Origin of the sequence: Lutibacter oceani (assembly GCF_003384935.1) — a bacterium.
GTDB classification, from domain to species: Bacteria; Bacteroidota; Bacteroidia; order Flavobacteriales; family Flavobacteriaceae; genus Lutibacter; species Lutibacter oceani.
Genome location: NZ_QTTQ01000011.1, coordinates 1 through 57,671 on the forward strand (window position 1 = coordinate 1; position 57,671 = coordinate 57,671).

At 29.9% G+C, this 57,671-nt stretch carries 58 protein-coding genes and 1 tRNA gene (1 of these 59 running past the window's edge); 48 read left to right on the forward strand and 11 right to left on the reverse strand.

Annotated elements, in window-relative coordinates:
* The first annotated feature begins 322 nt into the window (after positions 1-322).
* The 4 genes from thrS to rplT all read left to right on the forward strand — a co-directional run bounded on the left by thrS (position 323) and on the right by rplT (position 3,571).
* Entirely contained in the window at positions 323-2,263 is a 1,941-nt protein-coding gene (thrS, locus tag BX611_RS09310) for a threonine--tRNA ligase (RefSeq protein WP_115880540.1), read from the forward strand.
* Positions 2,264-2,290: 27 nt separating this feature from the next.
* Positions 2,291-2,845: a translation initiation factor IF-3 gene (infC, locus tag BX611_RS09315; protein WP_262510561.1), complete on the forward strand. Its 555-nt coding sequence runs from the start codon at positions 2,291-2,293 to the stop codon at positions 2,843-2,845.
* Positions 2,846-2,934: 89 nt separating this feature from the next.
* Positions 2,935-3,132: a 50S ribosomal protein L35 gene (gene rpmI / locus BX611_RS09320; RefSeq protein ID WP_115880544.1), complete on the forward strand. Its 198-nt coding sequence runs from the start codon at positions 2,935-2,937 to the stop codon at positions 3,130-3,132.
* Positions 3,133-3,226: 94 nt separating this feature from the next.
* The gene (rplT, locus tag BX611_RS09325) at positions 3,227-3,571 is read left to right on the forward strand and encodes a 50S ribosomal protein L20 (protein ID WP_115880546.1); all 345 of its coding nucleotides are present in this window, start codon (positions 3,227-3,229) and stop codon (positions 3,569-3,571) included.
* Between the two features lie 67 nt (positions 3,572-3,638).
* Here the strand turns inward: rplT and BX611_RS09330 are convergent, their stop codons facing one another.
* The 10 genes from BX611_RS09330 to BX611_RS09375 all read right to left on the reverse strand — a co-directional run bounded on the left by BX611_RS09330 (position 3,639) and on the right by BX611_RS09375 (position 16,280).
* Complete coding sequence (locus BX611_RS09330) at positions 3,639-5,270, reverse strand: ABC-F family ATP-binding cassette domain-containing protein (RefSeq protein ID WP_115880548.1); 1,632 nt, start codon at positions 5,268-5,270, stop codon at positions 3,639-3,641.
* 140 nt (positions 5,271-5,410) lie between these two features.
* The gene (gene prfA, locus BX611_RS09335) at positions 5,411-6,487 is read right to left on the reverse strand and encodes a peptide chain release factor 1 (protein ID WP_115880550.1); all 1,077 of its coding nucleotides are present in this window, start codon (positions 6,485-6,487) and stop codon (positions 5,411-5,413) included.
* 49 nt (positions 6,488-6,536) lie between these two features.
* Positions 6,537-7,715: an AIR synthase related protein gene (locus BX611_RS09340; RefSeq protein WP_115880552.1), complete on the reverse strand. Its 1,179-nt coding sequence runs from the start codon at positions 7,713-7,715 to the stop codon at positions 6,537-6,539.
* A gap of 108 nt (positions 7,716-7,823) precedes the next feature.
* Complete coding sequence (locus tag BX611_RS09345; RefSeq protein ID WP_115880554.1) at positions 7,824-9,329, reverse strand: carboxypeptidase-like regulatory domain-containing protein; 1,506 nt, start codon at positions 9,327-9,329, stop codon at positions 7,824-7,826.
* 14 nt (positions 9,330-9,343) lie between these two features.
* Positions 9,344-10,732: a CsgG/HfaB family protein gene (locus BX611_RS09350; protein WP_115880556.1), complete on the reverse strand. Its 1,389-nt coding sequence runs from the start codon at positions 10,730-10,732 to the stop codon at positions 9,344-9,346.
* Positions 10,733-10,740: 8 nt separating this feature from the next.
* A complete protein-coding gene (locus BX611_RS09355) occupies positions 10,741-11,154 on the reverse strand; it encodes a curli production assembly/transport component CsgF (protein WP_115880558.1) in 414 nt (137 codons plus the stop codon).
* Positions 11,155-11,175: 21 nt separating this feature from the next.
* Positions 11,176-11,895: a CsgE family curli-type amyloid fiber assembly protein gene (locus BX611_RS09360; RefSeq protein WP_115880561.1), complete on the reverse strand. Its 720-nt coding sequence runs from the start codon at positions 11,893-11,895 to the stop codon at positions 11,176-11,178.
* A gap of 8 nt (positions 11,896-11,903) precedes the next feature.
* Positions 11,904-12,356 (reverse strand): hypothetical protein, encoded by a 453-nt coding sequence (locus BX611_RS09365; protein ID WP_115880563.1) that lies wholly within the window; start codon positions 12,354-12,356, stop codon positions 11,904-11,906.
* A 68-nt stretch (positions 12,357-12,424) separates the two neighbouring features.
* Positions 12,425-13,699: a hypothetical protein gene (locus BX611_RS09370; RefSeq protein ID WP_115880565.1), complete on the reverse strand. Its 1,275-nt coding sequence runs from the start codon at positions 13,697-13,699 to the stop codon at positions 12,425-12,427.
* Between the two features lie 394 nt (positions 13,700-14,093).
* Positions 14,094-16,280, reverse strand: a complete 2,187-nt coding sequence (locus BX611_RS09375; protein WP_115880567.1) for a glutamine synthetase III family protein — start codon at positions 16,278-16,280, stop codon at positions 14,094-14,096.
* A 233-nt stretch (positions 16,281-16,513) separates the two neighbouring features.
* On the opposite strand from BX611_RS09375, the gene BX611_RS09380 reads away from it, so the two are divergent.
* Positions 16,514-17,533 (forward strand): glutamine synthetase beta-grasp domain-containing protein, encoded by a 1,020-nt coding sequence (locus BX611_RS09380; protein WP_115880569.1) that lies wholly within the window; start codon positions 16,514-16,516, stop codon positions 17,531-17,533.
* 72 nt (positions 17,534-17,605) lie between these two features.
* Here the strand turns inward: BX611_RS09380 and BX611_RS09385 are convergent, their stop codons facing one another.
* A complete protein-coding gene (locus BX611_RS09385; RefSeq protein ID WP_115880571.1) occupies positions 17,606-18,544 on the reverse strand; it encodes a calcium/sodium antiporter in 939 nt (312 codons plus the stop codon).
* A 147-nt stretch (positions 18,545-18,691) separates the two neighbouring features.
* Here BX611_RS09385 and BX611_RS09390 point away from each other — a divergent pair, with 147 nt between their 5' ends.
* The 43 genes from BX611_RS09390 to BX611_RS09600 all read left to right on the forward strand — a co-directional run.
* Entirely contained in the window at positions 18,692-19,057 is a 366-nt protein-coding gene (locus tag BX611_RS09390) for a BlaI/MecI/CopY family transcriptional regulator (protein ID WP_115880573.1), read from the forward strand.
* 2 nt (positions 19,058-19,059) lie between these two features.
* Positions 19,060-20,847 (forward strand): M56 family metallopeptidase, encoded by a 1,788-nt coding sequence (locus BX611_RS09395; protein ID WP_115880575.1) that lies wholly within the window; start codon positions 19,060-19,062, stop codon positions 20,845-20,847.
* Positions 20,848-21,407: 560 nt separating this feature from the next.
* Positions 21,408-21,557 (forward strand): SsrA-binding protein, encoded by a 150-nt coding sequence (locus BX611_RS09400; protein ID WP_115880577.1) that lies wholly within the window; start codon positions 21,408-21,410, stop codon positions 21,555-21,557.
* 35 nt (positions 21,558-21,592) lie between these two features.
* Positions 21,593-21,666, forward strand: a tRNA-Arg gene (locus BX611_RS09405).
* A 221-nt stretch (positions 21,667-21,887) separates the two neighbouring features.
* A complete protein-coding gene (locus BX611_RS09410; protein ID WP_115880579.1) occupies positions 21,888-23,156 on the forward strand; it encodes a site-specific integrase in 1,269 nt (422 codons plus the stop codon).
* A 56-nt stretch (positions 23,157-23,212) separates the two neighbouring features.
* Positions 23,213-24,055 (forward strand): RteC domain-containing protein, encoded by an 843-nt coding sequence (locus BX611_RS09415; protein WP_115880581.1) that lies wholly within the window; start codon positions 23,213-23,215, stop codon positions 24,053-24,055.
* Positions 24,056-24,418: 363 nt separating this feature from the next.
* Positions 24,419-24,697 carry a helix-turn-helix domain-containing protein gene (locus BX611_RS09420; protein WP_115881909.1) on the forward strand — a complete coding sequence of 93 codons (279 nt, stop codon included), beginning with the start codon at positions 24,419-24,421 and terminating at the stop codon, positions 24,695-24,697.
* Between the two features lie 66 nt (positions 24,698-24,763).
* Entirely contained in the window at positions 24,764-25,447 is a 684-nt protein-coding gene (locus tag BX611_RS09425; RefSeq protein WP_115880583.1) for a hypothetical protein, read from the forward strand.
* Positions 25,448-25,920: 473 nt separating this feature from the next.
* Positions 25,921-26,370, forward strand: a complete 450-nt coding sequence (locus BX611_RS09430) for an ATP-binding cassette domain-containing protein (protein ID WP_317047893.1) — start codon at positions 25,921-25,923, stop codon at positions 26,368-26,370.
* Positions 26,371-26,545: 175 nt separating this feature from the next.
* Positions 26,546-26,968: an HYC_CC_PP family protein gene (locus BX611_RS09435; RefSeq protein WP_115880587.1), complete on the forward strand. Its 423-nt coding sequence runs from the start codon at positions 26,546-26,548 to the stop codon at positions 26,966-26,968.
* Between the two features lie 146 nt (positions 26,969-27,114).
* Positions 27,115-30,804, forward strand: a complete 3,690-nt coding sequence (locus BX611_RS09440) for an efflux RND transporter permease subunit (RefSeq protein WP_115880589.1) — start codon at positions 27,115-27,117, stop codon at positions 30,802-30,804.
* Entirely contained in the window at positions 30,794-32,014 is a 1,221-nt protein-coding gene (locus tag BX611_RS09445) for a TolC family protein (RefSeq protein WP_115880591.1), read from the forward strand. Before BX611_RS09440 ends, BX611_RS09445 begins: the two co-directional genes overlap by 11 nt.
* 1 nt (position 32,015) lies before the next feature.
* Entirely contained in the window at positions 32,016-33,791 is a 1,776-nt protein-coding gene (locus tag BX611_RS09450) for an efflux RND transporter periplasmic adaptor subunit (RefSeq protein WP_115880593.1), read from the forward strand.
* 72 nt (positions 33,792-33,863) lie between these two features.
* A complete protein-coding gene (locus BX611_RS09455) occupies positions 33,864-34,433 on the forward strand; it encodes a helix-turn-helix domain-containing protein (protein ID WP_162880010.1) in 570 nt (189 codons plus the stop codon).
* Positions 34,434-34,530: 97 nt separating this feature from the next.
* Positions 34,531-34,938 (forward strand): heavy metal-binding domain-containing protein, encoded by a 408-nt coding sequence (locus BX611_RS15195; protein WP_147296410.1) that lies wholly within the window; start codon positions 34,531-34,533, stop codon positions 34,936-34,938.
* A gap of 117 nt (positions 34,939-35,055) precedes the next feature.
* On the forward strand, positions 35,056-35,478 hold the full coding sequence (locus tag BX611_RS09465; RefSeq protein WP_115880598.1) for a hypothetical protein: 423 nt from the start codon (positions 35,056-35,058) through the stop codon (positions 35,476-35,478).
* 170 nt (positions 35,479-35,648) lie between these two features.
* Positions 35,649-38,144, forward strand: coding sequence for a heavy metal translocating P-type ATPase (locus tag BX611_RS09470; protein ID WP_115880600.1), 2,496 nt, complete (start codon positions 35,649-35,651; stop codon positions 38,142-38,144).
* 27 nt (positions 38,145-38,171) lie between these two features.
* Complete coding sequence (locus BX611_RS09475) at positions 38,172-38,975, forward strand: AlbA family DNA-binding domain-containing protein (RefSeq protein WP_089378767.1); 804 nt, start codon at positions 38,172-38,174, stop codon at positions 38,973-38,975.
* A 40-nt stretch (positions 38,976-39,015) separates the two neighbouring features.
* On the forward strand, positions 39,016-39,627 hold the full coding sequence (locus BX611_RS09480) for a DUF3347 domain-containing protein (RefSeq protein ID WP_115880602.1): 612 nt from the start codon (positions 39,016-39,018) through the stop codon (positions 39,625-39,627).
* Positions 39,627-40,079: a heme-binding domain-containing protein gene (locus BX611_RS09485; RefSeq protein WP_115880604.1), complete on the forward strand. Its 453-nt coding sequence runs from the start codon at positions 39,627-39,629 to the stop codon at positions 40,077-40,079. The genes BX611_RS09480 and BX611_RS09485 overlap by 1 nt, the downstream gene beginning before the upstream one ends.
* A complete protein-coding gene (locus BX611_RS09490; RefSeq protein WP_115880606.1) occupies positions 40,080-40,772 on the forward strand; it encodes a PepSY domain-containing protein in 693 nt (230 codons plus the stop codon).
* Entirely contained in the window at positions 40,769-41,227 is a 459-nt protein-coding gene (locus BX611_RS09495) for a hypothetical protein (RefSeq protein WP_115880608.1), read from the forward strand. The genes BX611_RS09490 and BX611_RS09495 overlap by 4 nt, the downstream gene beginning before the upstream one ends.
* A gap of 108 nt (positions 41,228-41,335) precedes the next feature.
* Positions 41,336-42,178, forward strand: a complete 843-nt coding sequence (locus BX611_RS09500; RefSeq protein WP_162880011.1) for a hypothetical protein — start codon at positions 41,336-41,338, stop codon at positions 42,176-42,178.
* A 293-nt stretch (positions 42,179-42,471) separates the two neighbouring features.
* Complete coding sequence (locus BX611_RS15200) at positions 42,472-42,675, forward strand: response regulator transcription factor (protein WP_262510562.1); 204 nt, start codon at positions 42,472-42,474, stop codon at positions 42,673-42,675.
* Positions 42,676-42,868: 193 nt separating this feature from the next.
* Positions 42,869-43,261 (forward strand): c-type cytochrome, encoded by a 393-nt coding sequence (locus BX611_RS09510; RefSeq protein ID WP_115880612.1) that lies wholly within the window; start codon positions 42,869-42,871, stop codon positions 43,259-43,261.
* Positions 43,262-43,265: 4 nt separating this feature from the next.
* Positions 43,266-44,414, forward strand: a complete 1,149-nt coding sequence (locus tag BX611_RS09515; RefSeq protein ID WP_115880614.1) for a hypothetical protein — start codon at positions 43,266-43,268, stop codon at positions 44,412-44,414.
* A gap of 20 nt (positions 44,415-44,434) precedes the next feature.
* Positions 44,435-44,698, forward strand: a complete 264-nt coding sequence (locus tag BX611_RS09520; RefSeq protein ID WP_115880616.1) for a cytochrome c — start codon at positions 44,435-44,437, stop codon at positions 44,696-44,698.
* Positions 44,699-44,788: 90 nt separating this feature from the next.
* Positions 44,789-45,322, forward strand: a complete 534-nt coding sequence (locus tag BX611_RS09525; protein ID WP_115880618.1) for a hypothetical protein — start codon at positions 44,789-44,791, stop codon at positions 45,320-45,322.
* Positions 45,323-45,548: 226 nt separating this feature from the next.
* Entirely contained in the window at positions 45,549-45,968 is a 420-nt protein-coding gene (locus tag BX611_RS09530) for an HYC_CC_PP family protein (protein ID WP_147296411.1), read from the forward strand.
* 140 nt (positions 45,969-46,108) lie between these two features.
* Positions 46,109-46,624: a hypothetical protein gene (locus BX611_RS09535; protein ID WP_115880622.1), complete on the forward strand. Its 516-nt coding sequence runs from the start codon at positions 46,109-46,111 to the stop codon at positions 46,622-46,624.
* Between the two features lie 169 nt (positions 46,625-46,793).
* On the forward strand, positions 46,794-47,000 hold the full coding sequence (locus BX611_RS09540) for a GDCCVxC domain-containing (seleno)protein (protein WP_115880624.1): 207 nt from the start codon (positions 46,794-46,796) through the stop codon (positions 46,998-47,000).
* An 83-nt stretch (positions 47,001-47,083) separates the two neighbouring features.
* Positions 47,084-47,398, forward strand: a complete 315-nt coding sequence (locus BX611_RS09545; RefSeq protein WP_115880626.1) for a DUF6660 family protein — start codon at positions 47,084-47,086, stop codon at positions 47,396-47,398.
* A gap of 74 nt (positions 47,399-47,472) precedes the next feature.
* Positions 47,473-51,864, forward strand: coding sequence for a CusA/CzcA family heavy metal efflux RND transporter (locus BX611_RS09550; RefSeq protein ID WP_115880628.1), 4,392 nt, complete (start codon positions 47,473-47,475; stop codon positions 51,862-51,864).
* A 3-nt stretch (positions 51,865-51,867) separates the two neighbouring features.
* Positions 51,868-53,055, forward strand: coding sequence for an efflux RND transporter periplasmic adaptor subunit (locus BX611_RS09555; RefSeq protein WP_115880630.1), 1,188 nt, complete (start codon positions 51,868-51,870; stop codon positions 53,053-53,055).
* Between the two features lie 114 nt (positions 53,056-53,169).
* A complete protein-coding gene (locus tag BX611_RS09560) occupies positions 53,170-53,508 on the forward strand; it encodes a P-II family nitrogen regulator (protein ID WP_115880631.1) in 339 nt (112 codons plus the stop codon).
* A gap of 4 nt (positions 53,509-53,512) precedes the next feature.
* Complete coding sequence (locus BX611_RS09565; RefSeq protein WP_115880632.1) at positions 53,513-53,926, forward strand: Fur family transcriptional regulator; 414 nt, start codon at positions 53,513-53,515, stop codon at positions 53,924-53,926.
* A gap of 66 nt (positions 53,927-53,992) precedes the next feature.
* Positions 53,993-54,691: a c-type cytochrome gene (locus BX611_RS09570; protein ID WP_115880633.1), complete on the forward strand. Its 699-nt coding sequence runs from the start codon at positions 53,993-53,995 to the stop codon at positions 54,689-54,691.
* Between the two features lie 73 nt (positions 54,692-54,764).
* The gene (locus BX611_RS09575; RefSeq protein ID WP_115880635.1) at positions 54,765-54,989 is read left to right on the forward strand and encodes an SHOCT domain-containing protein; all 225 of its coding nucleotides are present in this window, start codon (positions 54,765-54,767) and stop codon (positions 54,987-54,989) included.
* 66 nt (positions 54,990-55,055) lie between these two features.
* Entirely contained in the window at positions 55,056-55,442 is a 387-nt protein-coding gene (locus tag BX611_RS09580; protein WP_115880637.1) for a DUF302 domain-containing protein, read from the forward strand.
* A gap of 11 nt (positions 55,443-55,453) precedes the next feature.
* Complete coding sequence (locus BX611_RS09585; RefSeq protein ID WP_147296412.1) at positions 55,454-55,675, forward strand: hypothetical protein; 222 nt, start codon at positions 55,454-55,456, stop codon at positions 55,673-55,675.
* 61 nt (positions 55,676-55,736) lie between these two features.
* Complete coding sequence (locus tag BX611_RS09590) at positions 55,737-56,006, forward strand: hypothetical protein (RefSeq protein WP_115880641.1); 270 nt, start codon at positions 55,737-55,739, stop codon at positions 56,004-56,006.
* 199 nt (positions 56,007-56,205) lie between these two features.
* Positions 56,206-56,466 (forward strand): hypothetical protein, encoded by a 261-nt coding sequence (locus tag BX611_RS09595; RefSeq protein ID WP_115880643.1) that lies wholly within the window; start codon positions 56,206-56,208, stop codon positions 56,464-56,466.
* A gap of 132 nt (positions 56,467-56,598) precedes the next feature.
* Positions 56,599-57,671 carry the 5' portion of a heavy metal translocating P-type ATPase gene (locus BX611_RS09600; protein ID WP_115880645.1) on the forward strand. Its footprint extends 871 nt past the window's final position, so only the first 1,073 of its 1,944 coding nucleotides appear in the window; its start codon is at positions 56,599-56,601; its stop codon lies beyond the right edge, outside the window.

Here is a 57,671-nt window from a genome sequence, read left to right on the forward strand (position 1 = left end):
TTTTTCACCAACACCTTTCCTTATTAGCGGATGCAAATGTAATACCTTTTTTACCCCTTTAACAAACTTTTTTGTGCCTTTTTTTTAATTATTTTCACCTGTAAACTTTATACAGCTGAAATTGTGTTATTTACATCAATAATTATTTATTAAAAAAACACCTAAGAAGTTATTATGTTTTATTTCAAAAGAAAGCATTAGGCAATACATGTATATGGTGTAGTGAAATTTACAAAATAAATACAATTGCTTCAATTATGGATTGAAAACTTATTGCGCATATGATAGTTTTCTAATATCTTTGCAATCTCAATAAAAAAATATGATTCAAATAACGTTACCTGACGGTTCAATTAAGGAATTTAAAAAAGGAAGCACACCAATGGATGTTGCTAAAAACATAAGTGAAGGATTTGCCAGAAATGTAATTTCTGCTGAATTTAACAATAATACTGTTGAAACCTCTACTCCTCTAACACAAGACGGAACCTTAATTCTTTATACATTTAATGATATAGATGGAAAAAAAGCATTTTGGCATTCATCTGCACATGTTTTAGCTCAAGCAATTCAACATTTATACCCAAAAGTTAAGTTAACTATTGGTCCTGCAATTGAAAACGGGTTTTATTATGATATTGATTTTGGAGATAATGTAGTCTCTGAAAAAGATTTCCCAACAATTGAAAAGAAATTTTTAGAGTTAGCTAGAGGTAAACATGAGTTTAAAATGCGTGAAGTTAGTAAGGCTGATGCTTTAACTAAATATAAAGCAGAAGGAAATCAATATAAAGTTGAGTTGATTGAAAATCTAACGGATGGTGAAATAACTTTTTGTGATCATTCAGATTTTACAGATTTATGCCGTGGTGGACATATACCAAATACTGGAATTATAAAAGCTGTAAAAGTTATGAGTGCTGCCGGTGCATATTGGAGAGGTGATGAAAAAAACAACCAACTTACACGTATATATGGTATTTCATTTCCAAAGCAAAAAATGCTTACAGAGTATTTAGAATTATTAGAAGAAGCTAAAAAACGTGATCACAGAAAGCTTGGAAAAGAATTGGAATTATTTGCTTTTTCTTCAAAAGTTGGACAAGGATTACCTCTCTGGTTACCAAAAGGAGCTGCTTTAAGAGATCGATTAGAGAATTTCTTGAAGAAAGCACAGAAAAAAGCAGGGTACGAAATGGTTATGACTCCACATATTGGTCAAAAAGAATTATATGTTACATCTGGTCATTATGAAAAATATGGTGAAGACAGTTTTCAACCTATTCACACTCCAAAAGAAGGTGAAGAATTTTTATTAAAACCAATGAACTGCCCTCATCATTGTGAAATTTTTAATCATAAACCTTATTCTTATAAGGAATTACCTAAAAGATTTGCAGAATTTGGTACAGTTTACAGATATGAACAAAGTGGTGAACTACATGGCTTAACCCGTGTAAGAGGTTTTACACAGGACGATGCCCATATTTTTTGTACTCCAGATCAATTAGATAAAGAATTTAAAGATGTTATTGATTTAGTACTTTATGTTTTTAAATCGTTAAGTTTTGAAAATTTTACTGCCCAGGTATCTTTACGTGATAAAGAAAACAAAGATAAATACATTGGAAGTGATGAGAACTGGGAAAAAGCAGAAAATGCCATAATAAACGCCACAAAAGAAAAAGGATTAGATTATGTAATTGAATACGGCGAAGCTGCTTTTTATGGGCCGAAACTAGACTTTATGGTTAAAGATGCATTAGGAAGAAGCTGGCAATTAGGAACTATTCAAGTTGATTATAATTTACCTGAAAGGTTTGAATTAAGTTACAAAGGTTCGGACAATCAATTGCACAGACCTGTAATGATTCATAGAGCTCCATTTGGCTCAATGGAACGTTTTATTGCTGTTTTATTAGAGCATACTGGAGGAAAATTTCCACTTTGGTTAACTCCAGAACAAGTTATTATTCTTCCTATCAGTGAGAAATACCAAAAATATGCAGAAAAAGTTTTACATTTGCTAGAAAATTCCGAAATTCGCGCCCTTGTAGATGATAGAAACGAAAAAACAGGAAGAAAAATCAGAGATGCCGAATTAAATAAAATTCCGTTTATGATTATTGTAGGTGAACAGGAAGAAAATAATGGTACGGTTTCTGTAAGAAAACAAGGTGAAGGAGATATTGGAACATTATCAATTAACGAATTTATTTCGTTTATAAATAAAGAAATTAATAGTACATTAGAACAATTTTAGTTTAATTTAAATTTTACAGCTATAGCAATTAAAAGAAGATCAGGGGGAAGAAAGCCTTGGAGAGTAGTTAAAGAAGATCAACATAGGATTAATGAGAAAATCACGTATGTTGATGAAGTACGTTTAGTAGGTGATAACGTTGAAATTGGTGTTTACCCAATTTCAAAAGCGAGGGAACTTGCAAGAGAACAAGAACTAGATTTGGTTGAAATTTCACCCAAAGCAGTACCGCCTGTTTGTAAAATTATAGATTACAAGAAATTTCTTTATGAACAAAAGAAGCGTGAAAAAGCTCAAAAGTCAAAAGCTTCTAAGGTTGTTGTAAAAGAAATTAGATTTGGCCCTAATACAGATGAGCATGATTTTGAATTTAAAAAGAAACATGCAATTAAATTTTTACAGGATGGTGCCAAATTAAAAGCTTTTGTATTTTTCAAAGGACGATCAATTATTTATAAAGATCAAGGTCATATCTTATTATTAAGATTAGCCACAGAATTAGAAGAATACGGAAAAGTAGAGCAGATGCCTAAATTAGAAGGTAAACGTATGATAATGTACTTAGCTCCAAAAAAGAAATAACATTTCAACTTCTGTTAAGTAAACCTATTTAAAGGTTGCTTTTGAAATTGAAAAAAGATAAATAAGCAAGATAAAAAAGTAGAAGAAAGATGCCTAAAATGAAAACAAAATCTAGTGCTAAGAAGCGTTTTAAGCTTACTGGTTCTGGAAAAATTAAAAGAAAACACGCTTTTAAAAGTCATATTTTGACTAAAAAAAGTAAAAAACGTAAATTAAAGTTAACTCATACTGGTTTAGTACATAAATCAGATGAAGCTAGCATTTTACAACAGTTAACTTTAAAATAATAAAGTTACAGGGAATTTAATTATTAACCTTGGAGTAGTGCAATTACAAGTATAAATTAATTTTATCGCCTACTACAAAAAACAAATTGAAATTATGCCAAGATCAGTAAATTCAGTTGCTTCAAGAGCTAAAAGAAAAAAGATATTGAAGCAAGCAAAAGGTTACTTTGGACGTAGAAAAAACGTTTATACAGTAGCAAAAAATGCGGTTGAAAAAGGAATGTTATATTCTTACAGAGACCGTAAAAACAAAAAGAGAACTTTCCGCGCTTTATGGATTCAACGTATTAACGCTGGAGCTCGTCAGTATGGAATGTCTTACTCACAGTTTATGGGGAAAATTAAAGCTAATAATATTGAATTGAATCGTAAGGTTCTTGCAGATTTAGCGATGAACAACCCAGAAGCTTTTAAGGCAGTTGTAGATTCAGTAAAATAGATTTTTAATTTCTTGCTTATATATAAAAAACCCAATCTTAAGATTGGGTTTTTTTATTTTAACTCATTTATTTTTCAATCTCTCTTAAGCTTTCCATTTTTTTAAGTTCTAGAAAACCTTTCACATCTTCAAAGTGTTCTTTCACACGTTTATGTCCAAATTCAAAAACTTTTTCAGCTAAGCCATCTAAAAAGTCGCGATCGTGCGAAACTAATATTAAAGTACCATCAAAATCTTTTAATGCATCTTTAATTATGTCCTTCGTTCTCATATCCAAATGATTTGTTGGCTCATCTAAAATTAAAACATTAACTGGTTCCAACAATAATTTTATCATTGCTAAACGCGTTTTCTCACCTCCGGAGAGCACCTTTACCTTTTTAGTTGTATTATCTCCTCCAAACATAAAGGCCCCTAATAAATCCTTAATTTTAGTTCTAATATCTCCAACAGCAATTTGGTCTATTGTTTCAAAAACTGTTAAATCCTCATCCAGCAATGATGCTTGATTTTGTGCAAAATATCCAATCTTAACATTATGTCCCACTTCCAATTTACCTTCAAAATCTATTTCACCCATAATAGCTTTTATCATCGTGGATTTTCCCTCTCCATTTTTTCCTATAAAAGCTACTTTTTGTCCACGTTCAATAACTAAATTAGCATTTTTAAAAACCACATGTTCATTATAGCTTTTGGACAACTCATTAACAACAACTGGATATTGGCCGCTTCGTGAAGATGGCGGAAACTTTAACCGTAAAGCAGATGAATCTATTTCATCTACTTCAACCAATGGCAGTTTTTCCAACATTCTAACACGAGATTGTACTTGATTGGTTTTTGAGTAGGTTCCTTTAAAACGCTCTATAAACTCCATATTTTCAGCAATCATTTTTTGTTGTTCATCATAGGCTTTTTGCTGATGGACACGTCTATCTTTTCTTAATTCTAAATACTGGGAATAATTGGCTTTATAATCATAAATTCTTCCCATAGTAACTTCTATTGTTCTATTGGTAATGTTATCTACAAATGCCCTATCGTGTGAAATTACAATTACAGCTTTAGCTGAGTTAATTAAAAAATCTTCCAACCATTGCACACTTTCAATATCAATATGGTTTGTTGGTTCATCCAATAAAATTAAATCTGGTTTTTGAAGTAAAATTTTTGCGAGTTCAATTCGCATACGCCAACCACCTGAAAATTCAGAAGTAGGCCTGTTAAAATCATCACGCTCAAAACCTAATCCTTTCAATATTTTTTCAACTTCGGCCTCATAATTAACTTCTTCAATAGCATAGTATTTTTCGCTCAATTCAGAAACACGTTCAATTAAGTTCATGTAAGCTTCACTTTCATAATCAGTTCTTACAGTTAATTCCTCATTAATTGAATCAATTTCTGCTTTCATTTTAGTTATTTCTGCAAATGCTTTAGAAGTTTCTTCAAAAACCGTTGCATTATCCTTTGCCAATAAATGTTGTGGCAGGTAAGCTATTTTAGCCTCTTTAGGTGCCGAAATATTTCCTGAGCTAGGTTTGTTAACGCCAGCTACAATTTTTAATAAGGTAGATTTTCCAGCACCATTTTTTCCCATTAAGGCAATTTTATCATTTTCATTTATTGAAAAAGAAACATTTTCAAATAATGTTGTACCTCCAAAATGTACTGAAATATCATTAACTGTAATCATTTTTTAAATTTTTATTTTTTTGAAAGCTGCAAATATACGTGAATGTTTTATTTTTTATTAAAAAACAATTCTTAAGTGTTAAAAACAAAAAAGCAAGAACTTAAAATTCTTGCTTTTCAAAATATTATTTTTATGTATTCTTATAAAACTTCTCCAAGTTCTTTTAATTTCTCAGTATTTTCAGCAAGTTTTAATTCTTCAATAATTTTATGAATATCACCATTAATTACGTTTTGTAAATCGTATAAGGTTAATCCAATTCTGTGTTCGGTTACACGACCTTGCGGATAGTTGTATGTTCTAATTTTTGCTGAACGATCTCCACTTGCTACCAGCGAATTTCTTTTAGCAGAATCTTCAGCCAATTTTTTCTCTAATTCCTGCTCATACAAACGAGAACGCAAAACTTTCATTGCTTTTTCTTTGTTTTTATGCTGCGATTTTTGATCTTGACATTGTGCTACCAAGCCTGTAGGAACGTGTGTTAGACGCACCGCAGAATAGGTAGTATTTACAGATTGACCACCAGGTCCAGATGAACAAAAATAATCTACACGAATATCGCTTGGTTTTAATTCTACATCAAATTCTTCAGCCTCTGGCAATACCATAACTGTAGCTGCAGAAGTATGTACACGACCTTGAGTTTCAGTTTGTGGTACACGCTGTACACGATGCACACCTGATTCAAATTTCATATCTCCATAAACATCTTCACCGGTAACACTAAAAATAATTTCTTTAAAACCACCTGATGTTCCTTCACTAATATCTTCAACTTCAGTTTTCCACCCTTTGTCTGAACAATATTTTGTATACATTCTATATAAATCTCCAGCAAAAATACTTGCTTCATCACCACCAGTACCTGCCCTAATCTCAACAATTACATTTTTAGCATCTTCTGGATCTTTTGGAATAAGCATAAACTTAATATCATCTTCCAATATTGGTAAACGAGCTGTAGCTTCTTCCAATTCCATTTTGGCCATTTCTGTCATTTCTGCATCCGATCCGTCTGCTATAATTTCTTTAGCTTCTTCAATATTTTTTAACAACCCTTCATACTCTTCAGCAATTTTCATTACTGCACTTAAATCTTTATACTCTTTATTTATTTGAATATAACGTTTTTGATCTGAAATAATATCCGGTTGGATAATTAAATCAGAAACCTCATCAAATCGTTGTTTTACTATTCTTAACTTATCTAACATTTACTTTTTAATTGGATTGCAAATTTACAAATTTTAAACGATATAACTTTTAATAATTAAAAGTTCCATATTCACTCTTTATAGTCAATTTTTTAGATTCTGAGGCTTCTACCCTACCGATTATTTTAGCATCTACATGAAAACTTTTAGAGATTTCAATAATATCATTAGCCGTTTCAGCTGAAACGTAAATTTCCATTCTGTGACCACAATTAAAAACCTGGTACATTTCTTTCCAATCGGTTTTACTTTGCTCTTGGATTAATTTAAATAAAGGCGGAACTGTAAATAAGTTATCTTTTATTATATGTAAATTCTCTACAAAATGAAGAATTTTTGTTTGTGCTCCTCCACTGCAATGCACCATTCCGTGAATTTCTTTTGAAGTAAATTTCTCTAAAATTTCCTTAATAATTGGCGCATAAGTTCTTGTAGGTGAAAGTACTAATTTACCAGCATCAATTGGTGAATTTGTAACTTTATCTGTTAATTTCATTGCTCCTGAATAAACTAACTCACTTGGTACAGAATCATCAAAACTTTCAGGATATTTCTCGGCTAAATATTTATGAAACACATCGTGACGTGCAGATGTTAATCCATTTGAACCCATTCCTCCATTATACTCTTTTTCATAAGTTGCCTGTCCAAAAGATTCTAAACCAACAATTACATCACCTGGTTTAATATTGGCATTGTCAATAACATTAGAACGTTTCATTCTTGCAGTTACGGTAGAATCTACAATTATTGTTCTTACCAAATCACCCACATCAGCAGTTTCTCCACCTGTAGAATGAATTTCAACACCAAAACTTTTTAAATCTTGTAATAATTCTTCTGTTCCATTAATTATTTCAGAAATAACTTCGCCTGGAATTAAATTTTTATTTCGTCCAATTGTTGAAGACAACATAATGTTATCGGTTGCACCAACACATAATAAATCATCAATATTCATTATTAATGCATCCTGAGCAATTCCTTTCCAAACAGAAATATCGCCAGTTTCTTTCCAATACATATAAGCTAAAGACGATTTTGTACCGGCACCATCTGCATGCATTATTAAACAATAATTATTATCTCCAGTTAAATAATCTGGAACAATTTTACAAAATGCCTTCGGAAATAATCCTTTATCTACATTTTTAATAGCGTTATGTACATCTTCTTTTGAAGCTGAAACTCCACGCATACTGTATCTCTTACTTATTTCTGAACTCATTTTTGCTTAATTATGTTGCACTGCAAAAGTAATTTTTCTTTTTTAATAAATAAAACATAAAAAAAACCGAATTGTTAATATTCGGTTTTTCTTTAATTTTAATATCTTTTATTCCCAATCTGGCATAATTGCATCATAAAACAACTGTTTCCTTTCTTCACTTCCATCAATTTTTAAAGAATAAATTGTTTTTGTTGAAATTCCATCATTTGAAGTGTTTACAAAAATAATTTCAGCTTCATTAGGTGAAAATCTTGGATCTAAATCTAAAGTTCCAGGTTGCTTACCTGTTGAAATTATTGAAGCTATTTCAGTCTCAAATTCATATAAAAAAACATATGTATCTAATTGTCTATTATCTGAATTTTCATATTCAGAAATATCATATGTATATAACAACAATTTGTTGTTAATTGAAATATTAAGACCACCAGCAGCACCTTTAACATCTGAAAGAATTGTATCTAAAATATTTCCAGCAAGATCAATTGTATAAATTGAGACATTAAACCCCGTAATATCATTAGTTTTAATAGCAATTATACTTTCATCATTACTCCAATCACACTCCGTTATAAAACTACCATCAATTGTTTTATAAATTTGTTGAAGCCCACTCCCATCTTTGTTTATTAAATACAATTTATCATAGTGTGGATAAATTAATCTATCTCCGTTTGATGACCAAGAGTAATCAATTTCATTAAAATTATATCCCGAAACAGAAACAGCAGAAGTAACTTGTTTTACATTAGAGCCATCTTGATTCATAGTAAATAGGTGCGTTTCATTGTTTATAGTTCTTAAAAAAGCTATAATATTTGCAGCTTGATTTTTTCTTGGTCTCCAACTATTTTGAGCTTCAGAAGTTAACTGAACTTCATTAATTGGCATCGCTTCAATCTCATCAAAATTGGATGAATAAATTATATGGTTATTATTAGAACTATTTTTTACATAAAAATATCTATTTTCTGGATTCACTTTAGTTTTAAATGAACTTACAGAACTTAAAACCTCTTCATTTATATCATCAGTTGCAGCTATTTGCCAAAAATATTTTATACCATATTTTAAATCTGAAACCACATATGTAGTATCTATAATATTCTCAATTTTAATAATATCATTATTCAAATCATTTTTAATTTCTAACCTAAATGAAATTGGGTCTTCCTCAGGATCTATTGAGCTCCAAATTAATTCTACTGAAAGTTCTAAATTTTCACTTCCATCTAACGGTGAACTTAATGTTGGAGATGATGGTGGTCTGTTTAAAGCCGTTTCATTATCTAATTCAAATATTACATTTACTTCAACATCTGCAGTTACTGTTGCTGCCTCAAAACCAGTTAAATAACTATCTTTTTTTGCACTAATAGAATAATCACCTACTTCAATATTTTGCAATGTAAAATAGCCATCAGAGTCTGAAAAAACAGCATTGTTTGAAGGACTTAGAGTAATTTTTGCATTTTCTATAGGTTCAAAACTTTTAGCTTCTACTACTCTACCAGTAATTGTACCTAAGCCAACCAAATCTACCGTGTCTTCAGTACAATTCACTAATAAACTAATGACTAATATTCCTAATGTTTTAAAAAAATCTTTCATCTTTCTTTGTTTTATTATTCAAAAATTACTGATTTAACACTTTCAAAAGGTTTCCCTATATAAAAATTTAAACCTACTCCTAATCGCCAATAATAATCATCTCTTTTTCCATTTTCAAATCCATCTAACTTATCATTAAATAAAATATTTTGCTCTCCAAAAAGTTTGATTCCAAATGTTTTTATTGGCAAAAATTCAATCCCAATTCCATACTGAAATTTAAAATATGGATTATTAAAATCAATATCAGATACTCCTCCAATACCTGTATACATAAAAGGAGTTAAATTTTCATAAGGCAAAATGTTGTATTCCAAATTAATATCGAATGAGCCAAAATCTTCTTTAAAAGCTTTTTCGTTTTCTAATTGAAAATACCCAATTCCAAAATTTAAATTTAATGCTGGATTTTTAAAATAGAATTTATGACCAAACGCACCTCCTAATTTCCCAATAGAATTTGAATAATCACCGGCTATATGATAAGTTCCTCCAGAAACACTAACTGCACTTTTACCTCTTTTATCTTCTAATTTTCTGTCAAGTAGCGCAGTAGATTCTGCCTCTTGTTTTTCTTTTAAATATTTTTCTTTAACTGAGTTAACCACTTCTTCAGCTCCTTGTGGAACCCAAAGTCCGTCAACAATACCTTCAACAATTAATGTTTCAACAGCTTTATCGATTGCCTCCTTTACAGCTAATTGAGTTGGCTCATTCCTTGTAACTCCTGTTTCTACTTCCAGTAATCTTTTTAAAGAAACATATCTAAATAAATTTGCTGAAATTCCTTGAGATAAAATGGTTTTAGAAGTATAAACCGTTTTTAAAATTTGTCCGTTTGATGTTGAAACTGCTCTTAAATATACTGTAATTCTATCTTGTCTGTATTGTGCAGAACCTCCGGCACCAAAATATCGTGCTCCTGAACCTCCAGTAATTATATTTGAATCGTAAGAAACTACACCACCTTCTAAAAGAATACCTGCAAACAATAATGGTGGAATAGTTGTAGTTTTATCTACATTATCTTTACTATACTCTTGTCTGGTTGATCTAATTATTTGCCGTTCATTTAATAAATTACTAACGTTTTCACGCTCTATTGGAGTAAACCATTTAGAGTCTTCTAATGATTTTAATAAAATTGATGTTCCTCCTTGTGTAATAGCAGTACTCCAACTTGATCCGTTTTCTACCAATTTATATTGTCCTGTTTGATCTCTAAATTTATAAACACCTACAACTAAAGGTGTAACAGGTATAACACCATCTAAAATTTTATTATTGGTAGTATTCTCACCCAATCTGGCTTTAGAAGTTTTTAGTGGTTGATTAAAATAAGCACCACAACTAAAAAATAAAAACAAAAATGGGATGACTATATAAATATTTTTTTTGTTCATAATTATGTTTAATTATTTGGAATATTAATTTGAGTTTGATCTCCTGTTGTAGTATCTAAAATATTAATAAACAAACCTCCAGTTGTAGGGGTTATATCTACAACTAAACTTCCAAAAACATAAGTTCCTACTGTTAAACCAGCATTTCCAAATTCTTGCTGAAATAAATCTTGAGAAAGTGAATTTAATAACTGCCTATTTAATGTTTCTGTAAAACTCTCAAGTTCTGTTTGTTCCTCAAAACTATAAGCGTTTTCATCGGTAAATTTATTTTGGGCTTCTGCAGAACTTAGCATCCACTGATAATTAAATGTATCTCCACCAAAAACAGGATTTATTGGTTTATAAACTAACTGTTGTGAATGCATCAAAAAAGAAATTCCAGATGCAATAAAAAATAGAAGTATTTTTATTTTTTTCATAATAACCTAGATTTACAGAAATTATATTTTTTTATTCTTGTATATTAATTTTCTTTGATTTGAGTACATTCCAATATAGCGTAATGCCTCATTAGCAGCAGCTTGTATATATTCATCATCTGGCCTAGTCATAAATTCAAAAATAGTTCTATCATCTATAACAATAGAAATTTTACTTCCAACACCAATACTTGGCTTTTCTGAGATATTAATAATGAAATTATATTTAGATCCAGAAGTAGTAATTTTTTGATAAAAATAATCGTAAAAGTCTTTTCCTAATTTTGTTTTAACATCTTCAATTACCAACCCATTTATTTCAATATCACCTTCATTTACATCTTTTTTTATTTCAACAGCTTCAGCAGATTGAATTATAGTTGAGTCTTTTGATATTAATTCATCATTTTTTTTTATAAATAAAAAGACTTTACAAATTTCTCCTTTTTGAACGTTTATTTTCAGCTTAGAAAGTTCTTTTTCTTCATTTGGATTTAATGAGAATTCGCCTGATTGACTGTTTTTAGAATAATTGCCCTCTATCCCTTTTTTTAATGAAAATAATAAGTAAGACAAACCTTCTTTATAAGTTACGTCTTCATTTTGTGCAATCCCTTTAATATCAATTAAATTATCTGCTGTTTGCGTAATTATCTTAGCTTTTATATTTTCCTGAGCATAAACAAACATTCCATTTAATAGAATTATAAATATTAGTATACTTATTTTAAATTTTTTCATAACAAAAATTAATAGTTTGTTATTGTAATTGTTTTAAAATCAGATCTTTGAACAATTTTTAAATTATTAATAATTGTATTCTCTCCTAAAACTTGAATTAAATTATAATTTCCATATTGCTGTATCTCAAAATTTGAATCCTTTTTACCATAGTAACTAATAAATTCATAGTTATTATGATTCCCTATTTGATTTATATTTTGAATGTTAGAATTTGCTTTAACATTTATATAATTATTAGTTCCTATTTGAGATATATTTAGAAGTTTATTTTTTGAAATAGAGTAATTTAAAGCTGCTTCAATTTTTAAATCATTATAAATAATTGGTGCTTTTTCAGTAATTGTATTTTTAAAATATTGATGAATTATAAATGTATTTTCATCAGTAATCTGAGCATATAGTTTTACTGAAAAAAAGGATAGTAAACAAACAAATAATATTTTATAAGTTGTTTTCATTAAGCACATTTTTAAAAAAGGAGGGAGTTTATCCCCCCTTTTTTGAGAGTATTAACTAAAATTATTTATTAGTGTTCTCCACCTCCACAATTTCCGCCTTCATTTCCTCCACCACCATTTTGGCGAACATTAGCATAATTTCCAAAACCAGATTGGAATACTACACTATTGTTTTGAGAACCATGTTGATTTACAAAAGAATTATTATAAGAACCAACTTGTAAAGTGCCACTCCAATTTAAATGACCTCTTTGCTCAGTTCTAGCTTCATTATCATTTCCAAATTGTAATGTTCCACTCCAACCATCATGTCCATGTTGCTCTGTGTAAGCTTCATTATCTGCTCCAAATTGTGATGTCCAAGATTCATTTGAGTTTCCTGTTTGAAAAGTTGTTTGTTCATTACCATCACCTATTTGTAACACATAGCTTTCATTAGCTTTACTATTTTGTGTAGTTGTTGATTTGTTATCGTCACCAAATTGAGCTGTGGTACTAAAACTTCCATTTCCAGCTTGATTTGTTGTGGCTTCATTACCTTCTCCAACTTGTAATGTGTAACTTAAAACATTGTGTCCTACTTGGTTCGTAGTAGAAGAGTTATCTTTTCCAAATTGAGCTGTATATGCATCATTACCATTTCCTTTTTGATCGGTAACTTGAGTATTTCCATAGCCCTTTTGATATACATAACTTTGGTGAGCTTCTGTTTCTTCTTCACCTTCTCCACCTTTTTGAGAAGTTGTTGATGTGTTTTTATTCCCATATTGAAACTCATAAGCTTCATGACCTGTTCCACGTTGGTCAACTGAAGAACTGTTTCCATTACCAAATTGATGTTGAACTACATAATTTTCTTTACCGTGTTGTTCAGCAAAAGCACTGTTCCAATTACCTCTTTGCACTTGATACGCTTCATTTCCATTTCCTCTTTGAATTATTTCAGCTCTACTACCTACATCAAAAAACCAAAAATAATAAGAATCTGCTTGATCTTGAATTGCTAAGTTTTCTTTTCCATTTTGATCAATTATAGCTAAATTACCAACATCTCTTTGTTTTTGACGAGCCATGTTTCCATTTCCTTCTTGTGTTGCTTCAGCTCTATTAAACTCACCTATTTGATCAATAATAACATCATTTAAATGTCCCTTTTGACTTACAATTGCAGCGTTAAACCAACCCAATTGATCAATGTCTGACATATTGGTATTACCATGTTGTTCAACCGTTGCCGCATTCATAGTACCTTGTGAATTTACATCACTTTGATTTGATTGTGCGTAAATTAATGTTGAAGCCATTAAAAAAACCACAAGCCCTAAAATTAATTTTTTTTTCATAATAAAAATTTTTATATTAATATATTAAACATCTTTATTAAATTATTTATAGAGCGAATCAACTATTTAAGAAATAATTATAATACAATTTCTTAAAAAACTCTATAATTAATAAAGGATTCAAACTAAAATGTAGGGTTTAAACTAGGGTAACTAAAGGGTGAGTGACAATTTTTTATGCTTTGATAATTAAAAAAATATTATATTTAATTATTACTACTAATTTACAGATTACATTAACGTTTTCAAAAAAAAATCTAAGAAAAAATATAATTTATAATCATTCTTTACAGGTACTTTGGTTACATAAAAAATAATAAAAAAACTAAATAATACGGTTTAAAAAATTTAAAAACAAAAAATCCTGCAATTTGCAGGATTTTAGTTTGGTCTTCTATCTGGTAAACAGAAGTTCTCTATACTTTGTCAATGGCCAAATTTCATCATCAACCATTATTTCTAGCTTATCACAATAGTACCTGATTTCTTCTAAAAAAGGTTTTACATTTTTGCAATAATCATTTGCCTTTGCTTCAAAATTAGTCAATTTATTTGCCTTTTTTCTGGCATCAATCATTTCATCAATTTTAATGTGGATTACTTCAATATTTTCCGAAATACGCTTTATAAGCTTAATTTGCTCCCCAGCGTGCTTTTCAAAATCTTTTCCAAATATTTCTTTTAAACCTGTAACATTTTTAATTAACATATTTTGATAACGTACCGCTGTTGGCACCACATGATTTCCAGCAATATCACCTAAAACTCTAGATTCTATTTGAATACGCATTGTATAATCTTCCATTTCAATTTCATAACGAGCTTCAGTTTCTTTTTTACTCATTACCTTCATTTCTTCAAATAAAGCAATCGTTTTTTTAGAAATTTTTGCTTTTAAAGCTTCCGGTGTAGTTTTATTATTACTTAAACCTCTTTTTTTAGCTTCTTTTTCCCATTCTAAACCATAACCATTTCCTTCAAATAAAATATTTTTAGAGGATTTAATATATTCTCTTAGCACATTAAAAATAGCTTCATCCTTTTTTAAATCTTTTTCTTCAATTAATGCATCAACTTCAATTTTAAAATCTTTTAATTGTTTTGCAACAATCGTATTTAGAACAGTCATTGGATTTGCACAATTTGCAGTAGAACCTACAGCTCTAAACTCAAACTTATTACCTGTAAATGCAAAAGGTGAAGTTCTATTTCTATCTGTATTATCTAACAAAACATCCGGAATTTTACCAACAACATTTAATTTAAGGTCTGTTTTTTCTTCTGGAGACAGTTTGCCATTTGTTACTCCTTCTAACTCTTCTAAAACATTGGTTAATTGTTGCCCTATAAAAATGGACATAATTGCTGGTGGTGCTTCATTAGCACCAAGCCTATGGTCGTTACTTGCAGATGCAATTGATGCTCTTAATAATTCTTCATTATTATAAACCGCTTTAATTGTATTGATAAAAAAAGTTAAAAACTGAAGATTGCTCATTGGAGTTTTTCCAGGTGATAATAAATTTACTCCAGCATCATTAGATAATGACCAATTATTGTGTTTTCCTGAACCATTAACTCCTGCAAAAGGTTTTTCATGCAATAAAACTTTAAAATCATGACGAAGAGCCACACGCCCCATTACATCCATTAGTAAAGAATTATGATCAACCGCTAAATTAGCTTCTTCATAAATTGGAGCTAACTCAAACTGGTTTGGTGCAACTTCGTTGTGCCTAGTTTTAACAGGAATTCCTAAATACATGCACTCTGTTTCTAAATCACGCATAAAATTAAAAGCTCTACTCGGAATAGATCCAAAATAGTGATCATCTAATTGTTGCCCTTTGGCTGGAGAATGGCCTAATAAAGTTCTTCCTGTTAATATAATATCCGGTCTACTTCCAGCCAAGGCTTTGTCAACTAAAAAATACTCTTGTTCCCACCCAAGCGAAGAAGTAACCTTTTTAACATTTTTATCAAAATATTTACAAACTGCGGTTGCCGCATCATCAACTGCGTGCAGCGCTCTTAACAATGGTGTTTTATAATCTAAAGCTTCCCCTGTATATGAAACAAATATTGTTGGAATACATAAAGTTGTGCCATATATAAATGCTGCAGAGGTAGGATCCCAGGCCGTATAACCACGTGCTTCAAATGTGTTTCTAATTCCTCCATGTGGAAAACTTGATGCATCGGGCTCTTGCTGAACAAGTTGACTACCACCAAATTTCTCAATTGCCATTCCATTCTCTATAGTTTCAAAAAACGCATCATGTTTTTCTGCTGTTGCCCCTGTTAGTGGCTGAAACCAATGCGTATAATGAGTAACCCCTTTAGATAAGGCCCATTCTTTCATTGATGCAGATACCTGACTTGCTATTTTGCGATCAATTTTTTTTCCAAGTTTAATGGCACTCATTACTCCTTTATAAGCATCTGAAGTTAAATATTGGCGCATTGTGCCTTCATTAAAAACATTTTCTCCAAATATTTCAGAGCGTTTTTTAGCTTCTTTTATTTCTATAGGCTTTCTGCTTTGAGCAAGTTGAATTGCTTTAAATCTTAATGTTGCCATACTGTTTTTTAAATTTTAACACGAAGATACAAGAATTTTTAAAATATTTTTTTATAAATACTCAACAAATTTCGACTAATTATTTTATTATTTTTTATTTACCCCTATTAAAAATAGGGTATCTATAAAAATTATATTCATTATTTATTTTTACCCCCTTATATTTTTATTGTACAGTTTAAATAATTATTTTTGTGCAAATTATTTTGAAAACATAAAATTTATTTAACAATATGGCAAAAATAAAATTAGAGTATATCTGGTTAGACGGGTACTTACCAACTCAAAATTTAAGAAGTAAAACTAAAGTTGAAGAACACGAAAATTTTAAAGGAACTTTAGATGAAATAGGACTTTGGTCTTTTGATGGCTCTTCTACAAAACAAGCTGAAGGAGGATCTTCTGACTGCGTTTTAAAACCAGTTGCCATTTATCCAGATCCAGATAGGATAAATGGATATTTAGTAATGACAGAAGTTTTAAATACTGATGGAACTCCACACCCTTCAAACGGTAGAGCTACTATTGATGATGATAATGATGATTTCTGGTTTGGATTTGAGCAAGAGTACTTTATTATGGATGTTAAAACAGAATTACCTTTAGGTTTTCCAAGGGGTGGTTATCCAAAACCTCAAGGGATGTATTACTGTTCTGTTGGTGGTTTAAATACTCACGGGCGTGACTTAGTTGAAGAACATGCTGATGCTTGTATTAAAGCAGGTTTAAACTTTGAAGGAATTAACCAAGAAGTTGCTTGTGGACAATGGGAATACCAATTATTTGCAAAAGGAGCTAAAAAAGCTGGTGATGAAATTTGGATTTCTAGATATTTATTGGACAGGTTAACTGAAAAACATAATTACTATATTGAATACCACCCAAAACCACTTGGTGATACTGATTGGAATGGTTCTGGCATGCACGCAAACTTCTCAAACACTACTTTAAGAACTTGTGGATCTAGAGAAACTTATGAAAAAATTTGTGAAGCTTTCCGTCCAGTAACTAAAGAGCACATTGAAGTTTATGGAGCTTTTAACGATCAACGTTTAACAGGTAAACACGAAACGCAATCTATCTCTGATTTCTCTTATGGAATTTCTGATAGAGGAGCTTCAATTAGAATTCCTATTATGGTTGTTCAAAAAGGTTGGAAAGGTTGGCTAGAAGATCGTCGTCCAGCTTCAAACGCAGATCCATATAAGGTTGCTGCAAGAATTATTAAAACTGTAAAATCGGCTAAAATTTAATTTTAACCTATTTATAAAAATAAAAAAAACACTGCAAATGCAGTGTTTTTTTTATCCTTTTTTATCCTTTTTTTATGAAATTATCATTTTATAAATAAATACACCATATAATACAATAAGTATTAAGCCTTCTTTCCAGCTTAATTTCATTTTAACTGGTGCAAAAACCAAAGGAAAAACTAATAATGAAAAACCAAGCATCCAATAAATATCACTTGAAAGTAATCCTTGATCTGTAACTTTTATTGGTGTAATTATTGAAGTTAGTCCCAAAACTGCTAAAATATTAAATACATTAGATCCAATTAAATTTCCTAAAGAAATTGCCTTTTCCTTTTTTAATACTGCAATAACTGAAGCCGCTAGTTCAGGTATAGATGTTCCAACAGAAACAATTGTAATTCCAATAATACGCTCACTTACATTAAATTTTGTAGCCATACCAACTGCTCCATCTATTAACAATTCTGAACCTCCCCAAAGTGCCACACCTCCTATAACTAAATACAAAAAATCTTTATATAAAGGCAATTCAACATCGTCCTCAGGTAATTCATCAACAACTGCAGGTTTTTGAAATCGCAATAAATAAATCAAAAATACAATTAACATAGAAAATAGAATAATCCCTTCATTTCTCACCAACACACCATCAAAAGCAATAAAAACATATAATAACAATGAAGAAATTATCATTACTGGCCAATCAGTTTTATAAAAACTTTTTTCTACACTAATAGTAGAAATTAAAATAGTAATTGCCAATACCAAACCTAAATTTGCAATATTTGAACCAATAACATTTCCTAAAGCAATATCTGCGTGGTCATTTAAGGCTGATTTTATACTAACAATAAGCTCAGGAGCAGATGTGGCAAAAGAAACAACTGTCATACCAATTACAATTTTTGGTATTAATAAACGTAGTGAAAACCCAACAGCGGCCTTTAGTAACCAATTTCCACCTAAAATCAACAACACCAATCCAACTATCACAAACAGTAAATTCATATAAATTCTTTTTTGCAAATATAGTAGAATTAAAATCTTATTAGTACTGCATTTAATATTTGAGAAACTTAATATTTTGTTAAATAACTATTTTTATAGTTGATTAACTAACTTAATAGTTTATATTTGTTTAAAATATTTCAATAAATGGAAAAATTAACGAGTAAAGAAGAAGAAATAATGCACGTTTTATGGAAGCTTAAAAAGGCTTTTGTAAAAGAGGTTGTTGCAGATTTACCCAAACCTAAACCACATTACAACACTGTTTCAACAGTAATTAGAAAAATGGAAGATAAGGGCTTTGTAAAACATGAAGCTTTTGGAAACACACATAGATACTACCCGAATATTTCAAAAGAAGATTACCGAAAAAAATATTTTTCAACAGTTATAAACAATTACTTCGAAAATTCATACAAAAATGTAGTTTCATTTTTCGCAAAAGAAGAAAAAATAAGCGTTGATGAGTTAAAAGAAATTATAAAGATTATTGAAAATAAAGAAAAACAATAATTATGGACTATTTATTAAAGGCAAGTGGTTTAGTAATAATACTTTTTTTATTTTATTACTTTTTTCTAAAAAATGAAACGTTTTTTAAATCTATTAGAAGTTACTTTTTAATTGGTTTAATAATTGTTGTTTCAATTCCTTTAGTTGAAATACCAATATATGTAGAACAAACTGTTTCCCAGTTTAAAGCAGTTAATTTTACAGAAATTTCTTCAACTCAATTAATTTCACAAGAATCTTTTAATTGGTTACAATTAATTACAATTGCATACTTAATAGGTGCTGTATTTTTTTGCTTAAAATTTTTTATTCAACTAATTTCGTTAGGTTATTTACTATCAAAGCACGAGTTTATAAAACAAGGCAACTATTATTTTGTTGAAACTTTAAAAAATATTTCTCCATTTTCATTTTTTAATATAATTATTTACAATAAAAACCAATTTTCTATTGATGAACTTGAGCAAATTATTAATCACGAAAAAGCTCATGTGTTACAATGGCATTCTGTTGACACAATTTTGGCTCATTTATTAGTAATTACATTATGGTTTAACCCGTTTGTATGGTTATATAAAAAGGCTGTTCAGCAAAATTTAGAATTTTTAGCTGATGCGTATGCTCTTGAAATGGCTCAAAACCAAAAACTTTACAAACTCACTTTATTAAAAACCTGTAGTTCTAATTTTTGTACAGAAATAACAAATAATTTTTACAATTCACTAATAAAAAAACGAATAGATATGTTACACAAAAAGCGATCAAAAAATAAAAGTCAATGGAAATATGCATTGTTATTACCTTTAATTACTGCATTTATAATAACATTTAATACAAAAACAATAGCACAAGAAAAGAAACTAGTTGAAATTGAAGAGGTTGACAATTTAAAAGTAGAATTACTTATAGATAAAAATTCAACAAACGAAACTTTAAAAGAAGAAACAGATTTTTTCAAAAAAGAATTTAATATAGTTTTAAATTTTAAAGGAATTAAAAGAAATTCAGATAATGAAATTACTGCAATTAAAATAAATACAAAAGGAGATAACATAAAAGCAATGTTTGAAAATAAAGGAAATGAACCTATAAAACCAATAAAAATCTCCTATGATTCTAATGCTAATTCTGTTTCAATTGGTAATGTAAAAGAATTACATGATAAACATTATTCCAATAATATTCATATAATAAGTGATACTAAAATTGATAAACCAGATGCTAAAGGCAAAAATTACATATTTGTCACATCAGATGGAGATAAAAAAACTTGGACTTCAAAAGGTGATAAAAAAGAAAATATTGTTTTTTTCTCAAATAACGGTAATGATTCTATCGTTAAAAAAGAAACAATTATTTTAAAAGGTGACCACGAAAATGTTTGGATACAAGAAAATGATGAAAACGAAAAAATTACAATTAATATTAATGACGAGGTAGAAGATGGCGAAAACATTTTTGTTCTGAAAGAAAATGGTGAAAAAGGAAAATTACATAAGGTAAAAATTAAAAAAGGAAAATTTATTTCCGATGGTGGAGTAATAATTAAAAACAATAATAAGTTTTCAGATGACTCTTATGTAAAAGAAAAAAACATAATGGTTTTTAGTTCTGATAAAGAAAAACCTATTATCTACATTAATGGTAATTTATCAACAAATGAAGCTCTAAAAGAGTTAGACCCAAATATTATTGAAAAAATGGAAGTTTTAAAAGGTGATAATGCAATTAAAGAATATGGCGAAAAAGCAAAAAATGGAGTTATATTAATTACTACAAAAAAGAAATAATTATTTTAAATAAGCTTTTAATAAAACACACTTTTTCTAAATTGGGAAAGTGTGTTTTATTTTTTATAAAATAATGAAAACCCATATTTTATCCAATCTAGAGCATACTTTCTCCTTTACTTTTCAAAAGTAATTTAAAAAACACTATTGTTTTATTACAAATTTTAAGTTTTGCTATGTTTATTATTACTTTTCAAAATTATAATATAGCATAAAACTTACATCAACAAATTAATATTATAAATTAGCTTACGATTAAAAATCAAATTAATTAATATGGCTCTAAATTTTTGCAAGTAATTTATTAAATACCATACCTTCTTTTAAGAATTAATTCTCACACTATTTATTAACCTTAAAAACAATTAGTATGACATCAATTTTTGCATTATTAACTGCACTAATATTAACTATTATTAATTATTTTTTCTAAACCCTAATTAACTTTTCCATTCGGTTTTTGGATTATTAACATTACTAATTTAAAATGTCAAATATCAAATCAGCTCTAAACATTTCCTACTTTTTTGTGGGATTTGTTTTTTATGTATTTTTACAAAATGAAAAAAAAGTTATTTAAATTATTAGCAAAATTAAATAAGATAATTTTTCCAAGTTTTTCTAAAAGTAAACTTGAAATTAGCAAAGCCAAAAAATGGCAAATGGCTATTATTGGATGGCGTTATTTTGTTACAAAAAATAGTTTGTAAATTATAAAAAAATAGTATATTTGCACCCTCAAAACGGCCTCGTGGCGCAACTGAATAGCGCACTTGATTACGGCTCAAGAGGTTACAGGTTTGAATCCTGTCGAGGTCACTAATGTTTTTAACATTTCAAACCAAATCCTTGTAAACATTATGTTTTATAAGGATTTTTTTTTTTAGACCAACATATAAATTGATTTAATTTAATATATTTGGTCAACAAATCGGTCAACAAAAATTTGCGCGGTCAACATTGTTGACCAGATGACCAAAAAACCATAGTTGATTTGACTTTCGTCTTGAATAAAGTTTAACTTAAAAAAGACGACAACTATGAAAACATCGACAACTTTTTCAATCCTTATTTGGATTAACGCTTCGCGTGCAAAAAACAATCAAGCTGAATTATACGCAAGAATTACGGTAAATCAAAAACGAGCGAATATTAGTTTAAAGAGGAAAATTAATATTGATTCCTGGGATAAATCAAAATCCAAGCTAAAAGGAAACAGTGAATATGCAAGAAATCAAAACCAATTTATTGAACAAATTAAAGCCAAACTACACAAAATTCATATTGATTTATTCAATCAAGAAAAGCTAATCACAGCTCAATTAATAAAAGCTACATTCTTAGGTGAAGGAGAGAAAAACAAATCTCTAAATGAAATCATTACTTACCATTCAAAAATAATTAATAATACCTTAGCTTCAGGAACAATTAGAAATTTTGGAATTACTGAAAACTACATTTCTAAGTTTTTAGAACAAAAAAGAAAAACCACCGACATTTACTTAAATGAATTGAATTATAAATTTATTTGTGATTTTGAAAGCTTCCTTAATAGTTATTGGCCAAAAGGACACCCAAAAGCAATGGGACATAATACTGTTATGAAGCATCTCCAACGTCTTCGAAAAATAGTAACCCTCGCCTACCACTTAGAATGGTTACATAAAGACCCATTTATAAGGTGGAAACCTACTTTTGAAAAAACGAATAGAGAATTTCTTTCAGACTGTGAATTATCAAATATAGAATCTCACGAATTCATTTCAGAACGATTGGAAAGAGTTCGCGATTTATTTGTGTTTAGTTGCTACACTGGTATTAGTTATAGCGATATAATGAATCTAACCAAAGGTCATATTCACTTAGGCATTGATGGTAATAATTGGATTATTACTAAACGTCAAAAAACAAACATAATAGTTAAAGTTCCAATACTTGAAAAAGCACAATATCTCATTGATAAGTATAGTACACATCCAATTACAAAAGTAACAGGAACACTCTTTCCAATAATTACGAATGAAAAATTAAACTCATATTTAAAGGAAGTAGCTAATTTTTCTGGTATCAAAAAGAATCTAACATTTCATATGGCACGTCATACTTTTGCAACTACCGTAACCTTAACAAACGGTGTTCCAATAGAAACCGTATCAAAAATGTTAGGCCATACAAAACTGGCAACTACTCAAATTTATGCACGTGTTATTGAACGAAAAGTAAGTGAAGATATGAACAATCTTAAGGTATTATTAGCTAATAAATCCAATCAAACAAAGGGAAAAGAAAACCAAAAATCAATTAGTTAGCTATAATTTAATGATTTTTAGTATTTTGGCTTTTTAAATTAGCAACTGAAAAATCTATGAAAGAAATTAATACACTTATAGAAAACTATAAGTTTAAAATTACTATTGTAAAAAAGTCAAACCAGGGTGAGTTAAAAAAAATCAGTGAAAGTATTAAAATTACAAGAGAATTTTTAAATCAACTAAGAGTTTATATCAGAAAAAATGATTTCACTTCGAAAGAAGATGAAATCATTTTTTTTAAATATCAAAAACCAATAATACTTGGGCAATTAATGTATTTATCTGCTAAAAATACATTTCTAATTGAAAAACCAACTACAAGTATTTCACATAAAAGAAATTTCATTAAAAAGTCTTTGAAAAAAATCGAAGCTAAGAAAAAGCGAAATTTAGAATTTTTTAAATATTACACTCATAATGGCTCTAGTTTAGATGATAAATATTTTATACGAGGCAACAGCCAACTTGAATTATTTAGCAATGTTTTTCTTTTAGACAAAGATCCCATTTTTTCAACAAGTCACGATATAAAAGCAGCTGAAGTTATTGCCTATGATTTAATTACAAAATTTTATGCAAAAGAAATTTTAAGATTAAAACAAGAAGAAAATAATAGCAAAGTTAAAATTGTAAAGCCTCCAATTCTAAATGATTTATCCTGGACAGGTTCTAAAACCGAATTAGTAGAACTGTTATACGGTCTTAATGCTGCAGGAGCTATCAGAAATGGTCAAGCAGAGATGAAAAAATTAGTGGAGGTGTGCAAAGAACTGTTCGGAATAGATTTAGGTAATATTTACAAAACTTATAGTGAAATAAAGTTACGAGAAAATGAACCAACAAAATTTCTAGATTTAATGAAGAACAGACTTCTTCAAAAAATGCAAATTGAATAGTATAAAAACATACTAGACTGACAATCAGTAAATAACTAAAATACAGTTGTTCTTTTTTTTCGGTAGTTGAACCCGACTACCGAAAACGTAATTTTTGTCGTTTTTACATCAAAAAACAGCATATTTTAACCAAAATTATGCTGTTTTATCTTTATTTATAAATCTCAATTCAAAAAAAAAGGACTCTTTAAAATTATTTTTTAGGTAAAACATTAATTATCAATATTTAAGAGTTTTCTAAATGTTAAAATTTATCGGTAGTTGAACCCGACTACCGAAGAATTCCCAAAAAAAGGTTTCAGCTTTGTAGCACGAAAGTCAAATCGCTATAAACTAATTATTAATTTAAAAAATGCTGAAACTATGCCAACACAAATTATTACAACCGATGATTTAAGAGAATTCAAAATTGAATTACTAGAAGACATTAAAAGTTTACTTCAAAAAAATACTGCTGTTCCACAAAAGAAATATTTAAAATCAGCAGAAATGATGAAACTTTTAAAAGTAAGTCAAGGAACACTTCAAACTTTAAGAATTAATGGAACACTACCCTACACTAAAATTGGAGGAATCATTTTCTATGATGCAGATGAAATTTCAAAAGTAATGAAAGAAAACAGCATTCATAATAAATTTTAACTTACGTCATTCCGCACGGTTGCTGAGCCTATCGAAGTATGATGCGGAATCTCATTCTATAAAACTATGAATTACATCAAACACCTCAACGGTGTATTGCATCAATTTTCAAAAGATACACGTTTAAATCCAACTCATATAAGTCTATACATTGCCTTATTTCAGTTTTGGAATTACAACCGATTTCCTAATGAATTTTATATAAACCGTGAAGAAATAATGAAATTTTCTAAAATTGGATCTAATACCACATATCACCGTTGTATAAAAGAGTTAAGTCATTGGAGATACATCCTTTACAGTCCATCACACAACCCATTTAAAGGCAGTAAAGTGAAGTTGTTTAATTTCAGTACAAGCGATAAGCAAGCCGTGTATTTAGACTCTACCATAAACGGACAAGCACTGGTATCTTATATAAACATTAATAAACATACTATAAACTTTATTAAACTAGAGGCAATCGCAAAAGAAAAATTGATTTTAGATTTTTTTAAAAAAGAAAATTATCCAGAATTGGAAGCCAAAAAATTTTTCAATCATTATCAGGGAATTGGTTGGAAAGTTGGTGGAAAAGCAAAAATGGTAGATTGGCAAGCTACGGCCAGAAGTTGGATGCTAAAAGCTGAAGAAATGAATTTGTCAGTTCGAGCGCAGTCGAGAACAAAGAATGAAAACAATTTACCACTTAACCAAAATCAAGACAACCTCCACACCAACCAAAACAAAAATTACGATGAACCACTTTAAAAAATCCAATTTAAGAAACCCGACCTATTTGAATTTCTGTAGAAATTCAAAATTGTGAAGCGTTTGAGCAAGCCAAAGAGCGCAGCGGTCTGGTGGCGAAAGCGTAACAATTGTAGAATTTAAAGAAATTAAAATCAGTCTTGATTTTTTGTTTCGTTTTGCATCAAGGCAAAATGATAAGAACACCAAGGAAACCTAAAAATAAGCTTTTATACTTCAAATAAATTCAGAAATCATAAAAACCAACAGCTATGAACCCAACACCTCACATAAAAACCGAAGGAACCTCAAAATTCCAAATCGGTGAAATCAAAAACAACGTAATTCACTACGACTTCGAAAAAATAAAAACCTACCTCAACATAAAAGGGCATTTACTATTTGGTAAAAACTTCAGAATCTACAAAGAAGACGAACCTCTGTTATTCAAACTTTGCTGTTACTACATTCAAGATCATTACAGCTGTGCTCAAATGGGAATCGACGCCAACAAAGGAATTTTATTAACAGGTCCCGTAGGATGTGGAAAAACATCTTTGATGAAATTATTAACACACTTAGCACCACATAAAACAAACTATGAAATTATTCCAACACGAAACATCGTATTTAATTTTAATGCAAGAGGGTACGATGTTCTAGAAAAATATAATCAAAATCATAACTATTGTTTTGACGATTTAGGGGTAGAACCAACAGGTTCTCATTATACAAAAGAATGCAACGTACTAGGAGAAATCCTCCTCTCTCGTTATGACTTATTCTGTCACCCCGAGCGGAGTCGAAGGGTCTTAACACATATAACTACAAATTTGAATGCCCTAGAAATTGAAAAACTCTACGGAAATAGAGTTCGTAGTAGGATGCGGAAAATGTTCAACCTTATAAGTTTTGATGAAAATTCAATAGACAAAAGAATTTAGGTTATTAATAAAATATTTAACAACCTATTTTAAAAGAGAAATAACAACATCTTGAAAATATTACCACAAACGATTGATTATCTGACGTTTATGTTTTTTAAATAAGCGGTTGTAATCTAAATTTAACAACTTTTTAATAAAAAACAATATTATTTGTCTATATTTGTACCTTGAAATGAAACAGATTTTCAACAAAATATTAGCAATTTTAATGTCATTCGTGGTCCTTTTCTCCACAATGTCATTTACTATAAGTGAGCACTATTGTGGTGATTACTTAGTAGATAGCGCTGTATTTTCTAAAGCTGAATCTTGTGAAATGGAGATGGAAATGGATATGTCATCATCTACAGAAGATTGTAATTTCGAAAAAGAAGATTGTTGTAAAGATATAAATAAGATTGTTGAAGGTCAAAATGAGTTGAATATTCAAGTTGTTAATTTAGACTTTGAACAACAATCATTTATTGCTTCTTTTATTTATTCTTACATTAACTTATTTGAAGGATTAGACAAAAATGTTGTTCCTTTTAAAAATTATTCACCTCCACTTATTGTCAAGGACATCCAAGTTCTTGACCAAGTATTTTTAATTTGATTATATAGTATTGAGTTTTAGCAAATTTTTATTTGTTAAGGCATAGTTGTGTTTAAATCAGAAATGATTTAGACCAAGTTAACGTATGTTTTAGGTTTTTTAACGAAATCTAAAATGTTATTTAAAACATATCAATACATATAAAAATGTTAAATAAAAGTATTAAATTTTTAATAGAAAATAAATTAGTAGCTGTATTATTATTGTTGCTTTTTATTGGATGGGGAGTTTCAACAGCTCCATTTGATTGGAATACCGGAAGTATTCCAAGAAACCCAGTGGCAGTTGATGCCATTCCAGATATTGGAGAAAATCAACAAATCGTTTTCACCAAATGGAGCGGAAGATCTCCACAAGATATTGAAGATCAAATTACCTACCCACTTACAACCTCCTTATTGGGAATTCCAGGTGTTAAAACAATTAGAAGTTCTTCTATGTTTGGTTTTTCCAGTATTTATATCATTTTTGAAGAAGATATTGAGTTTTACTGGAGTCGTAGTCGAATTTTAGAAAAATTAAACTCTCTTCCAAGTGGATTACTTCCAAACGATGTTCAACCAGCATTAGGTCCAGACGCAACTGGTTTGGGACAAATTTACTGGTACACTTTAGAAGGAAGAGATGAACAAGGAAATGTAACTGGTGGCTGGGATTTACACGAATTACGAAGCATACAAGATTATTATGTGAAATATGCGCTTTCTTCGGCTTCGGGAGTTTCTGAAGTTGCTTCTATTGGTGGTTACGTGCAAGAATATCAAATAGATGTAGATCCAGATATTTTGAAGGAATACAACATTTCACTAGAACAAGTAGTAAATGCTGCACGTAATACCAATAAAGATATTGGAGCAAAAACCATTGAAATCAATCAGGCTGAATATTTAGTGCGTGGATTGGGTTATATAAAATCTGTTGAAGATATTGAAAATGCAGTAGTGACTTCCAAAGATTTCACTTCCATATTAATTAAAGATATTGCAAAAGTATCTTTAGGCCCTGCAGAACGAAGAGGAATATTAGATAAAGAAGGAGCCGAAGTTGTTGGTGGTGTTGTGGTTGCACGCTATGGTGCAAATCCAATGGAAGTTATTACCAATGTAAAAAAACAAATAGCTGATATAAGCACAGGTTTACCTTCAAAAGTGTTAAAAGATGGTCGTACATCACAAGTTACTATTGTTCCTTTTTACGATAGAACCGAACTAATTCAGGAAACATTAAACACTTTAGATGAAGCATTAACCTTAGAGATTTTAATTACCATTTTGGTAATTATTGTAATGGTTTTTAACCTTAGGGCTTCCGTTTTAATTTCTGGATTATTGCCCATTGCAGTTTTAATGGTTTTTATTTCAATGAAATTATTTAATGTTGATGCTAACATTGTAGCGCTGTCAGGTATTGCGATTGCAATTGGGACAATGGTAGATGTTGGGGTCATCTTATCTGAAAATGTTATAAGGCATATGGATGAGGATAAAGACAATTTACCTATAAATAAAGTTGTATATAATGCAACTGCTGAAGTATCAGGTGCGATTATTACTGCAGTAATGACCACTATTATAAGTTTTGTTCCAGTATTTACTATGATAGGTGCTGAAGGTAAACTATTTCGACCATTGGCTTTTACAAAAACAATGGCGTTAACTTCAGCTTTAATTGTAGCTTTATTTTTAATTCCACCTTTTGCAGCTTGGTTGTTTGGATGGAAACCATCTTTGAAAAAAGGAAAATATATTGGTAGTATCGGATTAATTATAGCCGGTATTGTTGGTGTTGTTGGAGGTTATTATGTAGCATTCTTATTAATAGCTTTCGGCGTTTCTAGTATTTTAAAAATAAAAGAAATTCTTACCGAAGAAAAAGCAAACTACTTAAATATTACAATATCGGCCATAACTATTATTGCATTACTAAGTGTGTATTGGAGACCTTTAGGAGTTGATAATTCTATATTCACAAATCTAGTTTTTGTAGGCGTAATTTGTTTTGGATTGCTTGGTATTTTTACATTGTTTAGAAGAAGTTATGTAAAAATTTTAAACTGGGCTTTAAATAACAAAATTTTGTTTTTAAGCGTTCCAACCATCATTATTGTATTTGGTGTAAGTGTATGGAAAAATACAGGAAAAGAATTTATGCCGGCATTAAATGAAGGTTCATTTTTATTAATGCCAACTTCTATGCCACATTCTGGAATTGCAGAAAACAAACGTATTTTGCAACAATTAGATATGGCTGTGGCAACCATTCCAGAAATTAAAACAGTGGTTGGTAAATCGGGTAGAATAGAAAGTGCCTTAGATCCAGCACCATTATCTATGTATGAGAATGTAATAATTTATAAGCCAGAATATAAATTAGATGAAGATGGAAAACGGATTAAGTTTAAAGTTAATGAAAATGATTTGTTTGAAACTAAAGCAGGAAACTTCATTCCTTCTGGAACCAAAACTGAAACCACCAATTTAATTGAAGATTCAGATGGTGAATATTATAGAAACTGGCGTAAACAAATAAAATCTGCTGATGATATCTGGAATGAAATAGTTCGGGTTACAAAATTACCTGGTGTTACTTCAGCTCCTAAATTACAACCAATAGAAACTCGTTTGGTGATGCTTCAAACAGGAATGCGGGCACCTATGGGAATTAAAGTAAAAGGTCAAAATTTAGCACAAATCGAAGCTTTTGGTTTAGAGTTGGAAAATGTTTTAAAGCAAGTTCCAGGTGTTAAAAAAGAAGCTGTTTTTGCTGATAGAATCGTAGGAAAACCGTATTTGTTATTTGATATTGATCGAGAAAAATTAGCGCGTTATGGTTTGTCTATTAACAAAGTACAAAGTATTTTGGAAGTTGCAATTGGTGGTAAATTATTAACTCAAACAGTAGAAGGAAGAGAACGTTATGGAGTTAGAGTGCGTTATCCGAGAGAAAAACGTACTAGTCCTGAAGATTTAAAGAAAATTTATGTACCTACACCTGGTGGAAATCCAATTCCATTAGCAGAATTAGTCACAATTAAATATGAGCAAGGTCCACAAGTAATTAAAAGTGAAGATACTTTTTTAGTGGGCTATGTATTATTTGATAAGATGGATGGTGAAGCTGAAGTTACCGTAGTAGAAAAAGCTCAAGCTGCCATTCAAGGGCAAATAGACAGAGGAGAATTGGTAATTCCAAAAGGGATTAATTACCAGTTTACAGGAACTTATGAAAACCAGTTAAGGGCAGAAAAAACCTTATCGGTTGTTGTTCCTTTAGCCTTGGCAATAATCTTTTTAATCTTGTATTTCCAATTTCGTTCTGTAACAACTTCATTAATGGTGTTTACAGGAATCGCCGTAGCTTTTGCGGGTGGTTTTATGATGATTTGGTTATATGGTGAAGCTTGGTTTTTGAACTTTGATGTCTTTGGCGTAAACCTTCGTCAACTTTTTCAAATGCACCCTATTAATTTAAGTGTAGCTGTTTGGGTTGGTTTTATTGCCTTGTTCGGAATTGCAACCGATGATGGAGTGGTGATGGCAACCTATTTAACTCAAACTTTTGAAAGAAATGAACCAACTACGAAACAAGAAATAAGAGCTTCTATAATTGAAGCTGGTGAAAAAAGAATTCGTCCTTGTTTAATGACAACTGCAACAACAATGCTTGCATTGTTACCAGTATTAACATCTACAGGAAGAGGATCAGATATTATGATCCCAATGGCAATTCCAAGTTTTGGAGGAATGTTAATTGCGCTTATTACTTTGTTTGTAGTGCCTGTATTATTCAGTTTTAAAAAAGAAATTTCATTAAAAAAAATAACAAATGAAAATTAATTTAATAGTTATGATTGCGTTTCTACTAACCCTAACGGTAAAAGCTCAATCGTTAAACGACTACTTACAAATAGCTTCAGAAAATAATCCTGAATTAAAAGCTATTCAATATAAATACGAAAGTGCTTTAGAAAAAGTTGTTGAAGTAGGAAGCCTACCAAATACAACCATTTCAGTTGGCTATTTTGCGCAAGAGGTAGAAACAAGAGTTGGGGCTCAAAAAGCAAAAATTTCGGCAAGTCAAATGTTACCTTGGTTTGGAACTTTAAATGCAAAACAGGAAAGTGCACAATTTAATGCTGCTGCACAATTAAACAATTATGAATTTGCAAAAAGGAAATTGTTTTTAGATGTGAAAACTACCTATTTTGAATTGTTTGAACTCAACCAAAAAGAGCAATTGCTTGTTGAAAATATAGAAATTCTAAAAACTTTTGAAAGTTTGGCATTGAATGAGTTGGAAAACAATCGTTCAACTATGGTAGATGTTCTTAAGATTAGAATGGAAAAAAACGAACTTTTAAATCAATTAAGTACGGTTCAAGAAAATTTGAGTGCTAAAAAAATTGCATTTAATTTATTGCTCAACAGGGATGAAAAAAGTACTGTTTTAGTTGTTGAAAATGTAAATATTATATATTCAGAAGATTTTAATAAAGAACAAATTTCAGATAATCCAAAATTGTTACAATTGGAAAATTTGAAAAATGCCTCAGAAAAATCGGAATTGGCAACTAAAAAAGAAGGCTTACCAACCATTGGTATTGGTTTAGACTATGGTTTTATTGAAAATAGAGCTGTTGAAAACCTTGCTGATAACGGAAAAGATATTGTGATGCCAATGGTAACTGTTTCTTTTCCATTGTTTTCAAAAAAATACAGTTCTAAACAAAAGCAATTACAATTAGAGCAAAAAGCAATTGAAACAACTAAAGTAAATACCTACAATCAATTGCAAACCGTTTTTGAAAATGCAAAAAGTAAACTTTCTAATTCAAAAGTTTCAATTGCAACACAAATAAAAAATATTAATGAGGCAGAAAGTGCAAAAAAAGTATTGTTAGCTGCTTATGAAACTTCAAAAATTGATTTTGAACAATTACTTGAAATTCAGCAATTACAATTAAAATTTCAATTAAAAAAAGTGATTTCAGAAAAAGAGTATGAAATTCAAAAATCAACATTAGAATTTTTAACAAAAGATAACTAAGATGAAAAAATATATAATTTACATAGGAATATTAACAGCTGGTCTAATTTTAGGATGGTTGTTATTTGGAAATTCTTCAAACTCTGAAGAAAAACACAATCACGAATCTTCTCAAACGGAAAATCAACAATGGACGTGCTCAATGCATCCACAAATTATGCAGCCAGAACCAGGTGATTGCCCAATTTGTGGAATGGATTTAATTCCTGCTGAAACTTCAGCAGATGGATTAGAAAAAAATGAGTTTAAAATGAGTAATAACGCTTTAGCTTTAGCTAATATTGAAACTACCATAATTAGTAATACCACAAATTCAGCAGGTAGTTTAACGCTTTCAGGAAAAATTAATGAAAATGAAAAAACAAATGCTATACAAACTGCACATTTTGGTGGTAGAATTGAAAAGCTATTTGTTAATACTACAGGAGAAAAGGTGAATCAAGGACAACAATTAGCACTCATTTATTCCCCTGAATTGGTTACAGCACAAAAAGAATTACTAACGGCCATAGAATCAAAAACAAAGGATTTGACACTGTACAAAGCTGTTAGAAATAAATTAAAATTATGGAAACTTTCTGAAAGTCAGATTAATAAAATTGAAGAATCTAAAGCAATTATTACCAACTTTCCAGTGTATGCAAATGTTAGTGGAATAGTTACTAAAAAAATGGTTGAAGAAGGTAATTATGTTAAGGAAGGTCAAAGCTTACTTATGATTTCAAATTTAACTACAGTTTGGGCAGATTTTGATGCTTATGAAAAGCAACTTTCAACCATAAAAAAAGGGGATGACATTACAATTACAACCAACACAAACCCAAACAAAGAGCTGAAAGCGAAAATTTCATTTATAGATCCAGTTCTAAATACTTCAACTAGAACAGTTGTGGTTAGAGCAGAATTAAATAATCGAAATGGAGAATTAAAACCTGGAATGTTTGTCAAAGGGGTGTTAGCTTCAAGTAATGTAAAAAGCAATAAAAAAACTATAATATCTGTGCCTAAATCTTCTGTTTTATGGACCGGAAAACGCTCTGTAGTTTATGTTAAAAAACAAGGTGATGAACCAATTTTTGAGTTACGAGAAGTTACTTTAGGAAACGAAATTGGTGAACATTATGAAATTTTAAATGGTTTATCTGAAAATGAAGAAATTGTTACCAACGGAACTTTTACTGTAGATGCCGCTGCACAACTTCAAGGGAAAAAAAGTATGATGAGTCCAGAAGGAGGAATAGTAGTTACTGGTCACGAAAATCATATAGGAATGCAAGATACTGGAAATGACCAAAATGGAGAAGCAGAAGTAGTTAATCGAATTAAAGTTGATTCCAAGTTTCAAGATCAATTAAGCAACTTATTTACCAGTTATTTAGCAATAAAAGATGCTTTGGTTAATGATAATACTAAACTTACACAAACCTCCGCAATAACTTTTATTGATAATCTTGAAAAGATGGATATGAAGCTTTTAAAAGATAGTAAATCTCATAATGTATGGATGCCAATTCTAGAAGTACTTAAATCCTCTTCAAACAAAATTTCAAGCACAACTGAAATTAAAATTCAAAGAGAGTATTTTGTGTCGTTATCTAATAATATAATTAAATCAATTGAAACATTTGGAGTAAATAGAAAAGTGCTTAAACAATTTTGTCCAATGGCTAATAATGATAAAGGAGCTTTTTGGTTAAGCTTGGATGAAGAAATTAAGAACCCTTATTTTGGACAAGCAATGCTTAAATGTGGTAGTACAGAAGCTACAATCAAATAACGAGAATTTTAAACTACCTTTCAATTATTTGATGGGTAGTTTTAAAATAGTTTAATTAAAAAACTCATGATAATGGAACAAAAAAATATAGTTACCGTAAAAAATATGGTATGCGATCGTTGTATCAAAGTGATTAAAGATGAGTTGATTAAAAATAATATAATGTTTGAACTAATTGAATTAGGCAAAATTCATTTCGAAATTAACCTTTCAACAAATGAATTAAAAACGCTTAAGACAATTTTAGAGAAAGAAGGTTTTGAAATAGTTGAAGAATCAGATTTAAAAATAGTAAATCAAATTAAAACATTAATTATTGAGAATATCTTTCACAAAAGGCACAAATTGTTCAATGAAAATTATTCAACATTCCTATCTTCAAATTTAAAAATAGAATATGGTCAGTTAAGTAGGATATTTTCTGAATTAGAAAAACGAACAATTGAAAACTACATTATTCAACAGAAAATAGAAAGAGTGAAAGAATTAATTTTTTACAATGAGCTAACGATAAGTCAAATTTCATATGAATTAAATTATAGCAGTCCTCAACATCTATCTCGTCAATTTAAAAAAATTACAGGAATCACGCCTACACAGTATAAAAATATAGGATCTCGAGGGAAATTAGATACAATTTAAACATAATTATGCACAACTAAATTATGAAATCTATAGACCTTTATAGTATATAAATAAACAAAAAATAAACAAAAAATAAACAAAAAATAAACAAAAAATGAAAACAAAAATTTTAATAATGGTATTTGCAATTGGATTGTTTGGAATATCAACAATGAATGCTCAAATGGATCATTCTAAAATGAAAAAAGATTCAACAAAAATGAAAATGGATCATTCTAAAATGGATCATTCTAAAATGATGGTGAAAAATGTTTATACCTGTCCAATGCACGCAGATGTTAAAATGGAAAAACCAGGTGATTGCCCTAAATGCGGAATGAAACTTAAAAAAATGGAAATGAAAATGGATCATTCTAAAATGAAAACTTCTTATACTTGTTCAATGCATCCAGAAATAAATTCAGAAAAACCAGGAAAATGTCCTAAATGTAAAATGGATCTTATTGAGAAGAAAACAGAAATAAAGAAAACAGAAAAAGACCATAAAGAGCACAAACATTAGTAAAAGTCCTGACGCTAAGAAAAAGGAGTGTAAAAATATATTGATTTATTTGATTGATTTTTTCTTAAATATATAATTCCTTTTTCTTGCCCAGGCACAATTTAAATTCATAAAATTATGAAAACAAAAATATTAATTATAGGTTTATTTCTTATTGGCTTTATAATAAGTAGTTGCAATAATCAAACAAAACAAAAGGAAGTAACAAAAGGAGAAAATAAAATTGAGGTTTCTGAAGAAACACTTTCAAATGCTGCAGAGGTTGCTAAAATTGAGTCGAAAAAAGTATGTTATGTAAATAACAAATATATGGGGATAGATCAAATTCCAGTTGAATTTGAAAATAAGACCTATTATGGATGTTGCGAAGGATGTGTAGTGAAATTAAAAACAATGAGAGAAACTCGTTACGCTAAAGACCCTTTCACAGGAAATGAAGTTGATAAAGCAATGGCTTTTATTGTTTTGAGTCCTACTGGAAATAACGACGTTCTTTATTTTGAATCTCTACAAACCTATAAAGATTTTATAAAATCTTAAACCCTCTCATTGGTTTTTATTTAGTTCTGAACAAAAGAAAGGGGAATACTATTTTATCTTTTTAAAATTTGTTTCATAGCGGTATTCCTTTTTCTGTTCAGAAATTTTTATAGATTCTTTACCTCTTCAACTCAAGACATTTTTAACTACTACTATAAAATTATATAAAAATGAAGCACACATACCATATTTCCGGAATGACTTGCAGTGGTTGCAAAATCAATGTTGAAACAGTTTTGAATAATTTAAGGGAAATAACAAAAGTAACTGCTGATTTAAAAGAAGGTGAAGTTGTTATTGAAATGACATCACATATTTCATTGGAAAAATTACAAGAAACATTGTTAAAAGCAGGTTTACACTATACAATTTCAAATGTTGGAGATACCAATGCATCTCAGAAAAATCAGAAACCCAATCATCTCAATCAACCTAAAGAGGGTAATGGAATTTTTTATTGTCCAATGCAGTGTGAGGGTGACAAAACGTATGATAAACAAGGTAGCTGCCCTAAATGTGGAATGGACTTAGTTGAGCAACCAAAATTAATTCAAGCAACTAAATATACCTGTCCAATGCACCCTGAAGTAATTCAAGATTCACCAGGTTCCTGCCCTAAATGCGGAATGGATTTAGTTCCAATGGAACCGGATGAAAGTGAAGAATTAAAAACGTATAGATCCTTAGCTAAAAAGATGAAAATTTCAGCTTTTTTAGCAATTCCAGTACTTTTAATTTCAATGTTAGCACATTTACCTGAAAATCCATTGTTACAAATTACATCACAATATAACTGGGATTGGGTTCAATTTATATTAACAATCCCTATTGTATTTTATACCTGTTGGATGTTTTTTGTGCGTTGCTGGAAATCAATAATCACTTGGAATTTAAATATGTTTACTTTAGTTGGTATTGGAACGGGTGCTGCATTTCTGTTTAGTATAGTTGGTTTATTATTTCCTGAGGTTTTTCCAAACGAATTTAAAGGCTCATCGGGTGATGTAAGTATGTATTTTGAAGCTACAGCGGTTATTCTTTCTTTAGTTTTACTTGGACAATTGTTGGAGGCAAAGGCGCATAGCCAAACAAGTGGTGCCATTAAAGAACTACTGAAACTAGCACCTTCTGAGGCAACTTTAGTTGTTGATGGTGAAGATAAAGTTGTTGCTATTCACACAATTAGAAAAAACGATCTATTACGTGTGAAACCTGGGGAAAAAATACCCGTTGATGGTGTTATTTCAGAAGGAAATAGCAGTATAGATGAATCTATGATAACTGGTGAACCTATCCCAGTCGATAAAAAAGAAGGCGATACCGTAAGTTCAGGAACAATTAATGGTACTAAATCATTTGTAATGAAAGCTGTTAAAGTTGGCTCTGAAACGCTCTTAGCTCAAATAATACAAATGGTAAGTGATGCTAGTAGATCAAGAGCGCCAATTCAAAAATTAGCCGACACCATCTCAAAATACTTTGTGCCTGTTGTAGTCCTTATATCAATAATTACTTTTATTATTTGGGCTAATTTTGGACCAGATCCTGCATTGGTTTATGCTTTTGTAAATGCAGTAGCAGTGTTAATTATTGCGTGTCCTTGTGCCTTGGGTTTAGCAACACCAATGTCTGTTATGGTAGGAGTTGGTAAAGGTGCTCAAAATGGTATTTTAATTAAAAATGCTGAAGCTTTAGAATTAATGAATAAAGTAAATGTATTAATCACCGATAAAACAGGAACTTTAACTGAAGGAAAACCATCAGTTGAAAAAGTATTTGCTATTGAAGGTGAAGCAACTGATTTAGTATGTAAAATTGGCTCGTTAAATCAATATAGCGAACATCCTTTAGCAAAGGCTATAGTTGAATATACCAAAAAAAATGAACTCAAATTTTCAAAAGTTTCAAATTTTGAAGCAATAACAGGAATGGGAATTATAGGTACTGTTAACGAAGCTAAAGTTGCTGTAGGTAATGAAAAGTTAATGATAAAACTAAATACAACAGTACCATCAACTTTAAAAAAGGAAATATTAGTTGAACAAAAATTAGGTAAAACGGTCTCATACATTGCTGTTAATAATATTGCATTGGGTTATGTAAGTATTTCTGATGCTATAAAAACAACCAGCAAAGAAGCAGTAAATGAACTAATGAAGAAAGGTGTTGATGTTATTATGCTAACTGGGGATAATGCAAATACAGCAAAAGCAGTGGCAGATGAATTACACCTAAGTAATTTCAAAGCAAGCTGTTTACCCGAAGATAAATTAGAGTTTATTAAAAAATTACAAGCAGAAGGAAAAATTGTAGCAATGGCAGGTGACGGAATTAACGACGCTCCTGCGCTAGCTCAAGCCAATGTTGGTATTGCTATGGGAACAGGTACCGATGTTGCTATTGAAAGTTCTGAAATTACTTTAATCAAAGGCGACTTAAAAGGAATTGTGAAAGCTAAAAATTTGAGTCAAGAAGTAATGAAAAACATTAAACAAAACTTGTTCTTTTCTTTTGCGTACAATGTGCTTGGTGTACCTGTAGCTGCTGGATTATTATTCCCAGTATTTGGTATTTTACTTTCGCCAATTATTGCAGCATTGGCAATGAGTTTTAGCTCTGTTTCAGTAATAGTTAATTCACTAAGGTTAAGAACCGCAAAACTCTAAACAATTTTAAGTTTACCGAAATAAGTTTTGATAGCAGTTAGTGCAAATAGAAATAAAGTAGCTAAAAACAAAACCATCCTAATTCATATCATTTTAGGTGTAGTTGTTTTTTATTTCATTTTTCACCCTATAACTATGGTTTTATATTGGTACGAATTTAACAAGGAACCTATTACAACAAAATCATTTTTTGAAGTTTTAAGTCATAGAACACTCCACTCTTTTTCATATAAAATGTTAAATATGTCACTGGCATTCATAATAATGGGAGGTGCTATTGGAGCTGTATTTGGAATGTATCGTATTAAAACTAAAAAACTAAACAAACATTTAAGTCTACTAAAAAAAGATTTAATTAATTTAATAAATCAAGGAGAAAACCAATTTCTAGAGTTTAAATCATCTATTCGTTTTGATTATCAGCTAAAAAAAGTGAATGTTGATCTTGAAACGGTAATTGCAAAAACCATTGTTGGTTTTATGAATGCAAAAGGTGGTAAATTAATTATTGGTATTAATGACAAAGGTCAAGTATTAGGTTTAGAAAATGATTATAATACACTAAAATTAAAAAATATAGATGGTTTTGAGCAAAAAATATATCAAATCATTTCAAAATTTATAGGGAAAGAATACTGTGCTTATATAACTGTGTTTTTTCAGGAAATTGAAAAAAATTCTATTTGTATTGTCGATGTCGAAAAAACTAAAGAACCTGCCTATGTTATAACAGGTTCAAATACTACTTTTTATTTAAGAACAGGTAATTCAACAAGACCACTTAGTATAAAAGAAGCCATCCATTTTATAAATATGGAGAGAGAAATTTAAAAGAAAAATAATTTAAATACTAATTTTAAAATCAAAACAAATGAAAAAAACAATCTACGTAATAGCATTTTCAATATTATTTTTAAGTGCTTGTAAAAACGACAAAAAACAAACCGAATCACATGATGCCTCAATGGAAGAAACTAACATGCATCAGCAAGACGAGCATAGTTCAATGGATAACTCGTCAATGCAAGGAGATCTAAAAAGTACAACCGAAAAAAATAGCAGTAGTTCTGAAATAATAGATGCGTATTTACAGTTAAAAAATGCATTAACCGAAGATAGCAAAGACAAAGCTGCTGAAGCAGGAAATAAAATACTTACTGCTTTTTCAAATTTTGATATGACCAAATTGTCTGATGAACAACACATGACCTATATGGAAATTATGGAAAACTCGAAAGAACATGCGGAACATATTATTAAAAGTCCAATTGATCACCAACGGGAACATTTTGAAGAATTAAGTAAAGATGTTAACGACCTAATAGAATTAATTGGCACAGATAAAACATTATATGTAGATTTTTGTCCTATGTACAATAACAATAAAGGAGCAATGTGGTTAAGTGAAACTGAAACAATTAAAAATCCATATTTGGGGACTAAAATGCCAACCTGTGGAAAAATGCAAAAGAAAATTAATTAGTGAAGACTATTAAAAAAATAATGTTTGTTGGATTGATTGTTTTTGTGGGTATCCAATTGGTGCCCACAAAACGCAATCAGAGCTCTGATGTTTTAGAAACTGATTTCAATGAGGTTTTTAAGGTATCTAATAATCTACAGTCAATTATAAAAAACTCCTGTTACGACTGTCATAGCAACAATACCAATTATCCTTGGTACAATAAAATACAACCTGTTAGTTGGTTTTTAGAAAAACACATAAACGAAGGTAAGAAAGAACTCAACTTTAGCACTTTTGGTGACTATTCGAAACGTAAACAAAAAAGTAAATTAAAATCAATAATCAATCAAATTAGAGATGATAAAATGCCTTTAAAATCCTATACCTTAATACATCGTAATACTAAATTAAATGAGTTACAAAAAAAGGAAGTTATTGAATGGTTCACAAAATTAAAAGATAGTGTATAAATGAAAAAAAAGATTAGAAAAATTCACAGATATTTAGGGATATTTATAGGGTTACAATTTATAATGTGGACAGTAAGTGGTTTGTATTTTAGTTGGACCGATATTGACCAAATACACGGCGATAATTTTAGAAATCTTAACTACAAACCAAAGTCATTTAACAAGTTAATCAGCCCTTCAAAATTAAATATAGTATCAGGTGTAAATTCAATTGAATTAAAAGAAATTGATAACCAACCGTTTTATTGGATAAATAAAAATAGCTTATATAATGCTACAACAGGTCATCTTAAAAATGGTATTACTGTGAATGAGGCATTATCCATTGCAAAAAAGCATATGTTAAAAAAGCTAATTGTTAAAGATATAAAGTTAATAACACAAACTGATAAACACCACGAATATAGAGAAAAACTATTACCTGCTTATGTAATTTCATACAACCACAAAGAAAACATAAAAGCGTATGTTTCGATTAGTGATGGAAGTTTTCAAACAGTTCGTCATAGAAATTGGAGATGGTTTGATTTTTTGTGGATGACACATACTATGGATTATCAAGGAAGAGATAATTTTAATACCATTGTTTTAAGAGTGTTTTCTTTATTAGGACTTTTAACCGTTTTAAGTGGTTTCGTTTTATGGTTTACATCTTCTAAAACTATTAGAAAATTAATAAAAAACAAAAAATGAATAAATTAAATATAATCTTATTTCTGTTACTTTTTACGGTGATAAAAAGTAGTGGGCAAAATATAATTAACACCAATGTTGTTGTCTTAAAAGACTTTAAAATAACAATGGTTCTGGAATCGTATTCTTGTGATATACATCCCAACAAATTAGCATATGAAAATGGTAATTGTATTGTATGTGGTAAAGAATTAATTAGAAATAAAAAAATCAAATTCAATCTAATTGATAATACCTTGGACTTATCTCAGCTAACAGGTAGAATAATTGTAATTTTTAAAGACGGAACACAAAAGGTTAGTAAATTAAATATTGAAGATGATTTTTTATGGGTAAAATTAGGAATCAATAGCCTTAATAATTTTCAACAAGCAGTGTTGAAACTTAAAAACAATAATAAAAAATATAAAGTCATTTTTGGAAATCAAATAGTGCATCAAGGTCATCATCATTAAAAATAATTTAAACTTATAATAATTACAAAAGGTAATTCATATAAAATATAAAATATGCTAAAGTTGTTTAAAACTTTAAAAATTAATTTAACAATATTCCAAAAATTATTGATTGGAATAATAGCATTACTTATTCTTAATATTATAGTTGCTTATGTTGGAATTATAAGTGCAAATAAACTTGAAAAAACATCTAATATTTTATTAAAGGAATCTAATAAAAATAGCAATCTTCAAAACTTAAAATTAAATTTTAATGAACTCTTAATGCCGGCAAATGATTATCTTATTCACGGTAATAAAGTTGAAATTTTAAACTTCAAAAAGCTAGATGATATTGTAAAAATTCAACTTAAAAAATCAATAAGTTTTGAAGACAATCATTTTAATGAACATTTTTTAGAAGAAATTGAAGACATTTTGTTTGAGGTTGAAAAGTTAAGTAATTCCATATTTGAACTGGAAGAGCCTATTGGTAACAATGAAGGAGCTATTATGATGGAAGTTATGGATGGAATTGTTTTAGATGCACAAAAAAAGATTGATGTTTTAATAGCCTCATCATCTTCATTAGTTAGTACTTACACATCCAATAACCAAATTACAAATACTACTGCAACTAGAATAATTATTAGTGTATTATGTATAATAATTATTTTTTTATTAGTTGGTGGCTACTATTATGTGAAAGAAATTACAAGACCAATAAAAAATTTAACATCAATTGCTCAAAAAGTAACTTCAGTAAATTCAAAATCAGAATTTAAAAAAATACCAACTCAAAATGATGAAATTGATAACTTTTCAAATTTATTTAACAATATGATTCGTGTTTTATCTGATAATACAGTTTCTAAAGACTATATGAATAGTGTTCTTAATAAAATAAAAGAATCATTGATAATTACTAATCTTGAGGAAAAATTATCATTGTCAATAAATCTACATTAGAACTGCTAAAATATGCTGAAAACGAACTTATTGGAAAATCAATTAATAAGGTTCTTTTAGGTGAAAAAAAAATTGAACCTATAACAACAGAAAATGAAGCTGTTCAAAATATTTTTAATACATATTTTTCAAAATCAAATGAAGCCATTCCAGTTGCCTTTTCTAAATCATTTATTTTAGATACTAATAATCAGAAAACAGGAATTTTATATTTAGCCTATAATCAATCAGAAAGAATTGATAAAAAGACTGATCTAAAAAACAAAACTTTATTCGGCTACGGTAAAATAAAAATTAATGAAAAAACCCCTTTAACCAATCGAGAAATAGAAATAATAAAGCTTATAGTTAAAGATTACAGTAGCCAAGAAATAGCAGATAAACTTTTTATAAGTATAAGAACAGTTGAAACACATAGAAAAAACATTATGGTAAAATTACATGCAAAAAGCACCATTGGTTTAGTTCACTATGCGATTCAAAACAATCTAACATAACCCTCCTTTTCCTTTTTTACACCCAAACTTCTATCGCTTTCTAAAATTGACTTATTACTTCATTTTGAAGTCAATTCAAAAGTAGGGGTTATTTGGTATTTTTTATATACATCAATTTATGGGGGTAAATGGGTATAATATTAGTCTATGCAAAATATAACTTTAACAATAATAATAATAACCATATCAAAATATGAAAACAAAAAAAAAAATAATAGTTGTATTGGTTCTGTTTGTTGGATTTGTAAACGCAAAAGCTCAATCTACTTGGGTAGCACCAAAAAATGCTGATGTAATTTCAAATCCTTTAAAAAACGATCAAACAGCAATTAAAAAAGGAAAAACACTTTATATGCAATTGTGTGCTGTATGTCATGGTGATAAAGGTAAAGGAGATGGAGTAGCAAGTGTAGCCTTAAACCCAAAACCTGCAAATTTTATGATAGATAAATTTCACAAACAAACTGATGGGGCTGTTTTTTGGAAACTTACGGAAGGTAAACCTCCAATGGCTTCTTATAAAGAATCTCTAACGGAAACTCAACGTTGGCAATTAGTAATTTATTTAAAATCACTTAAAAAATAAAAATATGAAACGAATTATTTTACCATTAATAGCGATGTTTTTTGTAAGCAATTTAGTTGCTCAACAAGATTCAAAACCTAGTAAAACTCAATTTATGATAAGAGGTTATGGGAGTGCTGGATTTCAAGCGCTTAATGATGAGGGAGAAAAAGAATCATCATTCAACAATGGTACTTTTGCGCCAATTATCTTATTCAAGTTTTCAGACAAATTTATGTTTGAAACTGAAATGGAATTTGCCTATGAAAATGGGGAGCTTGAAACAGCATTAGAATATGCAAACGCAATGTATACTGTAAATAAATATATAACTATTAGAGCTGGTAAGTTTCTATTACCATATGGTACATTTATGGAACGTCTTCATCCATCTTGGATTAATAAACTGTCTTCTGTTCCTTTAGGTTTTGGTCACGATGGTATAGCGCCTTCTTCAGGAGTAGGTGTGGAATTAAGAGGGGCATTTATATTAAATGGTTCCAGATTTAATTATGCATTATATTCAACCAATGGTCCAACTCTTAATGATGGTAATGATGAGCCAGAAGAAGCAGGAATTTTACATTTTGATAATTATGAAGATAATAATAAAAATAAATCAGTCGGTGGAAGAATTGGATTTTTACCTTTCACTGACTCTTCAACAGAAGTTGGATTTTCATTTTTAAATGCAAAAGTCGGAGATAAAGACTCCAATTATAAAGATGTTTCATCTAATTTAATTGCATATGATTTTTCATTTGTAAAAAAAGTAAATTCTCTTGGAGGAATTATAGATATTAAAGCACAATACAATACATCTGTTACAGATGATGCTATTTATATTGAGGTGCACGAAGATGGAGATGAAGAAGAGTATACTTTTGAAAATTCTAGCGATTCATTTTATGCTCAATTAAGTTACAAGCCTACAATGTCGGCAAGTAATTTCTTAAAAAATATTGAATTAGTTGGGCGTTATTCTGAATTAAATACACCTGAAGGTGCAGAATGGGAATCTAATGTAAACCAAACTGCTTTTGGTGTAAATTATTGGCTGAGTTGGAGATCAGCAATAAAAGTAAATTATCAAATTGCAGATGGCACAGGTGGTCACGGTGGTGGAAGAATAGATAACAAAATATTTACAATACAGTGGGCATTTGGCATATAATTAATATAAAACTGAAAATTATGAAAACATTTAAAATAGTATCGATTATAGGATTTATTGGTTTTGCAACTATCTCTTGCTCGCCTGAAAGAGCTACCATAGTTCAAGGTAAATCTGGTGTTCAATTATGGAGTGAAACTTGTATGAGGTGCCATAATACACCATCTCCAGCAGATTTTAATGATGCGGATTGGTCAACAATTGAAATGCATATGAGAGTGAGAGCAAATTTAACAGCTGATGAATCAAAAAAAATATTTGATTTTTTAAGATCAGCTAATTAATAACCTCCTAATACAAGAATAGAAGTGAACTTAAAAATGTTCTTTAACACTCTTTTTAAAAAAGTTAGTTAATTATTAATAAAAAAAATCATGAAAAAAAATAATTTAGTAAGATACCTAATGATACTTTCATTTGGTATAATTTTAGTTGCTTGCTCTAAGAATGATGAAATACCAAATACCCATATCATAGGTGCATATACTGGAACCTTAACAACAAATCTGGAAAATTTACAAGGCTCTCAAATTAACTCAAAATCGGCTACTGCAATAGTTACTTCTGTTGGAAAACAAATTGAAGTTTATTGTTATAATGATGATTTTAATATAACAGTTTTAGTAAATATTTATGAGAATGGTGATTATATGATGACTTGCTTGTCTGGTCAAGAATTTGAAAATATGTATGGACATAGTTTAAGTCAGGAGAATATGGTTGGCTATATGCAAAATAACAACTTGCAATGGATGCAACATCTAGATTTAGAGCATATTGAAAGTGACATACATAATGGCTTTTTTAATATGTTGGACAATAGTTTTAAATACACATTTTTAATTGATGATATGGAATATCATTTTGAAGGTGTAAGAGAATTTATAACTGAAGAAGTTGGTTTCTAATAATTTTTAAAACCTTCAGATGTAGTATAAAAACTCTGAAGGCATTTATGTTTATATAAAAAAGTTGCAAACATCTAAATACTAGAACTTTAATAAGTATATTTTTTTATTTTAATACAAAATAACTTCGTGAAAAAATTGAAAAAAATAACTAGTTATGTAACTTAAGTAACATATAGGGTTGCCACATTCGCGTATTTTTGATAGTATAAATTAGTACATAAAATTGAAAAAAATACCACTCAAAATATCGGCAATTTTAATGACAACCTTAGTGTTGTTTTCTTCTTCTTTTGTATTAATTGATCAACATTATTGTCAGGGTAAACTTAAGAGTTTTTCAGTTTTCGGTAATGCAAAAGAATGTGAGATGGATATGTCAATTTGTAAATTGGAAAACCATAATACATCCTTTTCTAAATCGAGTTGTTGTGCAAACGTTCTGGAATTAAAGCAAGGTTCAATATTTGAAAAAAATCTTGATTCAAATTTTAGCATTCAAACTTCCTTTTTCAATTCAAATAATTATTTTAATTTATTCGAAAAATTAGTAGGTCATACAAATAAAAGAAGTAAATATCATAACTACTCCCCTCCTTTAATTTTTAAAGATGTATTAATTTTTATACAATGCTTTAGAATTTGATTTAAAGTAGTAGTGTTGAGACGCAACACTAATATATAATTCAAACCATTTTAAGTAACTCAAAGTAAGCGTTTTTATAAATGCTATAGTTACTTTTAAATAAGCAATAAATATAGTATAAATAATTAAAAAATAATAAAATGAAAATAAATAAAAATATAGGAATAGCAAGTATTTTAGTAATAGCAATAGGATTGTTGTTTACAGCTTGTGATAAAAATGATGATGTAGCTTATAATGATGTTGTAGGCGTTTATAAAGGTACATTAACTACCAATATAGCTGGTAAATCAAGTAGTTCAAAAGTAAATAATATTGCAACAGCTGAAGTAACTATGGTAGGTGATCAAATTGAAGTTCATTGTTTTAACGATGATTTTGATACCACAATTATGTTAAATCTTTTTGAAGATGGCAACATGATGAACACATGTTTAACTGGTTCCGATTTTGAAAACATGTATGGTCATATGATGGGGCAAGGGAATATGAATGGAAATATGTCAAATATGGGTTCACAATGGATGCAACATTTAAACAATGAACATCAAGATGGTGATGAACATTTTGGAGGTTTTAATATGCAAAACCACTCTTTTGAATATACGTTCAAAATGGAAAATGGAGAATTTCATTTTCAGGGACAAAAAAAATAAATTGATCATTATAACAACATAAAAATATTTTAAAGCCTTCATTTAATATTTCTGAAGGCTTTCTTATTTTATAATAATTAATAAGGAGTTGTTTTTTTGCACTACCATTGCATCAATTTATTTGTATATTTAAAAAGCAATAAATTAAGTAGGTCAAAAAACAAAATTTATGAAAATCATATTAAAATCAGAAATCACTTGTCCAAACTGTGGACATAAAAAAGAGGAAACAATGCCAACAGATGCTTGTCAATTCTTTTACGAATGTGAAAATTGTAAAAGCGTTCTAAAACCAAATGAAGGAGATTGCTGTATATATTGTACTTATGGAACAGTCGCTTGCCCATCTATTCAAGAAAAAAAAGGTTGCTGTTAACCTTTTTTAAATAAAATTAAAACGCTGCTAAAAAAACTTTGCAACCCTATTGCATTTATTAAATTGTTATATTTGCTTCCTTAATGAAAGTATTAGTAATCATATTATCTATTTATTCTATAGCCTTAACAGCAATACATTGTGATGATGAAGCTGTTTTTGGGTCTGAGCAATTAGCTTCAATTACTCAAAATAATGATGATAACGGTGATAATACGATGGATTTATGCTCTCCTTTTTGTATTTGCGCATGTTGTTCTATTAGTATCACAAAACCAACGCCACCTGTTGAGAAAGAGCTTTATATTACAATAGCTTCAAAAGCAGTTATTGGCATACAAGAAACATTCTTCTTAAATAATTTTTCTAACAAAATAGATCAGCCCCCTCAAGTTTAGTTTATAAATACGTTTTTAAGCACCTGCATTTTTGTTGGTGATTACACATTTTTATAACTTAAACATATCATAAAATGATCGATAAAATCATTCGCTTTTCTATTAACAATAAATTCATTGTTGGCTTATTTATTTTGGTACTTATTGGTGCTGGAATACATTCAATGATGACCATAAAATTGGGTTCTGTACCCGATATTACCAACAATCAAGTACAAGTAATTACTGTTGCTCCCAATTTGGGAACAGAAGATATTGAACAATTTGTTACCTATCCTATTGAGTTGGCTGTTGCTAATTTACCAAGTGTTACAGAGTTGCGTTCTGTATCTCGTTTTGGCCTTTCAGTAGTAACCATTGTATTTAAAGATGAAATGGGAACTTATTTACCCCGCCAATTGGTTCAAGAAAAATTAGCTGAAATACAAGAAGATATACCGGCAGGTTTTGGAAAGCCATTTATGGCGCCAATCGCTACTGGTTTGGGAGAAATTTACCAATACTCATTGGTGCCAAAGGAGGGATTTGAACATAAATATTCGCCTTCAGATTTACGAACTATTCAAGATTGGATTGTTAAGCGGCAAATGGCATTAGTACCAGGAGTAGTTGAAATCAATTCTTTTGGAGGTAATGTTAAACAATACGAAATAGCATTAAATCCCAATCGACTGAACAGTATGGGAATTAGTATTAGTGAGGTTTTTGAAGCTCTTGAGGCTAACAACTCCAATACAGGTGGTGCTTACATCGAAAAAAATCATCAGGCCAACTTTATTCGTGGAGAAGGCTTAGCAAGAACTTTAGAAGACATTGAAAATATTGTTATAGAAAACAATGAAAACACACCCATTTTAATAAAAGATGTGGCTGATGCCGTTCGTTTTGGGTCTGCAGTTCGTTATGGCGCTTTCACTGAAGACGGCCAGGAAGCTGTTGGTGGTCAAGTACTAATGCTAAAAGGAGAGAATCCGAATGAAGTGATTAAAAATGTTCAAAAACGTATTGAAAATATTCAAAAATCACTACCAGAAGGTCTTGAAATAAAACCCTTTTTAGATAGAAGTGATTTAATTGCACGTACTACAAGCACCGTTTCAAAAAACTTAATTGAAGGGGCATTGATTGTTGTATTTGTATTGGTTTTATTGTTGGGAAGTTTACGAGGAGGTTTACTAACGGCATCTATTATTCCTTTATCCTTATTGTTCGCTTTTATTTTGATGAAAGCAACAGGGGTTTGGGCAAATTTAATGTCTTTAGGTGCTATTGATTTTGGAATTATAGTGGATGGGGCTGTTATTATAGTTGAAGGAACTGTGCATCATATAGAGCAACGAATCAAAAAGAATAAAGCCGATTTTACGTCTCAAGAAATGGACGAACTTACTTATAAATCGAGTAGTATGATGATGAACTCGGCTTTTTTTGGCCAACTAATTATCCTTATCGTTTTTACACCTATTTTATTCTTAACTGGTGTAGAGGGTAAAATGTTTACCCCTATGGCATACACCTTTGGATTTGCTGTTTTAGGCGCTTTATTATTATGCTTAACCTATGTACCTGTAATGGCGTCATTATTTTTAAAGCCAACCTCACAGAAAAAACGAAATTGGTTCTCCAAACTTGAAGATTGGTTAACCAAAATTAGTGGTAAAATGATGACAGGCATTTTTAAAGTATATAAACCTTTAATTCAAGGTGCTTTAAAGTTCAGAAAAATGGTACTTGCTATGGCTGTGTTTTTATTTGTAATTGCGGCTTTTGTGTTTGCAAGAATGGGAGGAGAATTTATTCCAAAATTAGATGAAGGGGATATTGCAATGCAAATTTTCATGAAACCCGGTAGTTCGCTGTCAGAATCCATAAAAGTGTCAGAAGAAGCGGAAAATATCATCAATGCTAATTTCCCTGATGAAGTTAAAACAATGGTTGGCAGAATCGGAGTATCAGAAATACCAACAGACCCAATGCCTATGGATATTGTGGATACGTTTATCATTCTTGAAAAAGATAAGAGTAAATGGAACTCAGCAGCAACCAAAGAAGAATTAATTGAAAAAATGGAAGTTAAGTTGAAAGCTATTGTAGGTGCCAATTTTCTGTTTACACAACCAGTTGAATTACGATTTAATGAATTGCTTACAGGTGTTCGTGAAGATGTTGCTATTAAATTATATGGTAACGATTTGGATGTACTTGCAATTAAAGCGGAAGAAATGGCTAAAATTATCCAAACGGTTGATGGTGCAGAAGGTGTACGTGCAGAAGCTACTCAAGGTTTGCCACAAATTACAGTGAATTATCAAAGAGCAAAATTGGCTAAATATGGTTTGTCCATTGATAAATTAAACCAATATGTGAGCACTGCATTTGCAGGCGCAGATGCAGGAATCATTTTTGAAGGTGAAAAACGCTTCGATTTGGTAGTTCGTTTTTCAGATAATTATAGACAAAGCATTGATGATTTAAAAAACCTATTTGTGGATTTGCCAAATGGTGGTTCACAAATTCCTTTAAATGAATTAGCTGACATTAGTTACAAACCTGGTCCTATGCAAATTTCTCGTGATAATACCTATCGAAGAGTTTCTGTGGGTGTTAATGTAAAAGGTCGAGATGTGGAATCTATGGTAGAGGAAGTACAGAAAAGATTAGATGCTGAATTAGATCTGCCTGATGGCTATTTTATTGAATATGGCGGCTCTTTTGAAAATTTGAAGCGCGCTAAAGAACGCTTAACCATTGTAGTGCCTATTGCCCTATTTCTGATATTCATATTGCTTTATTTCGCCTTAAACTCTGTAAAACAAGCAACAATGATTTATATGGCGGTGCCATTGGCGGCTATTGGCGGAATTTTTAGCCTGTTTTTACGTGGTATGCCATTTAGCATCTCGGCAGGTGTTGGTTTTGTGGTGTTGTTTGGTGTAGCTGTATTAAATGGTTTAGTGCTGGTAAGTAGGTTTAACAGCTTAAAATTAGAAGGAATGACAAATTTAAAAGATCGTATTTTATTGGGAACCGAAGAACGTTTGCGCCCCATATTATTAACGGCTTTTGCAGCAATTATGGGCTTTATGCCAATGGCAATATCTGCATCTGCAGGTGCTGAAGTGCAAAGACCTTTAGCCACCGTTGTTATTGGCGGTTTAATTTCATCAACCCTATTAACACTATTGGTGGTTCCCGTGTTATATTATTTTGTTGAAAAGCGTTCACAAAAAAGAATAGATAAAAAAACAAGTACAATGAATACCTCAATTTTATCGATAATACTACTGGTTTTCTTTTCTTTCATAGGAATAAATTCAGCAATTGCCCAAGAACAGCCTCAACATTTAACAATAGAGGAAGCTGTTGCCATTGCGTTTGAAAATAATCCAACCATAAAAGCGGCCAATCTGGAAATTGAAAAGCAAGAAAGTTTAAAAAAATCGGCTTTCGATTTAGATAAAACAGCAATTTCATATACAAAAGGGCAACTAAATGGGTTGCAAACCGATTATGAAATCAGCGTGAATCAAGATTTTAAATTTCCAACTGTTTATGGCACACAATCAAAATTACAGAAAGAACGGATTGCATTAAGCGAAGTTTCTTTGGCTCTCGAAAAAAATAGGTTGGAACGGAATGTGAGAGCGGCTTATATGGAGTTGTGGTTTGCTAAAAGTAAATTTATTTTAATTTCAAATTTAGAAAAAGAGTTTCAAAGTTTTGCCATTATTGCCGAAAAAAGATTTGAATCTGGTGAAACAAATTTAATAGAGAAAATGTCTGCTGAAGGGAAACGGGAAGAAATAAACCTCTTAAAATCTGAAGCAAGTTTAGATGTAGATAATTTAAGAAGGCAATTGCAATTAATCCTTAATATAACAGATACTTTAACAATTTCAGATAGTACCTTGCAAAAAACCTCTTTTATTTCGGAAGAATCAGGTGACAATAGTCCAATTTTAAAAGTTCAGGAACAATTTGTTGCTGTTTCAGAAAGAGAATATAAATTAGAAAAGGCACAGTTTTTACCCGATTTATCTGCCGGTTATTTCAATCAGCAAATAGAAGGTGTAGAAAACTTTACCGGGTTTCAGGTAGGTGTAAAAGTCCCTTTGTTCTTTTGGTCTCAAAAAGGAAAAACACAAGCCGCCAAGAAAAATACTGAAATAGCCCAAATGAATTTTGAACAAACTAAATTAGATATTAACTCGGTATTACAGGCTAATATCCAAGAATATGAAAAACATAAGGCATCATTATTATATTATGAAACCAAAGGCTTGCAATTGGCCGATAAACTTTTTTCTTCAGCCAATACAGCCTATAAAGAAGGCGAAGTTGGTTATGTAGAATATATCACAACTTTAGAGCAAGCAGTACAAATTAAAAGGGATTATTTGGATAGGCTAAATCTGTACAATCAAACCGTGAATGAAATCAATTATCTAACAGGAAAATATAATTAACAGATGAAAAATATATTAAAAACAAGCACCATTTTACTACTTCTTATTATTGTTTTAGGGAGTTGCCAAGATAAGACTACCCAACAAAATGAAGAACATAATGAAGAAGGTGGCGAACAAGAAGAAACTTCTAATATAGTTGCATTGCAACTAAAACAATTAGAAGTAATGAACATAGAATTAGGCACAACCAAACAAGTTAATTTAGGTTCCTCATTAAAAGTGAATGGGCAATTAGAATTACCTCCTCAAAATATGGCAAGTGTAAGTGCTATTGTTGGTGGCCGCGTTCAAAGCATTGCCGTTATTGAAGGCAATTATGTAAAAAAAGGGCAAGTTCTTGCCCAGTTAAACAACCCTGAATTTATCACAATGCAGCGCGAATATCTTTCGGCAAAAAGCAATATTTCATTTTTAGAGCAAGATTATCAACGTAAAAAAGCGCTTTTAAAAGATGGAATTACTTCGGCAAAATCATTTCAGCAAGCAGAAGCTGCATACAATGAAGGAAAATCGGCATTGAATGCTGCAAAATCAACTTTACAGTTAATGGGAATAAATATTTCGGCTTTAGAAAATGGAAAAATAACAACTACTGTTCCTGTAGTTTCTCCCATAAAAGGATCTGTTCAAAACATTCAAATTAATATTGGAAAATTCGTGGGTCCAGAGCAAGAAATGTTTGAAATTGTTGATAATGAGTATCTATATTTAGGCTTAAAAGTGTTTGAAAAAGATGTAGACAATGCTAAAGTAGGGCAAAAAATAGCCTTTACATTAACAACACGGCCTGATAAAATTTATGAAGCTGAAATTTTTGCCTTGGGTAAAGCTTTTGATATGGATACTCGGGCTGTAAAAGTACACGCTAAAATAATTGGAACACACGATGGTTTGTTAATGGGAATGTTTGTGGAAGCCAGAATCACTACATCAAGTAAAGTAGTGAATGCGTTGCCAAATGAAGCCTTTGTAAGTGAAAAAGGATTGGATTATGTTTTTGTCCAAAAGAACAAAACTGACAATAAAATTGAATTTGAAAAAATAAAGGTCAATAAAGGTATTTCCGATTTAGGTTTTTCTGAAGTTTTGTTTATTGAAAAAATTCCGGAAAACACAATTATTGTATTAAAAGGAGCCTATTACTTGAATTCTGAAATGCAGAAAAGTGAATTCGGCGATGATGATTAATAAATCAATATAAAATTAGAAAAGATGAAATAAGCGTAATCAGTATTTCAAGACCAACCGAAATGACTATTTGCTTATTACATCTGACATTAAAAAAACATTAAATATAACCAGATGAAAGAAATTAAAGCATTTATAAAACCAATTAAATTAGAGAACGTAGTGGAAGCCCTTAAAGAAAACGGCTTCGAAAGCGTAACATTATCAGAATGTGAAGGCACAGGAACTTATAAACGTGAGGACTCATTGCCTTCGTTAAAATTTCACTTTGCGGACAGTAAAATGATTAAACTTGAATTGGTTTGCCAAAATGAAGAAGCCGAACAAGCTTGCCAGCTCATTTGTAAAAATGCCGCTACACCGTATCCTGCAGATGGGATTATTTATGTATCAGACATTAATGATGCGTACAGAATTAAAACAGGCAAATCCATAAAAAGATTTAATATTTAGCACTATGCAAGATTTGGAAAAAATATTGGAGAATAAGAATGTAAAACCAACTGCTATGCGCTTGTTGGTTTTACAACTTCTCAGAAATAAAAATGCAGCAGTTAGTTTAACGGACTTAGAAGATCATTTTATAAAATCAGACAGAACTACAATATACCGTACTTTAAAAACCTTTGTAAAAAACGAAATTGCACATAAAATTGTTGATGGCACCGGAATTACAAAATATGCGTTGTGTGAAGAAAATTGCCATTGTGAAATAGAAACGGATTTGCATGTACATTTTCACTGTAAAATTTGTAATGAAACTATTTGTTTTCCCAAAAATAAAATTCCTTATATAAAGTTACCTGATGGTTATGAGGCAGATAATGTTAGTTTAACGGTTACAGGTATTTGTGATAAATGCAACACATAAATGCACTTCCGTTGCACTATAAATAGAAGTACTTTTATTGAATATTAATTCGTAAATAAGTACAATATGAAAACAAAAATGAATATAGGTTTCGGTTTATTATTAACCATATTAATTATGTTAGCGTATGGTTTTCAAAGCAATAATTCTAAAATTGCTACAAACAATTATCAGCCTATTAAAAAAGAGCTAAAGATAACAGGTAGTGAACTATTTCAAAATAACTGTGCTGTTTGTCACGGCTCTGAACGGCAAGGAAACTTACCGACTTTTCCTTCTTTAGTAGATATCAATCAAAAGTTGAGTAAAGATCATATAAGTGAACTGCTTAAAACAGGAAGGAATATAATGCCTAATTTCTCTCATTTATCTGATTCAGAAAGAAAAGCCATTGTAGGTTTTTTATACGGTGAATCAACTGAGTCAGCTATTGTAACTGAAGTTTCTTCTATAGAACAAGGTAAAAATCTTTTTGTGGCAAATTGTGCACAATGCCACGAACCAGATGTAGAAAATTCAAATTCACCAAAACAAATGCAATGGGGAATGAAGCCTCCTCTACTTAATGGAGTTAATAATTGGGTTAATATTTCCCAATTTAAACAAATATTAAATATGGGGCCTTGTTATATGCCTTCATTTGAGGCTATGGAAAATAAAAATAAAGAAGATATCTATGCCTATTTAAGTACTCTGAAAAGTAGTGCTCAAAACTCTAACTACAGAATGCGAAGAGGCTGTGGTTGTGGTATGGGGATGAGATAAATAATATTGAATATACAGTGTAGAAGTTATTTGCTTTAAAACATAAAATAATTAATACTAAAATTTAAAAATCATGTGGTACGAATGTAACAACGATTGGCATTATTTTGGAATGCACGGATTCTGGTGGCTCTTTTGGGTTGTCATATTAATAGTAATCTTTTTGGTGTTAAAACCATATTTGATTAATAAGAAAGGAAAAGATTCTTCTTTGGAAATTTTAAGACGTAAATACGCTTCAGGAGATATCTCTACAGAAGAGTTTGAAGAAAGAAAAAGAATGCTAGAAGCGGAGTAAGGGTTCAGTCGGAATCAAAGAGGAAATTTATAAAGTGAATCTATTAATACCAAATAAAAAATAATTATGAACTATTATTTCAATAAAATCATTTCTGGAAATTTTGATCAGATAGTTGAAAAAGTCACTGAAGAGCTAAAAAAAGAAGGTTTTGGTATATTAACTGAAATAGACATTAAAGCTACGTTAAAGAAAAAGCTCGATGTAGATTTCTATAATTACAGAATCTTGGGTGCTTGCAACCCCCAGTTTGCATATAAAGCACTTCTGTCAGAAGATAAAATTGGTACAATGTTGCCTTGTAATGTTATTGTTCAGGAAAAAGAAGCGGGTAAAATTGAAGTTTCTGCGGTTGACCCCGCTGCTTCTATGAGTGCAGTAGAGAATGAAACATTGAGTGAAGTAGCTTCTCAGGTAAGAGATAAATTAAAAAGGGTTATCGATAATATTTAATATCTAAGACCATGGAGAAATTAAAAGTAATCATAATGTTCATGGCAGGTATTTTAGCTTCTGTTACCATTGGTCAAACTGTTTTAAAGTATTCGGAATCGTTTCCTCTGGTTTGGTTTGGAATAACTATAACAAAAACACTCAACTCGGTTTTAATAATTGTTCCTGGATTGATTTCTCTAATAATTATTTATTTGGTTTGGTTTAGAAAATCAAAAGTAAAAATTGAATAATAATTTTGATGAAATGTTACAAATATTTACAGGCGGCAACTAGAAAAACATTCTGATTTATATGCCAAAAAATTTAGAAAATATGCGAAAAGTAAGAATTAATAAACAGTTAAAATGCGATGCAACATACCATATAGATGAATGTATGGAGTTTAGGGAACAAATAATTAAGGAAATTAAACCTCTAATTATGGCAAACGTGAATGGTTTTCAAATAGGCTTATGTGATAATGACAAATTTATAGAGTTACTAAATAATGAAATTAAACAAGCCGAACTTTGTTTAGATGGTAAACCAAATAAATTTATTGACTTTATGCTTTGCACTTAGTTTGATGCAAGTGTTTGATAGAATGAAATCCAATAACGATTTATAAAAATATGAAACTGGTATAAAAAGGTTGGGATGGCTAGTATAAAAGATTTACCAGTTAGTAAATTTTTTTGAAGCTGAACTTAAAGAAATACCAAACGAGAAAAACCAATTGAAAAATTTAATAATTAATTAATAAACATTAAAACTTAAAATCATGAAAAATTCATTTAAACTAGAAGTTTTGAAAACAAACAAAATTCTCACAACAGAAGAACAAAGTAAATTTCGTTTGAAATTTAAACCTTTTTTGAACATAGAAGGAGTTATTAGTCTATGTCTTGAGGAAGAGCATCTATACATAGAATACGACCCAATATTTTTTAATTTAGATTCGTTTAAAGAAATTTTAACAGCTGTTGGATTTCCCTTGGAACTTGAGAATATTAAATTAGCATCATCGAATTTGATGAGTTAACCGAATTCAACTCTCATATTCGTAATAAGTCAGAAGTAATGAAACTGATTATAACATATTTAAGACAAAGAAGAATGCACTTTCGTTGCATTCTCTATTTACTTATTTTTGAAGCCAAATAATAGATGAAATATGAAAGAAGAGTGTAAAGAGGGTTCAGTTTGTAATATAGATTTTAGTAAAGAATCTATTAAATCAAATAAATCTATAAAAATAAATAAAGAATATATTCTTCCTATAACAGCTGCATGTTTATTGATAATAGGTATTGTTCTTGATTATTGTGATTTCAATTATTTTAAAGCTCCTGTTCCATTAATTTGGTTTGGTATTATCTATATCCTTATTGGTGGCCCCGTTATCTTAAAGGCTCTAAAACTAATAGTCAAAAGGGATATTTATAATGAGTTTGTCTTAATGTCCATAGCAACCCTTGGCGCATTTTTAATAGGTTCGTATGAAGAAGGTGTAGCTGTTATGCTATTCTATGTTGTTGGAGAATTATTTCAGGAAGCAGCAGTAAATAAAGCCAAACGTTCTATTGAATCCTTGTTAAAAGTACAGGTTGAAGAAGTAACAGTGCTAGAAAATGATAAAGCTATCGTAAAACATCCAAGAGAAGTTGAAATAGGTCAAGAAATTCAAGTTAAACCTGGAGAGAAAATTGCCTTAGATGGTGAATTAATTTCAAATGATGCCGTTTTAAATACAGCTGCATTAACAGGAGAATCTGCACCAGACACAAAAATGAAAGGAGAAAAGGTACTGGCTGGGATGATTAATACTTCTAAAGTAATAACGATAAAAGTTACCAGTAAATTCGAAGACACTAAACTCTCCAAAATATTAAAATTAGTACAGGAAGCAGTAGGTAGAAAAGCTAAAACACAACTATTAGTGAGTCGCTTAGCTAAAATATACACCCCTATTGTGTTTTGGTTAGCCATAGCTTTGATTATAATTCCCTATTTTTTTCTTGGAGATGCCTATATTTTTCAAATGTGGTTTCAAAGAGCATTAATCTTTTTGGTAATTTCTTGTCCGTGTGCATTGGTAATTTCAATTCCATTGGGTTATTTTGGAGGTATTGGAGCAGCTTCACACAATGGTATATTATTTAAAGGTTCTAACTTTTTGGACTTAATGACCAAAATTGATACGGTTGTTATGGATAAAACTGGTACACTTACCAAAGGGGTTTTTGA

Coding starts and splice junctions, on each gene's coding strand:
- thrS (WP_115880540.1), top strand. CDS start 323: ATGATTCAAATAACGTTACCTGACGGTTCAATTAAGGAATTTAAAAAA.
- rpmI (WP_115880544.1), top strand. CDS start 2,935: ATGCCTAAAATGAAAACAAAATCTAGTGCTAAGAAGCGTTTTAAGCTT.
- rplT (WP_115880546.1), top strand. CDS start 3,227: ATGCCAAGATCAGTAAATTCAGTTGCTTCAAGAGCTAAAAGAAAAAAG.
- BX611_RS09330 (WP_115880548.1), bottom strand. CDS start 5,270: ATGATTACAGTTAATGATATTTCAGTACATTTTGGAGGTACAACATTA.
- prfA (WP_115880550.1), bottom strand. CDS start 6,487: ATGTTAGATAAGTTAAGAATAGTAAAACAACGATTTGATGAGGTTTCT.
- BX611_RS09340 (WP_115880552.1), bottom strand. CDS start 7,715: ATGAGTTCAGAAATAAGTAAGAGATACAGTATGCGTGGAGTTTCAGCT.
- BX611_RS09345 (WP_115880554.1), bottom strand. CDS start 9,329: ATGAAAGATTTTTTTAAAACATTAGGAATATTAGTCATTAGTTTATTA.
- BX611_RS09350 (WP_115880556.1), bottom strand. CDS start 10,732: ATGAACAAAAAAAATATTTATATAGTCATCCCATTTTTGTTTTTATTT.
- BX611_RS09355 (WP_115880558.1), bottom strand. CDS start 11,154: ATGAAAAAAATAAAAATACTTCTATTTTTTATTGCATCTGGAATTTCT.
- BX611_RS09360 (WP_115880561.1), bottom strand. CDS start 11,895: ATGAAAAAATTTAAAATAAGTATACTAATATTTATAATTCTATTAAAT.
- BX611_RS09365 (WP_115880563.1), bottom strand. CDS start 12,356: ATGAAAACAACTTATAAAATATTATTTGTTTGTTTACTATCCTTTTTT.
- BX611_RS09370 (WP_115880565.1), bottom strand. CDS start 13,699: ATGAAAAAAAAATTAATTTTAGGGCTTGTGGTTTTTTTAATGGCTTCA.
- BX611_RS09375 (WP_115880567.1), bottom strand. CDS start 16,280: ATGGCAACATTAAGATTTAAAGCAATTCAACTTGCTCAAAGCAGAAAG.
- BX611_RS09380 (WP_115880569.1), top strand. CDS start 16,514: ATGGCAAAAATAAAATTAGAGTATATCTGGTTAGACGGGTACTTACCA.
- BX611_RS09385 (WP_115880571.1), bottom strand. CDS start 18,544: ATGAATTTACTGTTTGTGATAGTTGGATTGGTGTTGTTGATTTTAGGT.
- BX611_RS09390 (WP_115880573.1), top strand. CDS start 18,692: ATGGAAAAATTAACGAGTAAAGAAGAAGAAATAATGCACGTTTTATGG.
- BX611_RS09395 (WP_115880575.1), top strand. CDS start 19,060: ATGGACTATTTATTAAAGGCAAGTGGTTTAGTAATAATACTTTTTTTA.
- BX611_RS09400 (WP_115880577.1), top strand. CDS start 21,408: ATGAAAAAAAAGTTATTTAAATTATTAGCAAAATTAAATAAGATAATT.
- BX611_RS09410 (WP_115880579.1), top strand. CDS start 21,888: ATGAAAACATCGACAACTTTTTCAATCCTTATTTGGATTAACGCTTCG.
- BX611_RS09415 (WP_115880581.1), top strand. CDS start 23,213: ATGAAAGAAATTAATACACTTATAGAAAACTATAAGTTTAAAATTACT.
- BX611_RS09420 (WP_115881909.1), top strand. CDS start 24,419: ATGCCAACACAAATTATTACAACCGATGATTTAAGAGAATTCAAAATT.
- BX611_RS09425 (WP_115880583.1), top strand. CDS start 24,764: ATGAATTACATCAAACACCTCAACGGTGTATTGCATCAATTTTCAAAA.
- BX611_RS09430 (WP_317047893.1), top strand. CDS start 25,921: ATGGGAATCGACGCCAACAAAGGAATTTTATTAACAGGTCCCGTAGGA.
- BX611_RS09435 (WP_115880587.1), top strand. CDS start 26,546: ATGAAACAGATTTTCAACAAAATATTAGCAATTTTAATGTCATTCGTG.
- BX611_RS09440 (WP_115880589.1), top strand. CDS start 27,115: ATGTTAAATAAAAGTATTAAATTTTTAATAGAAAATAAATTAGTAGCT.
- BX611_RS09445 (WP_115880591.1), top strand. CDS start 30,794: ATGAAAATTAATTTAATAGTTATGATTGCGTTTCTACTAACCCTAACG.
- BX611_RS09450 (WP_115880593.1), top strand. CDS start 32,016: ATGAAAAAATATATAATTTACATAGGAATATTAACAGCTGGTCTAATT.
- BX611_RS09455 (WP_162880010.1), top strand. CDS start 33,864: ATGGAACAAAAAAATATAGTTACCGTAAAAAATATGGTATGCGATCGT.
- BX611_RS15195 (WP_147296410.1), top strand. CDS start 34,531: ATGAAAACAAAAATTTTAATAATGGTATTTGCAATTGGATTGTTTGGA.
- BX611_RS09465 (WP_115880598.1), top strand. CDS start 35,056: ATGAAAACAAAAATATTAATTATAGGTTTATTTCTTATTGGCTTTATA.
- BX611_RS09470 (WP_115880600.1), top strand. CDS start 35,649: ATGAAGCACACATACCATATTTCCGGAATGACTTGCAGTGGTTGCAAA.
- BX611_RS09480 (WP_115880602.1), top strand. CDS start 39,016: ATGAAAAAAACAATCTACGTAATAGCATTTTCAATATTATTTTTAAGT.
- BX611_RS09490 (WP_115880606.1), top strand. CDS start 40,080: ATGAAAAAAAAGATTAGAAAAATTCACAGATATTTAGGGATATTTATA.
- BX611_RS09495 (WP_115880608.1), top strand. CDS start 40,769: ATGAATAAATTAAATATAATCTTATTTCTGTTACTTTTTACGGTGATA.
- BX611_RS09510 (WP_115880612.1), top strand. CDS start 42,869: ATGAAAACAAAAAAAAAAATAATAGTTGTATTGGTTCTGTTTGTTGGA.
- BX611_RS09515 (WP_115880614.1), top strand. CDS start 43,266: ATGAAACGAATTATTTTACCATTAATAGCGATGTTTTTTGTAAGCAAT.
- BX611_RS09520 (WP_115880616.1), top strand. CDS start 44,435: ATGAAAACATTTAAAATAGTATCGATTATAGGATTTATTGGTTTTGCA.
- BX611_RS09525 (WP_115880618.1), top strand. CDS start 44,789: ATGAAAAAAAATAATTTAGTAAGATACCTAATGATACTTTCATTTGGT.
- BX611_RS09535 (WP_115880622.1), top strand. CDS start 46,109: ATGAAAATAAATAAAAATATAGGAATAGCAAGTATTTTAGTAATAGCA.
- BX611_RS09540 (WP_115880624.1), top strand. CDS start 46,794: ATGAAAATCATATTAAAATCAGAAATCACTTGTCCAAACTGTGGACAT.
- BX611_RS09545 (WP_115880626.1), top strand. CDS start 47,084: ATGAAAGTATTAGTAATCATATTATCTATTTATTCTATAGCCTTAACA.
- BX611_RS09550 (WP_115880628.1), top strand. CDS start 47,473: ATGATCGATAAAATCATTCGCTTTTCTATTAACAATAAATTCATTGTT.
- BX611_RS09555 (WP_115880630.1), top strand. CDS start 51,868: ATGAAAAATATATTAAAAACAAGCACCATTTTACTACTTCTTATTATT.
- BX611_RS09560 (WP_115880631.1), top strand. CDS start 53,170: ATGAAAGAAATTAAAGCATTTATAAAACCAATTAAATTAGAGAACGTA.
- BX611_RS09565 (WP_115880632.1), top strand. CDS start 53,513: ATGCAAGATTTGGAAAAAATATTGGAGAATAAGAATGTAAAACCAACT.
- BX611_RS09570 (WP_115880633.1), top strand. CDS start 53,993: ATGAAAACAAAAATGAATATAGGTTTCGGTTTATTATTAACCATATTA.
- BX611_RS09575 (WP_115880635.1), top strand. CDS start 54,765: ATGTGGTACGAATGTAACAACGATTGGCATTATTTTGGAATGCACGGA.
- BX611_RS09580 (WP_115880637.1), top strand. CDS start 55,056: ATGAACTATTATTTCAATAAAATCATTTCTGGAAATTTTGATCAGATA.
- BX611_RS09585 (WP_147296412.1), top strand. CDS start 55,454: ATGGAGAAATTAAAAGTAATCATAATGTTCATGGCAGGTATTTTAGCT.
- BX611_RS09590 (WP_115880641.1), top strand. CDS start 55,737: ATGCCAAAAAATTTAGAAAATATGCGAAAAGTAAGAATTAATAAACAG.
- BX611_RS09595 (WP_115880643.1), top strand. CDS start 56,206: ATGAAAAATTCATTTAAACTAGAAGTTTTGAAAACAAACAAAATTCTC.